Raw genomic sequence first — 55,573 nt, 5'->3', positions numbered from 1 at the left:
CGATGGCGACTAAATTCCTAACCGCCGCCGCGCTCGCGTTGAGCTGCGCACAATCAGCGTTCGCCTGTGACGGCGCGTCGAACATGCCCGCCCATTACATCGATATTGTTTTCGATGCTGATGCGAGTGCGATTTCTCCGACCGAAATGTCGAGGTTGTCGGCATGGTCGAGCGACATGCACAAGCGCTTTCCGATCATTGATACGGTATGGCTTATCGGACTGGCCGAACAAACCGAACGCGACGCGCAACAGCTTGCAACGCAACGAGCGGAAAACGTAATGGCAGTTCTGGATCAGCATTCGATCCGTGGCGAAAAAAGCGCCTTGGCGGGGAAAATTTTCAAGCCGGACGAATTCGGTCAATCCGGGCGACGCGTCGAAGTGAACGTCAGTCCGGGATGCCCTAACCACTGTTGCCCGAACCTGAATCCCATACCCAGGGCGCAATGACGTAGCACGCCCCCCACGCCGACCCGCGTAATGCGGGCCGCCCTCCTCCTGCCTCGCCCGCCCCCGCGCATCAGCGGAACACGTTCACCGCATCCACGAGCCGCGTCGCCTGCTGTTGCAGGCTCTCCGACGCCGCCGTACTCTGCTCGACGAGCGCCGCGTTCTGCTGCGTGATGTTGTCCAGGTGCACGACCGCCTGATCGACCTGCGCGACCCCCGTGCTCTGCTCGGCCGTCGACGAGCTGATCTCCGCGATCAGGTCCGACACGCGCTTCACCTGCGCGACGATGTCCTCCATCGTCCGGCCCGCCTCGTCCACCCGCCGCGCACCCGACTCGACCCGGTCGACGCTCGCGCCGATCAGCGTCTTGATCTCCTTCGCCGCGTTCGCGCTGCGCTGCGCGAGCGCCCGCACCTCGCCCGCGACCACCGCGAAGCCGCGTCCCTGCTCGCCCGCGCGCGCGGCCTCGACCGCCGCGTTCAGCGCGAGGATGTTGGTCTGGAACGCGATGCCGTCGATCACGCCGATGATGTCCGCGATCTTGCGCGAGCTCGCGGTGATGTCGCTCATCGTCGTGACGACCTCGCTCACCACCTGCCCGCCGCGCCCGGCCGCATCGCTCGCCGAGCCCGCGAGCCGGTTCGCCTGCAGCGCGGTTTCCGCGTTGCTGTTGACGGTCGCCGTCATCTCGGCCATCGACGCTGCGGTTTCCTGCACGCTCGACGCGGCCTGCTCGGTGCGCGCGCTCAGGTCGTTGTTGCCCTGAGCGATCTCGTTACTCGCGCGCTGCACGTTGTGCACCTGCTCGCTGACGTCGTCGACGAGCCAGCGGAACATCAGCCCGAGCTGGTTGATCGTGCGCAGCGTCATGCCGATCTCGTCGACGCGGTTCATTCGCACGCCGCGCCGGCTTTCGCCGGTCGCGACGTTCAACGCCTGTTCGTGCAGCCGCTTCAGCGGACGCACGATCTGCGCGTCGAGCCACAGGCCGGCCGCCGCCGCCACGCCGACCGTCGCGCCGGCGAACGCCGCGAGCCCACCACCGGCGAGCCCGCAGGCCCAGCCCGCGCCGACGATGGCCGGCGCCAGCACGCACAGCGCCGAATGCACGCGCGCACGGACCGACATCGTCTGCGACAGCGACGCGATGCGCAGCAGCCCCGTGCGGATCACCAGCCCCTTGTGGAACCGGCGCTGGCCCGGCTTGCCTTCGCGAAACGCGCGATACAGCGCGTCGGCGGCCGCGGACTCGTCGCTCGGCGCCTTCGTGCGCACCGACATGTAGCCCTGCGGCTCGCCATTGCGCATCACCGGAATCGCGTTCGCACGCACCCAGTAGTGATCGCCGTTCTTGCGGCGGTTCTTCACGAGCGCGGTCCACGGTTCGCCGCGCCTGAGCGTCGCCCACATGTCGGCAAACGCCTCGCGCGGCATGTCCGGATGGCGCACCACGTTGTGCGGCTGGCCGACGAGCTCCTCGTTCGAGAAGCCGCTTACCTGCGCAAACGTCGTGTTCGCGTAGGTGATGACGCTGTCTGCATCGGTCGTCGACATCAGCGTGACGTCGTCGGGAAAATCGAATTCTTGTTGGGTAACGGGCTGGTTATTGCGCATGCAAGGCTCCGAAAGGCGGATCTGTCGTCCGCGCCGCGCTGAAATCACGCTCAGTAGCCGAAAAACGGTTGATCGCTTTACGACGGTCTTCCACTTTACTGTCGGCAATTCGTTCGAAAACCTTACCCCTGTCGCGCATAAAATATTCAATTCGGCTATTGCCATGATTTCGATCAAATAATCCGGCGATAATCGCCGCGCACGCTTATCCGGATGTCACGAAACGCTGCATGGCAGCTCGCTGCGCGGCGCGCCAATGCGGGTGGCCGTTGCACACGGCGAAACGATTCGGTCTATCCTGCTCCATTCAACCCGTATTCGAATTCGATGAAAAAGGCATTGCACGAACTGAATCGGCTGTCCTGGAATACGGCGACGGTCGCGCATAACCGCCATAAAGGCGATCAGGCTGCGTTTTTCCGCATTGGCGGCTCGACGCTGTTTCCGGAAGAACGCGAATTGCTCGGCAATCTCGCGGGCCTGCCCGCGCGTGTCGGGCGCGCCGACGTGCTCGACTCGATGCCCGACGGCATGCCGCGCCTGCCGCTGATGGTTGCGATCGCCGCGCACCGGGAGGCCGCATGACGCGCCGCACCGCCGCCGAGCGCGACGCGCTTTCCGCCCGCACGCTCGCACGCGACGACGTGCCGCTCGTGTGGACCATCGACCGGCGCGAAATCATCGAGCACCTGTACGTGCTGCGCGACGGCGCGCTGCATCTCGTACCGGAGTTCTACGACGTCGACGGCTGGCCCGACGGCGAAGCCGATCACTACACGCCGATCCTGCTCGACTGCCACGATCGCGGCGGCTGGTTCCTCGGCATGTTCGACGGCGCACGGCTCGTTGCGGCGGCCATCGTCGACAGCCGGCCGCTCGGCGCGCAACGCGACATGCTGCAGTTGAAGTTCCTGCATGTGAGCCGCGACTGGCGCGGCTGCGGGCTCGGCGAGCAGCTCTATCGCGCGGCCCATGGGCAGGCACGCGAGATGGGCGCCGCGCGCCTGTACGTGTCGGCGACGCCGTCGCAGCGCACGATCGACTTCTACCTGCGGCTCGGCTTCACAGTCAGCGCATCGCCCGACCCGGCGCTTTACGCGCTCGAGCCGGAAGACATTCATCTGGAAGGGCCGGCGGCCTGACACATCGGTACGCGGATGAAGCATCGAATGCCCCGCTTTGCCGCGCCCGCCGTCGACCGTCAGCCGCCACGGAGAGCGAAATTGCAGAACGAACCGCAGCCGCACGCGGCGCCGAAGATCCTCGTCAGCATGTGCGTGATCGGTCATCCGGTCCGTTACAACGGCTCGGCGAAAACCGCCGCGCACGAGGCGCTCGAACGGTGGCAACGCGAAGGGCGTCTCGTGCCCGTCTGCCCCGAACTGGCGGGTGGCTTCAGCGTGCCGCGCCCGCCCGCCGAAATCGCGGCAGGCGAATCGGGGCAGCGGGTGTTGTCGGGTGCCGCACGTATCGTCGACGTGAACGGCACCGACGTGACGGCGTCGTTCGTGTCCGGCGCGCACACCACGCTGGCACTCGCGCGCACGCACGATTGCCGCTTCGCGATCCTGGCCGACGGCAGTCCGTCGTGCGGCAGCACCTTCATTTACGACGGGAGTTTCGCGAACCGGCGCCATGCGGGCGCCGGTGTCACCGCGGCGTTGCTGCGCCAGCATGGCATCGAGGTGTTCGCGGACACCGAGATCGACGCGCTCGACGCGCGCCTCAAGCAACTATCGCAGGCCGGTTAACGACAATGCGCGGCACGAGACGATTCTCGTGCCGCGCATTGTTCTGAAAACGGCAAGCGGTGCAGATTCGGCCGCTTCGCCGCGTGACACGGGTCAGACGCGTTCGATCGCGATCGCGATGCCCTGGCCGACGCCGATGCACATCGTGCACAGCGCAAAGCGGCCGTTCGTGCGATGCAGCTGATACATCGCGGTCGTCACGAGACGCGCACCCGATGCGCCGAGCGGATGGCCCAGTGCGATCGCGCCGCCGTTCGGGTTCACGCGAGGATCGTCGTCGGCCACGCCGAGCATGCGCAGCACCGCGAGCCCCTGCGACGCGAACGCCTCGTTCAGCTCGATCACGTCGAACTGGTCGATCGTCATGCCGAGCCGCGCGAGCAGCTTCTGCGTGGCCGGCGCGGGGCCGATGCCCATCACGCGCGGCGCGACGCCGGCCGTTGCGATACCCAGCACGCGTGCGCGCGGCGTCAGGCCGAAGCGCTTCGCGGTTGCCTCGTTCGCGAGCAGCAGCGCGGCGGCGCCGTCGTTGACGCCCGACGCGTTGCCGGCCGTCACCGAACCGTCCGGGCGCACGACGCCCTTCAGCTTCGCGAGCGCTTCGAGCGACGTCTCGCGCGGATGTTCGTCGCGCGACACGATCACCGGATCACCCTTCTTCTGGGCAATCGTGACCGACACGATTTCCTCGGCGAGCGTGCCGTCCTGCTGCGCACGCGCGGCCTTCTGCTGGCTGCGCAGCGCGAACAGATCCTGGTCGGCGCGGCTGACGTTGTAGTCGACCGCGACGTTCTCGGCCGTCTCCGGCATCGAATCGACGCCATGCAGCTGCTTCATCAGCGGATTGATGAAACGCCAGCCGATCGTCGTGTCGTAGATGTCGGCCTGGCGCGCGAACGCGCTCGCGGCCTTGCCCATCACGAACGGCGCGCGCGTCATGCTCTCGACGCCGCCGGCGACCATCAGCGCGGCTTCGCCCGACTTGATCGCGCGCGCGGCCACGCCGACCGCGTCCATCCCGGAACCGCACAGCCGGTTGATCGTCGAACCCGGCACGCCCTGCGGCAGGCCCGCGAGCAGCGCCGACATGCGCGCGACGTTGCGGTTGTCCTCGCCGGCCTGGTTCGCGCATCCGTAGATCACGTCGTCGATCGCGGTCCAGTCGACGTCGCGATTGCGCTCGACGAGCGCCTTGAGCGGCACCGCGCCGAGGTCGTCGGCGCGCACGCCGGACAGCGCACCGCCGTAACGCCCGATCGGCGTACGGATCGCATCACACAGAAAAGCTTCGGTCATCAGTGTCTCCAGTCGGCCGGAGTTGACGCTTGGGCGTTTGCTCCGGTCCCGTGCTTCGCGGTCGGCCGGTGCGGGCGCATCAGCGCTGGCTCCGGCCACCTGCAAGGCTGGGAAATGAACGGGGCGCGCCCCTTGCATAACCCGCCGGGATGCGCTTAAATGTTCTATATACGAACATAAGATCGTGTATCGAACGCTCAACGCATCATAGGGAGTGCGGGGACGACCTGTCAAGCGCCCGGTCCGCCGTGCGGTTGGCGTGTCAGGCCCCATGCGCTATCTTCTCGGCTGCACGACATTCCACCCGCTCATGACAACCGAAGACACTCAGAAACCCGGCGACTCCTATGTGCAGTCGTTCGCGCGCGGCCTCGCGGTGATCCGCGCTTTCGACGCGGCGCGCCCGGAGCAGACGCTCACCGAGGTCGCATCGGCCACCGGGCTCACGCGCGCGGGCGCGCGCCGGATCCTGCTCACGCTGCAGACGCTCGGCTACGTCGAGGCCGACGGCCGGCTGTTCCGGCTCACGCCGAAGATCCTCGAGCTCGGTTTTGCGTACCTGACGTCGATGCCGTTCTGGAATCTCGCCGATCCGGTGATGGAGCAACTGTCCTCGCAGATCCACGAAAGCTGCTCGGCCGCCGTGCTCGACCGCACCGAGATCGTGTATGTGCTGCGCGTGCCGACCCACAAGATCATGACGATCAACCTGTCGATCGGCAGCCGGCTGCCCGCGTACTGCACGTCGATGGGCCGCGTGCTGCTGTCCGCGCTCGACGACGCGGCGCTCGACGAAACGCTCGCGCAAAGCAGCATCCGCGCGCACACGCCGCGCACGATCACCGATCTCGGCGAACTGAAGGCGACGATCGCGCAGGTGCGCCAGCAGGGTTGGGCCGTGGTCGACCAGGAACTCGAAGTGGGCCTGATGTCGATCTCCGCGCCGATCCGCAACCGGCGCGGGCAGATCATCGCGGCGATGAACATCAGCGGCAACGCGCAGCGGCATACCGCGAAGCAGATGGTGAAGGAGTTTCTCGGGCCGCTGCAGCAGGCCGCGCAGACGGTGTCGGAGCTGGTTGCGCGGCGGGGGTGAGCGACGCTCCGCGAGCGGATGCACCCACGCCGCGCGGCGTGGAACGACGCGCCGCGCGATGTGCCCGGCGCAGCGATAACGTTGTCCCGGACAGCCGCCAACTCACAGATGTACGACGGCGTGCCGCTCCTCAGCCGTTGCCCGGGAATGCCTTCCCCATTGGCTTCATCCGAATGCCCGGGGCCAGCCGAGTCCAGGGCAACTCGGCCGGATCCGCCGTCATCGGGCCGGGCGCCTTGGCGACCAGCACCGCGTGGGCGATGCCCTGGAAGTCGGCGCGGAAGTGCACCGAGCTTTTGTTGACGAGAATTTTCATCGCTTCCGGCTCGACGCCGCCCACGCGATAGAGATTGCGGTCGAGCATCTGCGCCTTGCCGCTGCTCACCACGATCAGCACGCCATCGATCCGCAGGCAGGCCACGGGACCGATATCGGCAAGCATGCCGTTCATCATCGGGCCGTCATATCGGCATACGCCATCCGACAGCTTCACGACCTCGAAACGCGCGTGGTGCGGCACGTCGCCGGGCACGCCGGAGACGCCGCCGAGCGCCAGATCGATGAACGCGCCGACGCCGGCGCGATGGGCCGCGGCCGCGGCCGCCGGATCCCAGATCAAGCCGATCGCCGCATCCTTTGCGCCATTGCGCAGCAACGCGCGCAGCATGCCCGTCGTGTTCGAGTCTCCGCCCGCGCCGGGATTGTCCTGGGTATCGGCGATGACGACCGGCTTGCCGGCGCCCTCGGAAAGCCGCATGGCCTCGCGCACGGCGTCGTCGGGCGACAGAAACGGCACCTGCCACGCGGCCTCGTCCGCCAGCATCTTGTCGTAGAGCGCCTGCACGGCCGCCTCGACCGACGCGGCATCATCGCCGTAGCCCCAGATGACCGGGCCGCATTCGGGGAAATCGGCCGCCGGAAAACCGGGCGCGAACGACAACGAGGCCACGGCCCCGCTCTCCCGCGCCGCGAGCTGCGCATACATGCCGCGCGAGGGTTCGAGCAGCGTGCACATGCCATTGATCGGGATCAGGAACGGCAGCCGGCGCACGGCGCGATGCAGCGGGCGGCGGTCCGCCGCGTGCGGGTCGAGCAGGCGCTCGAGCAACACGGCCGCGCGTTCGCCGGTCTCGGCCATGTCGACATGCGGATTGGTGCGGAAAGCGACCAGCGCGTCGGCCTCGCGCAGCATCCGCTCGGTGACGTTGGCATGCAGGTCGAGCGACGCGACCACGGGCACGGCCGGGCCGACCGCCGCGCGCACGCGCTCCAGCAACGTGCCTTCGCCGTCGTCGGTATGCTCGGCGACCATCGCGCCGTGCAGGTCGAGGTACACCGCGTCGAACCCGCCCCCGCGAACCGCCGCGAGGATTTCGCCGGCGATGCGCTCGAACGCATCCTCGGTCACGTGGGCCGACGGGCTTGCACCCGCCCAGATGACCGGCAGCACGGTCCAGCCACGGCTTTCCGCCGCGACGATGAATCCGCCGGCAGGAATATTGACGTCGCGCAGCGCGAGCACGTCATCGCCCCGCACCATGGCCGGGAAGCCCTCGCCACGCTCGAAGTTGGCGTAAGCGGCTTTCGATGGCGCAAACGTATTGGTTTCATGCTGAAAGCCGGCGATCAAAATGCGCGTGTTCAAAAACGTGTCTCCGGAAATAAGCGGTCGATGCGCCGCGATGGATGTCGGGATGCGTGCGGGCCCGCGATGTCAGGCTGTCGCCAAGGCGTCGCGGGGCGCGGGAAGCCGGTTCGCCACCAGTACCGCGGCGCCCGCGACGAGCAGCGCGACCATGACCAGCAGTCCGGCTGCCATGCTGCCGGTCGCCGAGCGAATCGCACCGATGATGGTCGGACTCAGGAAGCCGCCGATCAGGCCGATCGTATTGATCAGCGCGATGCCGCCCGCGGCGGCGTTGCCCTTCAGGTATTGCGACGGGATCGCCCAGAACACCGTGTAGGCGGTCCAGATCATCGCCGTGGCGATCGTCATGCTGATCAGCGAGACGGCGAGGTTGCCGTTTGCGGCCGTCGCCGCAGCCAACGCGATCGCGCCGATCAGGGCGGGCACCGCGCTGTGAAGACGGCGCTCGCCGCGGCGGTCCGAACGACGACCGATGACGACCATCGCGATCGCGGCGCAGACGTACGGGATCATCGAGTAAAGGCCGATCTGCATGGTATCGGTCACGCCGTCCGCCTTGAGGATCGACGGCAGCCAGAAACTCACCGCGTAGATGCCGCAGATGATCGTGAAGTACGCAAACGCCAGCAGGTACACGCGCAGGTCGCGCACCACCTGCCCGAACGAGTGATGACCCGCGCCGGGCGTGTGCAGGTCGGCGGCGAGCAGTCGCTTCTCGTCGTCGGTCAGCCATGTCGCGTCGGCCGGCCGGTCGGACAGCACCTTGAGTGCGAGCGCGCCGAGCAGCACGCACGGCAGGCCTTCGACGACGAACATCCACTGCCAGCCGGCCAGGCCGTGGGCGCCGGACAGCCCGGTCATCAGCCACGCCGACAGCGGCGACCCGAAGATGCCGCCGATCGGGCCGGCCAGCATGACGACCGCCATCACACTGGCCATGCGGCGCTGACCGTACCAGTAGGTCAGGTAGAAGATCATGCCGGGTGCGAAGCCGGCCTCGAACACGCCGAGCAGGAAGCGCATCGCGTAGAACGTGGTCTCGTCATGGACGAACATCATGCCCGCCGAGGTCAGGCCCCACAGCACCATGATCCGGCTGATGGTCTTGCGTGCACCGATCCTCGGCAGCAGAAGGTTGCTCGGGATCTCGAACAGGACGTAGCCGAGAAAGAAGATGCCCGCGCCGAGTCCGTACACCGCATCGGAAAAACCCAGGTCGCTCTGCATGGCGAGCTTGGCGAACCCGATGTTCACGCGATCGAGATAAGCGAACGTATAGCAGAGCAGCAGGAACGGCAGCAGGCGCCAGTTCAGCTTGCGGTACAGCGCCTGATGGGCCGGGCTGTCGGGCGCGACCGGGTCTTGAGGGGATGGAATGGCGGACATGCGCTCTCCTTTAGGGCGTATTGCTTCGAATCCCGCATCGATGTTCGAATCTGTTCGAATCGTCGAGGAGACGAAAAAGCAGCGCAAGAGCAACCTAAGCGAGTTATTGTTGCTCAACAAGCAACACTTCACCGGCACACGGACCGACACGATGCGCGAACTGAACCAGCGCCGCTTGCGCTATTTCCACGAAGTCCTGACGCATGGCTCCATCCGCGGCGCGGCCGACAGCATCAACACGTCGCCGTCCGTCATCACGCGGCAGATCCGGCTGCTCGAGGAAGAAATCGGGGCCCCGCTGTTCGAGCGCCAGCCTCGCGGCGTACAGCCGACCGAGGCCGCGACGCACCTGCTCGAGTACTGGCGCGGCTGCCGCTCCCAGCAGGAACTGTTCGAAGACCGCTTGCAGGCACTGCGCGGGCTGCAACACGGCGAGATCCGTATCGCCACGAGCGAAGGCTATATCGACTGCCTGATGGACGAGGTGCTCACCGATTTTTGCGCACGCTATCCGAAGCTCGACGTCACCGTCGATATCCTTCCGGTCAGCAAACTGCTCCAGGAAGTCGCCGAAAGCCGCGCGCATATCGGCCTTGCCTACAATCCCCCGGCGCATCCGGATATCGAGTACGTCGCCACCTCGCCGCAGCCGGTGGTGGCGCTCGTCCATCCCGGCCACCCGCTCGCCGTGCGGGGCCGACCGGTCGAGGTACGCGAACTCACCGGGTATCCGCTCGCGCTGATGCCGCCCGCGTTCGGTCTCGGACAAGCCGTGCAGATGCTCGCCTACGCGGAGAACCTCCAGGTCCACCCGACACTCACCACCAACTCGCTTGCCGTGCTGCGCCACTTCGTCAAGCGCAACAACGGCGTCACGCTGCTCGCCGCCTTCGCTGCGTATCGGGAACTGGAGACCGGTGAACTCGTCGCACTGCCCGTCGCGCATCCATTGCTCGAGGCGGCCAACGCGCGGCTGCTGGTCAAGGCGGGACGGACACTCGGCGTCGCAGCCGATACGTTGCTGCGCGGCATCCTTCGGGATATGAAGATGTTCTCGAACGCGGGCGGGGGCAAGGGCAAGACAACGGCGCGCGGCAAGGCCGGCAGGCGCGCCGCCGGGAATCACGGCGGGCCATGACCGTCCCCGCCGACGATGTCGCTTGCCTCGCTGGCTACGGAAAGTCGGCCGACCCGGTGCAAGCCGGCATCGAGCGGCGAGTGATTATCTGAGGAACCCGAAATTTCTCGCCGGTTTCGCGCGGGTCGGGTTCGTCGCGCGCGCCGCTCGTCAAGCCCCGAGCAACATCCCCTTGCGCACCGGCACCGTGCCCGTCACGCGGCCGAGCGGCGCGCCGGCCGTCACGAAGCGGATCGCGCGGCGCATGTAGAACACGCCGTCGGTCGCGCTCGAAATCGTCGTGATCGCATCCGTCAGCGGATCGACGATATCGAACAGCGGATCGCCGGCGCGGATCGTCGCGCCGACCGCCGCGCGGTGCACGAGAATCCCGCTCACCGGCGCATAGAACTGCTCGCTACCCGCGAGCGGCGTGGCCGGCTCGGCCAGTGGCGGCAACGGCGTGCGTTCGCCGCGCACCGCGCCGCACCACACGAGATAATCGACGAGCGCGGCGGCGTCACGCTCCGCGTATTCATACGTCACGTCGCGCTGACCGCGGCATTCGACCGTCACGGCGACGGTGCCGGCCGCCATCGGCGTGCTTGCCGGCAGATGCTGCCGCAATTGCGACCACAGCAGGTGATGCGCATCGTCGAACGCATGTCCGCCCGAATCCTCGGCAAGCAGCGACACCTCCGCGCCGAGATAACGCGCCAGCGGTTCGACGTCCGGCCACGCGGTGTCGCTCGTGTACACGTGCATCACCGCTTCGAGCGAGCAATGCAGGTCGATCACGACGTCGGCGTCGTGCGACAGCTTCAGCAGCGCGAGCTGCAGCGCATCGAATTCGGTGCGCGGCGCGATGTTGTCGAGCGCCGCGCCGACGCATTCGCGCACGATCGCGCGATTGTGCACGCCATCATCACCGAGCCGGTCGCGCGCTCGCGCGGCGATCTCCGCGAGCGGCAGGAAACCGCGATTGAAGTTGCGGCCGCTCGCCAGGTCGAAACGGCCGATGAATTGCCCGAGCAGATGATGATTGAGGCCGACCGGGTTCGACACCGGCACGAGCACGATCTCGGCCGCGAGCCGGCCTTCGGCGTCGAGCTGCGCGAGACGCTGCTTCAACACGAACGCCGCGAGCATCGCGGGCGTCTCGTCCGCGTGCAGCGCGGCCTGCAGGTAGATCTTGCGGCCGGTATCGGCCGGCCCGAAATGAAAGCTCGTCAGCGTGCGCTGCGTGCCGATCGACGGCGACAGGAGCGGCGTGGTGCGAATCTGCATCGATGGTCTCGAACGGATGAAAGCGGGGAATCGGGTGAATCGAACTGCACGGCGTTCAGTCGCCGTACGGGTTGAAATCGAAGTACTGCTTCGCGATCCGGTCATACGTGCCATCCTTCAGCATCGACGCGACCGCGCCGTCGATCGACGCCTTGAGCGCCGTATCGGATTGCCGCATGCCGATGCCGACGCCGCGATCGCCCATGTCGAGCGGCGCGCCGACGAACGCGAAGCCCTTGCCCCTCGGCTGGCGCAGGAACCCGTAATCGGCTTCCACCGTGCCGAGCAGCGCCGCGTCGAGGCGGCCGTTGACGAGATCGGCGAACACGTCGTCCTGGCTCTTGTACGGCACCACGCTGACGCCGGCCGGCGCCCAGTGCGCGAGCGCCCACGATTCGAACTGCGTGCCCGACTGCACGCCGACCCGCTTGCCGGCGAGCGACGCCGTCGTGCTGCCGAGCCCGAGTTCGGGCCGCGCGACGAGCCGCGACTTGAAGCGGAACAGCTTCGACGAGAACAGGATCTGCTTCTCGCGCTTCTCGGTGATCGCCATCGACGACAGGATCGCGTCGATCTTGCGCGCCTGCAGCGCGGGGATCATCCCGGAGAATTCGAGCTCGACCCACTGGCAGCGCAACTGCGCGCGGCGGCAGATCTCGTTGCCGAGATCGACGTCGAAGCCCTTCAGGCTGCCGTCGGGTGCCTTCGCGTCCATCGGCGGATAGGTCGGGTCGATACCGAGGCGCACGACGTGCGCGTCGAGCGCGCTGGCGGACGTGGCCACCAAGCCAAGGCACAGGGAAACGAGCGGGACGAGGAAGCGTTTCATGGTCGACGGAAAGCAGGGCGGTGGGCAAGCGGCATGAGCCGGACTGCCTGCGATCGTAGTGCGCGCGCGCCGCCGCCGGAATCGCATGCTGCCTTATCATGATCACCATTTCCGATCACCGGCATCGCGCTTGCTCATGGCGTTCACGCTATCCCAGCTTCGCATCTTCCAGGCCGTCGTGGAGCACGGCAGCCTGCGCGCCGCGGCGCGCGCGCTCGATCTCGCGCAAAGCGGCGTCACGCAGCAGTTGCAGAGCCTCGAGGCGACGCTCGGCGCGACGCTGTTCACGCGCACCAATCGCGGGATCGTGCCGACGGCCGTCGGTCAGCGCCTGCTCGCACGCTCCGGTTCGATCCTCGGCGAATGCGAGCAGGTCGAGCGGGAAATCCGGCAACTGAGCGGCGAGTACGAAGGCACCGTCACGCTCGGCCTCGTCGCCGAGCCGCTGATCGACGCGTTCGCGCCCGTGCTGACCGCGTTCCGCGCGCGCTTCGACAAGGTCGACGTGCACCTGCGCACCGGCACGTCGCGGATGATGATCGGCTGGTTGCGGGAAAGCGCGGTCGATTTCGCGATCGCGCTCGTCGCGAAGCAGACCGATACGACCGATCTCGCGGTCACGCCGCTGCATGCGTCGGCGCCGGTGGTCGTGTGCCGCAACGGCCATCCGGCGATGCACGCGCAATCGCTCGCGGAACTGGCCGACTACGGATGGGTCGCCACGCGCTCGCCGAACCTGAGCGCGGACCCGGTCGTCAACCGGCTGCTCGTGTACTTCGACGCGCACGGCCAGCCGCCGCCGAGGATCCTCGCAACCGTCGAAGGGATGTTCGAGACGCTGCAGCTCGTCACGCAGACCGATTGCCTCGCGCTCGAAACCGAAGCCATCACGCGGCACGGGCCGTTCGCCGGTGTGCTCGCGAAGGTGCCCGTGCGCGAGCAGGCCGATTCGCAGGACGTCTGCCTGCTGCAGCGCGCGGCCGTGCCGCTGACGCCGGCCGCGCAGGAACTGGCGACGATGCTCGCGTCGTACCTGAGGATGGTGCGCGGGCGGTAACGCGTATTGCCGCCCGCCTCCGCCGCCCGCTACGCCGCGGTCAGTCCGCCGCTTCCCGCGCCGTCTCGCGCAGCATCGCGACCGCGATCAGCGACAGCACCACGCACGCCGCCACGTAACCGGCCGGCGCGAGCTTGCTGCCGGTCGTCTTCACGAGCCAGGTCGCGATGAGCTGCGCGGTGCCGCCGAAGATCGTCACCGCAAGCGCATAGGCGATCGAGATGCCCGTCGCGCGCACGTGGCGCGGCAGCGATTCGCACATCAGCGCCATTTCCGACGCCGAGCCGAGCGAATAGAACAGCAGCATCAGCGCGGTCAGCGGCAGGATCACCGACAGCGTCGGATGATGGTTCATCAGCCAGAACGCCGGGAACAGCAGCGCGACCAGCACGCCGCGGCCGACGAAGATCGGCAGGCGCCGGCTGCCGAGCTGGTCCGACAGCCAGCCGAACAGCGGGCACGTGACCAGCATCACGCAGCCCGACGCGACACCGACGAACATCGACAGCTTCATCGGCAGGCCGAGCGTGTGGATCGCGTAGGTCGGCATGTAGAAGGTCAGGATGTAGGTCGACACCGTGCCGCCCATCACCGTGAGCATCAGCAGCAGCACCGTGCGCGCGTGTTTCGAGAACAGCTCGTGCAGCACGCCGCGCTCGATCGCATGATGGCTGTCGCCGGGCGCATCGTCCGCGAGCCGGCGGCGCAGATACATACCGACCGGCGCGATCAGCACGCCGACCAGGAACGGCAGCCGCCAGCCCCAGCTTTCGAGCGCATCCTTCGTCATCGTGTTCGACAGCAGCGCCGCGAAACCCGAGCCCATCAGCGCGGCGCCGCCCTGCGTCGCAAGCTGCCAGCTCGCGCGGAACGCGCGGCGCGACTTGTCGCCCTGCTCGAGCAGCGTCGACGTCGCCGCGCCGAATTCGCCGCCCTGCGAGAAGCCCTGCATCAACCGTGCGAACACCACGAGCAAGGGCGCGGCCACGCCGGCCTGCGCATAGGTCGGCGCGATCGCGATCAGGCCCGTGCCGAGCGCCATCAGCATGATCGTCAGGTTCAGCGCGGCCTTGCGCCCCTTGCGGTCCGCATAGACGCCGAGCACGACGCTGCCGAGCGGCCGCGTGAAGAAGCCGGCGGCAAACGTCGCGACCGACAGCAGCAGCGACGTGGTCGGATCGCTCGACGGGAAGAACAGCTTGCCGATCAGCACCGCGAAGAAGCCGTACACGGTGAAATCGAAGAACTCCAGCCAGTTGCCGATCACGGCCGCCGCGATCGCGCCGCGTCGCGTGACGGCGGGTGCGCCGGTCGCACCGGCTCCGGCGGCGCCCGTCGACGCGGGGTGCAGCGCGAGATGGTCTTTCTGCATGGTTTTATTCTCCTCTCAATGCGGCCGGAAGCGCCGGCCGCGCGCCACGCGCCGCACGATCACTGCCCGAGGTATCGCTCCACGAGACGCGTCCAGAACGCCGCGCCGATCGGCAGGTTGCGGTCGTTGAAGTCGTATTTCGGGTTGTGCACCATGCACCCGTCCTCGCCTTCGCCGTTGCCGAGCCGCACGAACGAACCCGGGCGCTTCTGCAGCATGAACGCGAAATCCTCGCTGCCCATCAGCAGGTCGGTCTGCTCGACCACATGCGCGTCCCCCACCAGCTCGCGCGCGACCTGCGCGGCGAAATCCGTTTCGGCATCCGTATTGACGACGACCGGGTAGCCTTCGATGTATTCGACGTTCGCGGTCGCGCCATAACTCGCGGCCTGCGTTTCGGCCAGCTCGACGATCCGGCGCTTGAGCAGCGCGCGCACGTCGGGGCTGAACGAGCGCACGCTGAGTTCGAGACGCGCGCCGTTCGGAATCACGTTGTTCGCGGTGCCCGCGTGCATCGAGCCCACCGTGACGACCGCCGGCTGCGCGGGGTCGACGTTGCGCGCGACGATCGTCTGCAGCGCCATCACGATGCTCGCCGCGACGACGACCGGATCGACCGTCAGGTGCGGCCGCGCCGCGTGGCCGCCGACGCCCTCGATCGTGATGATCGCCTTGTCGCCGGCCGACATGAACGGGCCGCGCCGCGTGAGGAAGACACCGGGCGCCGCGCCCGGATGGTTGTGCATGCCGAACACGGCGTCGCACGGGAAGCGTTCGAACAGGCCGTCGTCGATCATCTTCTTCGCGCCGCTGTCGACGCCGTGCTCTTCCGCCGGCTGGAAATACAGGTGCACGGTGCCGGAGAAGTTGCGTGTCTTCGCGAGATGCTGCGCGGCGCCGAGCAGCATCGTCGTGTGGCCGTCGTGGCCGCACGCGTGCATCTTGCCGTGCGTGCCGCTCGCATACGGCAGGCCGGTCGCCTCGACGATCGGCAGCGCATCCATGTCGGCGCGAATGCCGATGCTGCGCGTGCCGTCGCCCGCGCGCAGCGTGCCGACGACGCCCGTCTTGCCGACCCCGCGCGTCACCTGCCAGCCCCATTGCTCGAGCTTGTCCGCGACGAGCGCGGCCGTGTCGTGCTCTTCGTACGCGAGTTCGGGATGGTGGTGGATGTGGTGACGGATCTCGCGCAGCCCGCCGGCGGCGGGCATCAGATCCTCGATTTCGGTGAATCGGGTAGCGGTGGTCATCAAGGGGCTCCAGCTGTTTGTCTGCGCACGCCGTGGGAGCGTGCGGTAAAGCGAGCCACTATATCGAGCCGATATCCGTTCAATAAGATGCGGAATTTTTCACCGCGATAAGATTTTTTAATCAGGGTTAGTACGAGGGCGCCGCACCAGGCTGCGCCGATCTCACTCCGCCCGCGCGAGAAACACCCTGATCTCCTCCGCGAGCCAGTCGCGCAGCGCGCACACCTTCGGATCGTCCTTGCTGCCGATCCGATAAATCAGGTCGTGCCCGCGCTCGGCCTGCAATGCGAACTGCGGGAACGGCGCGACGAGACGTCCGGCGGCGATGTCGTCCGCGACGATCACGCTGCGCCCGAGCGCGACGCCCTCGCCGCGTATCGCCGCCTCGATCGCGAGGCTCCCGTGGCTGTATGCCGGCCCGCGATCGCTGCGCGCACTGCGGATGCCGGCCAGCGCGAACCACTGCTCCCAGTTGGCCAGCATCCTGTCCTCGTGCAGCAGCGTACAGCCGACGATGCGCTCGACGGAACCCAGCCCGCCCATCTTCGCGCGATAGGCAGGACTGCAGACGGGCGTCACCGTCTCCTCGAGAATCCGCTCGGCCAGCACGCGCGGATAACGGCCGCTGCCGTAGCGAATCGCCACGTCGGCTTCGCCTTCGTTCAGGTCGACGTGCGTGTCGGTCACGTCGAGATGGATGTCGAGTTCCGGATGCAGCGCCTTCAGCCGATGCAGCCGCGGTGCGAGCCATTTGTTCGCGAACGACACGCTGGCGTTGATCTTCAGCCGCGAGACGCTGTCGCTGTCGTGCGCGCGCAGCCGGTCGGCCGCCTGCGTCAGGTCGCCCAGCGTCCGGCTCACGTCCAGCAAAAAGGCCGCGCCGGCCTCGGTCAGCACGATACGCCGCGTCAGGCGCTGGAACAGCGCGACGCCGAGATGGGTTTCGAGATGCTTGATGTGCCGGCTCACCGCGCCGTGCGTGACGTGCAGTTCCTCGGCCGCCAGCGTCATGCTCAACAGCCGGCCGGTCGCCTCGAAGGCACGCAGCGTTTGCAAAGGGGGAAGCCGGTCGAACATGGTTGCGCTACGTGTGAGTGGTAGTCACACAGTGTATGACGACAAATCGTTTGTCAGCACCGGCGGCGCCTCGCAATATTGGGACGCAGGCGCAGGGCTGGCAGCCGCTCCAGCCGGCCCACCGACTGCGCCAACGCGCGGCGATTCCGCGAGCTTTTCGCGCCGGAAATTCGACCGCGCTTCATGCCTGAAGCCGCGACGCCCGGCGCGCGCTTCGTTCGAGGCGGGCTTTGTCCGGGCCATGTCGCTCATCATGGATCATCTGGTTTTCAAACTCGTCGCCACCCCGCTACTGCTGGCGGCCGCCACGCTCGCCGCGCGCCGCTGGGGCGAAGCGATCGGCGGATTGCTGGTCGGGTTGCCGCTCACGTCGGGGCCGGTTTCGGTGTTCCTCGCGCTGGAGCATGGCCCGGCGTTCGCCGCGCACGCGACGGCCGGCTCGCTCGTCGCGACGACCGGACAGGCAGCCTTTTGCGTCGCCTATTGCCGGCTCGCGCAGCGCGGATGGCCGGCGGCGCTGGCCGGCGCCAGCGCGGCGTTTGCCGTCGTCGCCTTCTTGCTGCAGGCGAGCGGGTTGCCGGAAACCGGGCTGTTCCTGATCGCGATCCTCGCCGTTGCGCTCGTGCTGAGCGTCGTGCCCGCCGCCGAAGTCAGGGCCGCCCGGCTCGATCCGCCGCGCTGGGACCTGCCGCTGCGCATGGCGCTGATCGCGGGCCTCGTGGTCGGCGTGACGATGATCGCGCCGTATGTCGGGCCGGAAACGAGCGGTGTGCTCGCGTCGTTCCCGTTCATGGTGATCATCCTCGCGGTGTTCGCGCATCGCATGAGCGGCCGCGCCGCCGCGCAGCAACTGATCCGCGGCATGGCAACCGGGCTGCTGAGCTTCGCGGCGTTTTTCCACGTGCTGAGCCTGACGCTCACAAGGCTGAGCCTGTTCCAGGCGTACGGCGTGGCGATCGTCTGCACGCTCGCGATACAAGCGGTGTCGTTGTACCGGATGCGCGTGCCGGTCGCCGTGCCGACCGAATGAGCGCACCGGCACGGCCGCACGACGCCAGCGCGCAGCTGCCCGCGCCAGCATCGCCCTGCCGCTCACGCTGCACGGGCAGCAGTGCGAATGTCAGCGCTCACTCCAGCCCCTTCAGCGCATCCAGCCCAGCCGGCAGCTTCGCATCCGGAAACTGCGTGGACAGCGTCGTATCGCGCCACCGCGCCGCTTCTTCCGCGCGCTGCGTTTCGGCCTGCTCGCACACGAACAGCGCGTCGCCGCCGAGCAGCAGGCGCATCGGCACGTCGTCGCGACGCGACAGCTCGACGATCAGCTTCGCGATCCGCACCGGGTCGCCGATCTCATGGCCGCCATATGCGCCGAGCAAGTCGAGAATCTTCCCGACCGACGGCTGATAGTCGGGCAGCATGCCGTCGATGCCGCGCTTCGCCTGCGCGGCCCAGTCGGTCCGCATCCCGCCCGGTTCGAGCGTGCAAACGCGTACGCCGAACGGCGCGACCTCTTTCGACAGCACGTCGCTGAACCCGCCGACCGCCCACTTCGCCGCCTGATACGCGGACAAGCCGGCCGTCGACGTGCGTCCGCCGACCGACGACACCTGGAAGATGTGGCCCGAGCGCTGCGCGCGCATCGACGGCAACACCGCGCGCGTCAGGTTGACCACGCCGAACAGGTTCGTTTCGATCTGGTCGCGGAAGTCGTCAGCGCCCATCTGCTCGAACGGCGCCGTATGACCGTAGCCCGCGTTGTTCACCAGCACGTCGATGCGGCCGAACCGTTCGCGTGCCGCCGCCACGGCCTGCGCGGCCGCCGCTTCGTCGGTAACGTCGAGCGCAATCGGCAGCAGCCGGTCGCCATAACGCTCGGCCAGGTCAGCGAGCCGTGACGTATCGCGCGCACCGGCCACCAGCCGGTCGCCCGCCGCCAGCACCGCTTCCGAAATCGCACGCCCCAGGCCGCGCGCGGCCCCTGTTAACAACCAGACTTTCGACATTTTCCTGCTCCTTGAAAATACAAATGAATGATTACTCACTCATTAATAACGACGATACGTGCGCGATTCGCGTGACGCATCGCCCTGCCAAAATCGTTCGGCTACGCAGGCAACCCGGGCTTCACGCCCTCCTGCGCCACCCGCTCACACCGCGTGCAGCACGGCCCACAACGCGCGAAACCCGGCTTCCCGGTACGCATCGGCCCGCGCCGGATCGCGCGCGACCGACTCCATCGCCGTTTCCGCGATCGACGTAAACAGCGCCGCGCAGAACGCGTGCGCTTCGTCGGCCGTCAGCCCGCGCGACGCGACGATCTGCTCCTGCAGCAGCGAGCGAATCGTGCCGAAACCTTCGGCCCCGGCCGCGCGATGCGTGTCGTCGATACGCCCGCTCACGCCGAGCTGCTGCAGCGCGCGCCGCCCGTCCGGATTCTCGACGCCCCACGTCACGTAACCGTTCCACGCATGCCGCACGGCCTGGTCGGCCGGTGCACCTTCCGGAAACCCGGTCATCATCGCGTCGCGCATCTCGGCCTTCAGGCTCACGTACAGCGCGTTCAGCAAGGCGTCCTTGGTTTCGAAATAGGTGAACACCGTGCCTTCCGCCACGCCGGCGAGCCGCGCGATGCGCGCGGTCGTCGCGGTCGCGCCGTCCTCGGCGAGCGCACGGGCGGCGGCGGCGAGGATGGCTTCGTGCTTGTCCGGACTGCGCGGTCGGGCCACGTTGGATTCCTTCAATGAGTGAGCGCTCAATCATAATCAGACGACCGGGACGACGCAAGCCCTGTTACACATCGGGGGTACGCATACACAATCCATCAAAAGCGTGCACTATTAGCGTTTTGCCGTACCGGCGCCGGCCAGCCGGCGCCCGATGCCATCGACGTTCGTTTCACGTTCACCGTTTCAAACCGCGAACCTTCCATGACGAATCAGCCTACCCAGACCGCGGCCGACCGGCCCGTCGACATGATCATTTTCGGCGGCGGCGGCGACCTGGCCGCCCGCAAGCTGTTGCCCGCGCTGTACATGGCGCACCTGCACTGCAACCTTCCGCCCGAGACGCGCATCATCGCCGTCGGCCGCCGCGACTGGGGCATCGACGGCTATCGCAAGTTCATGGACGAGCAATCGCGCCCGTTCATCGACGAAAAAGCGTTCGACGCCGAAGCGTGGAGCCGTTTCCTCGACCTGTTCAAGTACGTGCTGATCGACGTGAACGCGCCGGACGACTACCTGCGGCTCGCCGAAGCGGCACGCGGCGATGCCATTCGGGTGTTCTATCTGTCGACGTCGCCGGAGCTGTTCACGACGATCTGCGACAACCTGTCGGCCGCGCGCCTCGTCGACGCGCGCTCGCGCGTCGTCCTCGAAAAACCGCTCGGCCACGATCTCGCGTCCGCGAAAGCGATCAACGATGCGGTCGGCAAGCACTTCGAGGAATCGCAGATCTATCGGATCGACCACTATCTCGGCAAGGAAACCGTGCAGAACCTGATGGTGCTGCGCTTCGGCAACCCGATCTTCGGGCCGCTGTGGCAGGGGCCGAACATCCGCAGCGTGCAGATCACGGTCGCGGAAACGGTCGGCGTCGGCAGCCGCGCGGGCTTCTACGACCATACCGGCGCGCTGCGCGACATGGTGCAGAACCACCTGCTGCAGCTGTTGTGCATCGTCGCGATGGAGCCGCCCGTGTCGCTCGACCCGGACGCGGTGCGCGACGAAAAGCTGAAGGTGCTGCGCTCGCTGCGGCCGATGGCGCTGTCGGACGTCGCGCGCGACACGGTGCGCGGCCAGTACACGGCCGGCGCGGTCGACGGCCAGCCGGTCAAGGGCTATCTCGAGGAAGACAACGTGCCGGCGGACAGCCGCGCGGAAACCTTCGTCGCGCTGCGCGCGCACATCAACAACTGGCGCTGGGCGAACGTGCCGTTCTTCCTGCGCACGGGCAAGCGGCTGCAGCGCCGCCAGTCGGAAATCGTGATCGAGTTCGCGGACATGCCGTTCTCGATCATCCCGAGCGGCCCGCGCCACTACAGCAACCGCCTCGTGATCCAGCTGCAGCCGGAAGAGTCGATCCAGCTGCAGATGCTCGCGAAGGAACCGGGCAGCGGCATGAGCATGGTGCCCGTGAGCCTGAACCTCGACCTGCAGCAGGCGATTCCGGAGCGGCGCGCGGAAGCGTACGAACGGTTGCTGATCGACGTGATCCGCGGCCGCCTCACGCACTTCATGCGCCGTGACGAACTCGAAGCCGCGTGGTCGTGGGTCGAGCCGATCCTCGACGGCTGGAAGCAGCTCGGCGACCGGCCGCGCCTGTACACGGCCGGCACGTTCGGGCCCGCGGCCTCGTCGGCGCTGCTCGCGCGCGACGGCATGTCCTGGTCCGAAGAAGCGTAACCGCAAGCAAAACGGCGTGCCGCCGCGCGGCACGCCGGCCCGATCGGGCCACCCGGGGCGGCACCCGCCCCGTCTTCCCCCGCAGGCCTGCCGCTGCTACCGCGGCCCCATCCACGCGGCCTTGCGCCGCGCCGGCGCATCGTTGCCGCTGCTGCCGCCCAGCACCTCGATCATGTAGTCGACGAACGACGCGATCCGCGACGAGATCGCGGTATTGCGGTAGTACACCGCATGGATCGGCTGCTCGACGTCGAGCGTCTGGCGCGCGAGCACCTGCACGAGCCGCCCCGTTTCGCGATCCTGCGCGGTCATGAAATCCGACAGGCAGACGATGCCCGCGCCGTCCAGCGCGAGCTGCCGCAGCGTCTCGCCGCTCGACGACCAGATGCCCGGCTCGATGCGGCACGGCTCGCCGTCGGTGCCGAGGATCGGCCACACGTTCAGCGATTCGGGCTGCGTGAAGCCGAGCAGTGTGTGCTTGTCGAGATCCTCGACCTTGCGCGGCAGGCCGTGCGCTTCGACATACGCGGGGCTCGCGAGGATGCGCAGCCGGCTGTTGCCGATGCGCCGGCTGTGCAGCGTCGAATCCTTCAGCCGGCCGATCCGGATCGCGACGTCGGTGCGCCGCTCCAGCAGGTCGATGATGCCCTCGTTGCTGTTCAGCTCCAGCTCGACTTTCGGGAAGCGTTCGCGGTAGCCGCGCACGAGCGGCACGATCACGTGCAGCATGAACGGCGTCGCGGCGTCGACGCGCAGGCGCCCCGACGGCATCTCGCGCCGCGCGAGCATCTGCTCCTCCGCGTTCTCGACCGATTCGATGATCGCGCGTGCATCCTGCAGGAACGCACGCCCTTCCTCGGTCAGTTCGAGCCGGCGCGTGGTCCGGCGCAGCAGCGTGGTCTTCAGCTTCTCCTCGAGCCGCGCGAGCGTGCGGCTCGCCGCCGATACGGTGACGTCGAGCTGCTGCGCGGCAGCGGTGATCGAGCCGGTGTCGACCACGGCGGCAAAGGCCTGGAGTTCGTCGAGCGTGATTTTCATTGTTGATCTGAAATCAAAACAATTTGGTTTATAGACCAGTTTTTCCGCAAAAGTAAAGGCGCCACACTGCGATCCATCGTTACTGGAACCTGGATCCCGCCATGCCCCTCGCCCTGCTTGCGCTGACCCTCAGCGCCTTTGCCATCGGCACCACCGAGTTCGTGATCGTCGGGCTGATTCCGACGATCGGCGCCGACCTCGGCGTCAGCCTGCCGTCGGCCGGACTGCTCGTCAGCCTGTATGCGCTGAGCGTCGCCATCGGCGCGCCGCTCCTCACCGCGCTCACCGGCCGCGTGCCGCGCAAGACGCTGCTCGCCGCGCTGATGGCGCTGTTCACCGTCGGCAACCTCGTCGCGTGGCAGGCGCCCGGCTACGAATCGCTGGTCGTCGCACGCATCCTCACCGGCCTCGCGCACGGCGTGTTCTTCTCCGTCGGTTCGATCATCGCGACCACGCTGGTGCCGAAGGACAAGGCCGCCAGCGCGATCGCGACGATGTTCAGCGGGATGACCGTCGCGTTCGTCGCCGGCATTCCGCTCGGCACCTTCATCGGCCAGCACTTCGGCTGGCGCGCGACGTTCCTGATCGTCGCGCTGTTCGGCCTCGTCGCGTTCGTCGGCGCGGTCGTGTTCGTGCCGCGCGGGCTGCCGCAAACGCCGCCGGCGCCGCTCGCCCGCCAGCTCCGCGTGCTCGCGCAGCCGCGCCTGTTGCTCGTGTATGCGATGACGGCCGTCGGCTACGGCGGCTCGCTGATCGCATTCACGTACATGGCGCCGCTGCTCGAACGGATCGCCGGCTTCACGCCGTCGCAGGTCAGCCTCGTGCTCGTCGGTTATGGCGTGTCGGTCGCGTTCGGCAACGTGTGGGGCGGCAAGCTCGCGGACGCCGTCGGCCCCGTGAAGGCGCTCAAGCGGATCTTCCTGCTGCTCGCGATCGTGCTTCTCTCGCTGACCTTCACGATCCACGTCAAATGGCTCGCCGTGCTGACGATGCTTGCATGGGGCGCGGTCGCGTTCGGCAACGTACCGGGGCTGCAGGTGTACGTGGTCAAGCAGGCACGCCACTTCGCGCCGGACGCCACCGACGTCGCATCGGGCTTCAACATCGCCGCGTTCAACCTCGGCGTCGCCGGCGGCTCGTCGCTCGGCGGCCTGATCGTCGCGCACGCCGGCCTCGGCCACACGCCATGGATCGCCGCGGTCGTCACGCTCGGCGCGTTCGCGCTCACCGCGCTGAGCGGCCGTCTCGACCGCCATCACGGGCTGCCGGCACGCACGGCCGAACCCGTCGAACTCGCCCATTGAACGCTACCCATTTGCAGGAGTTCACCAGCATGAACGCATCGACCCGACGTCCGCCGTTCGCGGGCAAGATCTTCGAAGTTCGTTACGACGGCCTCACCGCGCTCAACGCGTATGACGAGGATGGTCTTCACATGCGCTACGAAATCACCGAAGGCGCGTACGCCGGCGCGAAAGGCGAAGTCGTGTGCACGTGGCAGCACGTCGCCGGCGAGACCTATGCGATCTCGTGGCAGGAAGCCGATCGCGCGACGGTCGTGCACCTCGACGATTTCGCCGCCGGCACGTCGCGCGCGTTCTTCACCGCGTCGTCGCTCGATTTTCACCGGCTCGAAGGCAGCCTGCGCGCGGTCTGAACGGAGCCCGACCATGTCCACTTCACTCGACACACTCGCCGACGGCGGCTTCAGCGTCGGCATCGAACTGCCGCTCGACAACGACTGGTCGCCGGCCGGCGACGCGAGGCGCCAGCGTGACGGCCGCCGCCCCGGCGTAGCCGACCTCGAAATCCACGCGGAGCTCGCGCAGCTGGCCGATACGCTCGGTTTCCGCGCACTCTGGGTGCGCGACGTGCCGGTGTACGACCCGTCGTTCGGCGACGCCGCGCAGGTGTACGAAACGTTCTCGTATCTCGGCTACCTCGCCGGCATCACGCGCGACATCCTGCTCGGCACGGCGGCCGTCGTGCTGCCGCTGCGCGAGCCGCTGCTGACGCTGAAATCGGCCGCGACGATCCAGGAACTGAGCGGCGGGCGCCTGCTGCTCGGTGTCGCGAGCGGCGACCGGCCCGTCGAATATCCGCTGTTCGGCCGCGACTTCGCGTCGCGCGGCGCGAACTTCCGCGACCAGGTCGCGCTGCTGCGCGACGGCGCGCGCGCCCACCTGCCGCCCGGTCTCGACGTACTGCCCGCCGCCCGGTCGCCAGTGCCGCTGCTCGTCGCGGGCCTCGCGCAGCAGACGCCCGCATGGATCGGCGCACACATGGACGGCTGCCTCGCGTATCCGGGCACGCCGGCCGACCACGCGCAGCGCGCCGCGAACTGGCGTGCGGTGGCCGGCGACAAGCCGTACGTGAGCTTCATCCACCTCGACCTCGCGGACGACCCGCACGAGCCGCTGCAGCGGCACCGCTTCGGCGCCCGCGCGGGACGCGTCGCGCTGGCGGAAGAACTCGCGGCGATGCGCGACGCGGGCGTGCGGCACATCGGCCTGCATTTCCGCCGCAATCGCCGCCCGCTCGACGAGACGATGGCCGAGATCGCAGCGGACGTGCTGCCGGCGTTCCATCCGGACGCAAGCGCGAAAGCACGCTCGGCATGAGGCCGGCAACGGCCCGCAGCGGGTCCGCATCACGATCGATACTTGATTTCAGATCAAATATTTTTGACCTCTAACGGCGTTTATCTCATCAGTCTGAAGCGCCAGAATGACTCACATACCGCAACCGCCCGCCTCTCCCAGGAGCACACGATGAGCAAGATTCCCGCATTCGGCCTCGGCACTTTCCGCCTGCAAGGCCAGGTCGTCATCGACTCGGTCCGCAACGGCCTCGACGTCGGCTACCGCGCGATCGACACCGCGCAGATCTACGGCAACGAAGCCGAAGTCGGCGCAGCGATCGCCGCGTCGGGCGTGCGCCGCGACGACCTGTTCCTGACCACCAAGATCTGGGTCGACAACTACGCGCCGGACAAGCTCGTGTCGAGCCTCGAAGAAAGCCTGCGCAAGCTGCGCACCGATCATGTCGACCTGACGCTGATCCACTGGCCTGCCCCGGACAACGGCGTCGCGCTCGATACGTTCATGACCGCGCTCGCCGACGCGAAGGCGAAGGGCCTCACGCGCCGGATCGGCATCTCGAACTTCAACATCGAACTGACGAAACAAGCGATCGCGGCCGTCGGCAAGGACGCGATCGCGACGAACCAAGTCGAACTGAGCCCGTACCTGCAGAACCGCAAGCTCGTCGAGTTCCTGAACGGCGAAGGCATCCACGTGACGTCGTACATGACGCTCGCGTACGGCAAGGTGCTCGGCGACCCGGTGATCGGCGCGATCGCGCAACGTCATGACGCGACGCCCGCGCAGGTCGCACTCGCATGGGCGCTGCAGCTCGGCTATTCGGTGATTCCGTCGTCGACGAAGCGCGAGAACCTCGCGAGCAACCTGCTCGCACAGACGCTGCGCCTGACCGACGAAGACATGGCGCAGATCGCCGCGCTCGAACGCAACGGCCGCGAGGTCGACCCGGCCGGCCTCGCGCCGACGTGGGACTGAGCACGCCACCCGCCATTCGACATTGGAACCGTCCGCGGCCAGCCGGCCGCGGCACGAACGAGGACATCATCATGACCCAGGACCCGCTGTTTCAACCGCTTCGACTCGGCGCACTGACGCTGCCGAACCGCATCGTGATGCCGCCGATGACGCGTTCGCGCGCCACGCAACCCGGCGACGAAGCCAACGACCTGATGGCCGCGTACTACGCGCAGCGCGCGAGCGCCGGCCTGATCGTCAGCGAAGGCACGTATATCGCGCCGCTCGGCAAGGGCTACGCATGGACGCCCGGCATTCACACGCCGTCGCAGGTCGCCGGCTGGCGCAAGGTGACCGACGCCGTGCATGCCGCGCACGGCCGCATCTTCGCGCAGCTGTGGCACGTCGGCCGGCTGAGCCACACGAGCCTGCTCGGCGGCCGGCAACCCGTGTCGTCGTCGCCGATCCAGGCGAAGGGCGTGAACGTGTTTGTCGCCGGTGAGGACGGCAGCACGCCGGGCTTCGTGCAGGCGTCCGAGCCGCGCGCGCTGACGATCGACGAAATCCGCGAGATCGTCGATCAGTACCGCGCCGCCGCGCGCAACGCGATCGAAGCCGGCTTCGACGGCGTCGAGCTGCACGGCGCAAACGGCTATCTCGTGAACCAGTTCATCGACTCGAACGCGAACACGCGCACCGACGCGTACGGCGGCTCGCTGGAAAACCGGCTGCGCTTCCTGCGCGAAGTCGCGCAGGCACTGATCGAAGGCACCGGCGACGCGTCGCGCGTCGGCATCCGCCTCGCGCCACTGACCACGCTGAACGGCTGCGTCGACGACGATCCGGAAACGACCTACCTCGCCGCCGCGACGCTGCTCGGCGAACTCGGCGTTGGCTACCTGCACATCGCGGAAGCCGACTGGGACGACGCCCCGCTGATGCCGGTCGCATTCAAGCAGCAACTGCGCGCCGCGTACCCGGGCGTGCTGATCTACGCCGGCGCATACACCGCCGAGCGCGCACGCGAAGCGATCGCCGCCGGCTGGGCCGACCTCGTCGCATTCGGCCGCCCGTTCGTCGCGAACCCCGACCTGCCCGAGCGCCTGCGCACCGGCGCCGCGCTCACGCCGCACGACCGCAACACGCTGTTCGGCGGCGGTGCGTCAGGCCTGACCGACTATCCGACGCTCGCGCAAGCCGCGGCGTGAACGACCCACAGGATTTCAACATGAGAATCACGCTCCCTTCCCGCCTGGGTTTCGGCACCGCGCCGCTGGGCAACATGTATCGCGACATCCCGAACGAAGAAGCACTGGCCACGGTCGACGCGGCCTGGGAAAGCGGCATCCGCTACTTCGACGCCGCGCCGCTGTATGGCGCCGGCCTCGCCGAGTTGCGCCTCGGCGAAGCGCTCGCCGGCCGTCCGCGCGACGCCTATTCGCTCGGCACCAAGGTCGGCCGGCTCGTCCTTGACGAACACGAGGACGCGTCGCAACGCGATCTCGGCGAAAAGGGCGGCCTGTTCCGCCATGGCCTGCCGAACAAGATCGTCTACGACTACACCGAGGACGGCACGCTGCGCTCGATCGAAGCGAGCCTGAAGCGGCTGCGTACCGACCGGCTCGACACCGTGTGGATCCACGATCCGGCGATCGACTTCCACGGCGAACACTGGCTCGACGTGTTCGACGTCGCGATGTCGGGCGCGGCGAAGGCGCTCACGCGTCTGCGCGACGAGAAGGTCATCCAGGGCTGGGGCCTCGGCGTGAACCGCATCGAGCCGTGCGAGCTCGCGCTCGAACGCGCCGATCCCGACGGCTTCCTGCTGGCTGGCCGCTACACGCTGCTCGACCATGCGGGCGCGCTCGAACGGCTGATGCCGGCAAGCGTCGCGCGCGGGCTCGGCATCATCGTCGGCGGTCCGTACAACTCCGGCGTGCTCGCGGGCGGTACCCACTTCGAGTATCAGCCGGCGACGCAGGAGATGCTCGATTGCGTCGCGCGCATCCGGCAGATCAGCGAACGTTTCGGTGTCGATGTGCGCGCGGTGGCGCTGCAGTTCTCGCTCGCACACCCGGCCGTCGCGGCCGTGATCCCCGGCGCGAGCCGGCCCGATCGCATCGACGAGAACCTGCGGCTTGCTGCGGCGCCGATTCCGGCCGCACTGTGGGACGCGCTGAAGGCCGAGCGCCTGATCGCCGAGCACGCGCCGACGCCAGCTGGCGCGGCCTGAGCGTCCTGAGCCGCTTGCGCGCGACCGCCGCGGCGAGCGGCCGCGCGCATCGGTTCCCTCGCAATCGCGGCGACTATCGCCGCGATTGTCATTTCCGAATGGCAGCCTGCGCAATCGGCGTCTAGCGTTTACAGGTTCGACGCCGCACGACCGTCCCCCGACCTGAAAGGATGCCCCGCCATGCCAAGCCGCTCCCCGAAACGCGACACGCTGCTGGCCCTCGCGGCCGGCCTTTCCTTCGCGGCCTTCACCGCGCCGACTTATGCAGACGACGCGGGCAATCTCGCGCCGCCCGAGCCTGCAACGCCGGTGCAATCAACGACCGCGACCGGCGTGCAGATCTATGCATGCGAATACGATGCCGAACACCGGCTCGCGTGGGCATTCCAGCGCCCGGAAGCGATGCTGTTCGACGGCAACGGCACGCTCGTCGTCCGGCACGGCGCGGGGCCGTCGTGGGAAGCGCTCGACGGCAGCCGCATTACCGGCAAGAAACTCGCGGAAGCGCCGAGCGCGCGTCCGGGCAGCGTTCCTCAGTTGCTGCTCGCCGCGACGCCGGCAGCAACGGGCACGCTGGCCGGCGTGCGCTTCGTGCAGCGACTCGATACGGCGGGCGGCACGCCGCCGGCAGCAGCCTGCACGACCGAACATGCAGTCGGCCGTTTCCCTTACTTCGCGCGCTACGTGTTCCTGAAGTAACGCGCGCGGCGCCCGAAGCAATGCGTGCCATCCCGGCGCCTGCCGTCCCGCCTCCATTTATTCAGTTTTCCTATCTTTAATGGATGGAAGCGTGACATCATCGGCACCATCGTTCCGGCTACAAAACGCGCTCAGCCGATCCGCATCGACAACTCGACATCGCCGCCGAACGGCACCGACAGATAGCCGTTTTCCGGCGCGCGCACGTAAGCGAGGTAGTCGGGGCTGTATTCCGCGTTGTCGGCAATCACGAACGCACCCGGCCTGAGCCGCGGCTCGACCCGCGCGAGAATCTCCGGATACAACGCCTTCGCGCCGTCGAGCAACAGCAGGTCGACCGTTTCCGGAAGATCGGCCGCCAGCGTGCGCAGCGCATCGCCCTCGCGAATCTCCACGAGATCGGCGAGCCCGGCCGCGGCCAGGTTCGCCCGCGCGCGCACGACCTTCGACGGCTCGAACTCGCTCGTGATCACCCGGCCGCCGCCGTTGTCGCGCAACGCGGCCGCGAGATGCAGCGTCGAAATGCCGAACGACGTGCCGAATTCGACGATCGCCCGCGCGCCGCCGCTGCGCGCGAGCATGTACAGCAGCGTGCCCGTCTCGCGCGACACGGCGAGCGGATAGTCCTTCAGGCGCGCATAGAAATCGGTGTAGTCGGTCTTGCTGCGCATCAGCCGCGCGTGCTCGTCGGGCGACAGGTCGGCAAAGTCCGGGTTCGTCGCGGGCGACGATGCGTCGGCTTCGTCGAACAGGCGCGCCAGCAGCGAAGCCAGCGGGTCGAGCGTCAGGGTAGTCATGCGTATCTCCGGTATCGGGTTGAGTGCGTCGTTGCACCCGACTAGAATATGACGAACTATTCAGGTTTTACTATTCGCATTGGCAGACCGCTCATGACCGACCGCCGAAACCCCCGCATCGCCACGCGCAAACAGCCTCGACAGGCCCGCTCGACCCGTCTCGTCGAGGATGTGTTGCAGGCCGCTGTTCAGGTTTTGGCCAGCGAAGGCGCGCAGCGCTTCACGATGGCGCGGGTCGCCGAGCGGGCCGGCGTGAGCGTCGGCTCGCTGTATCAGTACTTCCCGAACAAGGCGTCCGTGCTGTTCCGGCTCCAGCACGACGAATGGCGACAGACAGCCGAGATGCTGCGCGGCATGCTGGAGGACACTCGACAGGCGCCGCCCGAGCGGCTGCGCACGGTCGTCCACGCATTCATCCGTTCGGAATGCGACGAGGCGCGGATGCGCATCGCGCTCGACGACGCCGCGCCGCTCTATCGCGACGCCCCCGAGGCCCAGGAAATCAGGGCGGCGGGCACCCTCATCTTCCGCGCGTTCATGCGGGAGGCGCTGCCCGATGTGCCCGACGCGACGCTCGCAGTCGCGTGCGACCTGATCACCACCACGCTTACCGCCGGCGGCAAGGCGTTTTCGGAACACGAGCGTACGCCGGCGGAAATCGACGCGTATTCGACGGCCATGGCCGACATGTTCTGCGCGTATCTCGAGCGTCTCGCGCACAATTGAGGCCGGTGCGGGCACGAGAACCGCGCACGCGCGGCGGCGAGATCGTCCGAATGCGGGTTGCCCGCACCGGATAATCCCTGCATGCGCGGCCGTTTCCACCCGCCTCGACAGTTGCATCGAAAGTAATTCGTAATATTTGATGATCCACCCGCCCCCGCCCTGCCCGCCGATCCCGCATTCAAATAATCGCCTTAACGGATTCGAACTAGGCGTATACACGCGTTTCGTCGCGACGGAGTCCCGTTTCACGCCGATATAAGCGCTGCGACATGCGCTGCATGCTTTTCGCCCAATGGGACGTGATGGGCGGTTCGCCTAACCTTCGCTACGGCAAAGCACACGTGACGGGGTCGACCACACCACGCGTCGTACGACGCGACACACTCGCGATCATTTCGATGCGCGCGTACCGACATGGATCACGCGTCATTCGTCCCCACGACGTTGCCGACAATCCCAATTAGATTCGAGACACCCTGACGACGGTTCGCTACGGGCCGTTTCAGCATGCTGATAAAGGAGCAAGCTCATGAGTGATACCCCGGTGCAGCCGACGGTCGGCGTCGGCGCGGAAGAAACTGACTTTGGCACCAAGGGAGTCATCGACCGGTACTTCGGCATTTCGTCGCGCGGCAGCACGCAGCGCCGCGAGATCGTTGCAGGCGTGACCACCTTCCTCGCGATGGTCTATTCCGTATTCGTCGTGCCCGGCATGTTCGGCAAGGCCGGCTTCGACACGAGCGCCGTGTTCGTCGCGGTCTGCCTCACCACCGCGTTCGGTTCGTTGCTGATGGGCCTGTGGGCGAAGCTGCCGATCGCGATCGGCTGCGCGATCTCGCTGACCGCCTTCACCGCGTTCGGCCTCGTGCTCGGCAAGGGTCTGCATCCGACGGTCGCGCTCGGCGCCGTGTTCCTGATGGGCCTCGTGTTCACGGGCATCTCGGTCACCGGCGTGCGTTCGTGGATCCTGCGCAACCTGCCCGCGGGCGTCGCGCACGGCACGGGCATCGGCATCGGCCTGTTCCTGCTGCTGATCGCGTCGAACGACGTCGGCCTCGTGATCAAGAATCCGGGCGCCGGCCTGCCGGTCTCGCTCGGCCAGATCACCGCGTTCCCGGTCATCATGTCGGTCGTCGGCCTCGCCGCGATCTTCGGCCTCGAGAAGCGTCGCGTGCCGGGCGGCATCCTGCTCGTCGTGATCGCGATCTCGGTGTTCGGCCTCGTGTTCGATCCGACCGTGAAGTACCACGGCATCTTCGCGTTGCCGTCGCTGAGCGCACCGGGCCATGCGTCGCTGATCGGCGCGATGGACATCAAGGGCGCACTGTCGATGGCCGTGCTGCCGAGCGTGCTGGCACTGGTGATGACCGCCGTGTTCGACGCGACCGGCACGATCCGCGCGGTTGCCGGACAAGCCGGCCAGCTCGACGAGAACGGCCGCATCATCAACGGCGGCCGCGCGCTGACCGCCGATTCGCTCAGCTCGATCTTTTCCGGTTTCCTCGGCGGCGCGCCGGCGGCGGCCTACATCGAGTCGAGCGTCGGCGTGGCCGCCGGCGCGAAGACGGGCCTCGCCGCAGCCGTGGTCGGCCTGCTGTTCCTCGTCGTGATGTTCTTCTCGCCGCTCGCGGGCCTCGTGCCGTCGTACGCCACGGCCCCGGCACTGATGTACGTCGGCCTGCTGATGCTCAGCAGCGTGAGCAAGCTGCACATGGACGACATGGTCGACGCGATGTCGGGCCTCGTGTGCGCCGTGTTCATCGTGCTGACCGCGAACATCGTGACGGGCATCATGCTCGGCTTCTCGACGCTCGTGATCGGCCGCATCGCCAGCGGCGAATTCCGCAAGCTCAACGTCGGTACCGTGCTCATCGCGGCCGTGCTCGTCACCTTCTATCTCGGCGGCTGGGCAATCTGACCGCGGGTCATGCGCGACGTCGCCTGCAGAAGGGCGGCGCGCATCGGGACGACAACGTCTCCTCCACCATCATCGTTGATGGTCTCCAAGCCTGGGAACGCGAGTTTCCAGGCTTTTTTTGTTGAGGCGGAAGCGGCGCGACGCGAATCCGTGCCCGGTGCTACGATCGCGTTTTGCCTTCAGGAGCCGCCATGAACCCGCTCGGCATCGTCTCCGAATCGCGTACCCGGACCTCGGCGCGCAAGCCGCCGTTCATTCCGTCGTTCGGCTTCCACGAGGTGCATGAATCGCAGCCGATCGGCGCGCCGCCCGCGCGCATCATCGACACCGTCGCATCGCTCGACATGCGCGCCGATCCGGTCATCGACGCGCTGCTGAGGGCGCGCGAATTCCCGGCGTCGGTCATGGGCACGCTCCGCGACGGGCCGGCCCGCAACGAACGCGCGCGCTTCGGCTTCGACACGTTTACGCTGCTTCGCCGCGACGACACGTCGCTGTCGCTCGGCCTCGTCGGACGCTTCTGGCGCCCGGCGCCCGACGTGCGGACGATCGCCGACGCAGCGGCGTTCGTGCGCCACGACGACCCGCGCGACGCGAAGCTGGTGCTCCGGTTCGAGGTCGTCGGGCTCGCATCCGGCGCGCGCGTGCTGCGCACGGAAACCTTCGTCCACTGTCCGACCGCACGCACGCGCTGGCTGTTCATGCCGTACTGGCTCGCGATCCGGCTGGGGAGCGGCTGGATCAGGCGACGCACGCTGGCGGCAGTCGAGCTGGCGCTGGCTTAGTCGCAACGCGTCAGAACGGCTTGATCACAGCCAGCCCGACGACAATCCCCATCGCGACCACGACCGCACCCGCCGCCTGCCCGAGCCACGACGCCGGCGCGACGACGAGATCGTCGCGCTCCATGCGCCGCAGCGTGCCGGCCAGGATCCCGTGCAGCGCCGACAGCGCCGCGACGACCACCAGCTTCACCGACAGCCACGCCGCGCCGAACCAGTGTCCGTTCAGTGCGATCGCCACGCCCGTGATCCAGACGAGCGCGAGCGCGGGCACCGTCACCGCGCGATCCCAGCGCCGCACCGCGCGATGCACGGCGAGGTTGGCGATACGGACGCCGACCGACAGCATCAGCAACCCGCCGACGAACGTGACGACGGCGATCACATGTACGGCCTTGAGCAACAGGTAGATCATCGCGCGTGCCGCCTGCGCGCGATCCATCCGACGCTCGCGAGACCCGCAAACGGCACGACGGCCGACAGCACGAGCCGCGCGACTTCACCTCTGCTCCACAGCCCGCTCGACGCGGTGCTCACGACCGCCCACACGTACAGCGTGAACGCGATGCCGTGAATCGGGCCCATGATCGATACCGCGACCGGATAACCGGCCAGATGCTTGAGCGGCACGGCGACGCACACCAGCACGACGAGCGTGGTCGCCTCCAGCAACGACAGGTATTGCAGGTTCCGCAACGCATTGCGGTCGTCTTGTTTCATCGGCGTGCCTCCAGGTTGGTCTGCGGCGATTGTCGCGTGTGGTGCGCACCCGAGCCATTGGCTAAAATGACATCTTTAGACGGATTCTGGCCAAACCCTCGAACGCCATGCATACGGTCGCCGTGCTCGCTTTGCCCGATGTCGTCCCGTTCGATCTGGGCGTTGCGTGCGACACGTTCGCGCGCGTGCGTGCGCCCGGCGTCGAACAGGCCTACCGCGTGCGCGTGTGCAGCGAGCAGCCGCGCGTCGCCGGCGACCTGTTCGAACTGCGGCCCCCGTTTCGTCTCGATGCGCTCGCCGACGCCGATACGATCGTCGTCCCCGGCACGTCGGTGGCGCTCGCACCCACGTCACGCCGTGCGCTTGCCGCCCTGCGCGAGGCAGCCGCGCGCGGTTGCCGGATCGCGTCGATCTGCAGCGGCGCGTTCGTGCTCGCGGAAGCCGGGCTGCTCGACGGCCTGCGCGCGACCACGCACTGGCTCGCGGCCGCCGAACTCGCGCGCCGCTATCCGCGCGTGACGGTCGACCCGAACGTACTGTTCATCGACAACGGGCAGATACTGACGTCGGCCGGCGCGGCGGCCGGCCTCGATCTGTGCCTGCACATGATCCAGGCCGACTACGGCGCGGCGGTGGCCGTCGACGCCGCACGCTGCGCGGTGGCGCCGCGCGTGCGGGAAGGCGGGCAGGCGCAGTTCATCGCACCGGAATGGCCGGCCGCCACCGACGGGCTGCAAAACCTGATGGACTGGCTGCAGGCGAACCTGCGCAAGCCGCTCACGCTCGACGCGATGGCCCGCAAGGCGTCGACGAGCGTGCGCACGCTGACGCGGCGCTTCCAGGAGCAGACGGGCACGTCGCCGCGGCAATGGCTGCAGACCGCGCGCGTCCGGCATGCGCAGCAGTTGCTGGAGGTCACGGAGCTGTCGATCGAGCATGTCGCGACGGAGGCCGGGTTCGGTTCGGTCACCGCGTTTCGCGAACGGTTCGCGCGCGTGGTCGGCACATCGCCGCAGCGGTATCGTCGCGCGTTCCGCGCGCGCGCCGGCGCGTGACGTTCGCAACGTCACCGCCGCCTGCGCAGCGGCACGCGATGTGTCGAGCCGACGACACGACACCGCGTGCATGCAACCATCGGGATCGCGACCGAACACCGCCGCCGCCCCACCTCGTTCGCCACACTGTCGCGCCAACCGGACCCGATCGATGACCCGCATCCGCAACCCCCTGAACATCGCCCAGCTCCAGGCGTTCGTGTCCGCCGCGCATCACAAGAGCCTGCGCGCCGCCGCGCGCGAACTCGGCGTCACGCAGCCCGCGATCACGCATACGATCCGCGAACTCGAAACGGCGCTCAACGCGGAGCTGCTCGCGCGCAGCGTGCGCGGTGTCGAGCTGACCGCCTGCGGCCATGCGCTGCTGCCGCGCGCCGAGCAGTTGCTCGGCGACATCCGTCGCACGGTCGAGGCGGTCGAGCACGTGAAAGGCGAGATGTCGGGGCGTGTCGCGGTCGGCACGATGCCGTCGATCGCGCTGACCGCGCTGCCGCACGCGGTGACGGCATTCCGCCGGTCGATGCCGAACGTGAGCTTGCATCTCGTGGAATTGACGGTGCCCGACGCGCTCGCGCAGCTGCGCAACGGCACGCTCGACATCGCTGCAATGCACCACGTGCCCGCGCTCGACCGCGATTTCACGCAATCGCCGCTGCTGTCGACCGAGTTCACGATCGTGATGCGCGAAGGCCATCCGCTCGCGCACGCACGCCGATTAGAGGAACTACTCGACGCCGAGTGGATCGTCACCGTCGGCGCCGAACAGTTTCCGCACAGCGTGATGGTCGGGATGTTCGAAGCGCGCGGCCTGCCGCTGCCGAAGCGCCTGCTGAGATCGCCGATGTCGTTCGCGGTCACGCTCGGGCTCGTCGCGCGCTCGGACGTGATCGGCTGCTTCACGCGCCCGCTCGCCGCGATGGTCGCGCCGCTCGGCATCCGCACGGCCGAACTCGACGAAAGCATGCCGCGCTTCGACCTGTCGATCATCGCGCGGCGCGACCTGCTGCCCACGCCCGCCGTCTCGCAATTCGTCACGTGCCTGCAGCGGGCGGTCAACGAAACGCTCGGCTGAATCGTTCCTGTGTCTGAAACGGTCGCGCCCCCCGCCGCGCTGCCGCCGGGCCCGGTATCGGGGCTTGTCCTAGGCGCCCTGCCGGTATTTTGTCTTGATAATCTTGCGCACGTCGCGCGCCCGCATCGGGTGGGCGAAACGGACAGTCCGACGCGAAGCCGCGCCGGACCGAAGGCTTACGGCGCGGCACAACCGCGCACCCATCGAACAAAACGAGGAGTCACCGAGTGAAAAAGATTCTTGCGGCTGTGACCGTTGCCCTGCTTGCCGTATCGGCCGGCAGCGCGTACGCGAAGGACTGGACGACCGTGCGGTTCGGCGTCGACGCAAGCTACCCGCCTTTCGAATCGAAAGGCGCTGACGGCAAGGTGGTCGGTTTCGATGTCGACCTCGGCAACGAAATCTGCCGCCGCATCAACGCGAAGTGCGTGTGGATCGAAAACGACTTCGACGGGATGATCCCGGCGCTGAAGGCCCGCAAGTTCGACGGCGTGCTGTCGTCGATGTCGATGACGCCGGCGCGTCAGGAACAGATCGCGTTCTCCGCGAAGCTGTTCAACACGCCGACGCGCCTCGTCGCGAAGAAGGGCGCCGGCCTGATGCCGACGGCTGAATCGCTGAAGGGCAAGACGGTCGGCGTCGAGCAGGGCACGATCCAGGAAACCTACGCGAAGACCTACTGGGCGTCGAAGGGTGTGAACGTCGTGCCTTACCAGAACCAGGACCAGGTCTACGCCGACCTGATCTCGGGCCGTCTGGACGGCGCGCTGCAGGACGCGGTGCAAGCCGAGATCGGCTTCCTGAAGACGCCGCGCGGCGCGAACTTCGATTTCGCCGGCAAGGATATCGACGATCCGAAGACGCTCGGCAATGGCGCCGGCATCGGCCTGCGCAAGGAAGACACCGACCTGAAGTCGAAGATCGACGGTGCAATCGCCGGCATGCGCAAGGACGGTACGTACGACAAGATCGCGAAGAAGTACTTCGATTTCGACGTCTACGGCAAGTAACACCGCCAGCAAGCGCACGCGTCGCATCCGTGCAGACGGGCTCCGCAAGGAGCCCGTTTTTTTTGTGCGCGCGGCGCCGGAAGCGTTATTTTTTCCGCGCCAACTCGATGATTCTCAAAAGAAAATGGATTGTTCGGGTACCGGTTTGATGGGGGCGACGCAGGCAACGTACAATCGATCTTCCACGCACACCGGATCATTCGCGGCTGCGCCGCACTCCCCTCATCATGCAAACGCAGACCCATCCGCTGATTTCCCCCGCCGTCGGCACCGAACGCCAGATCACGAGCTTCCACTACGGCCCGCGCGGCGGCAAGAAGGTCTATATCCAGTCGTCGCTGCACGCGGACGAACTGCCCGGCATGCTGGTCGCCACGCTGCTGCGCCGCAAGATCGCCGCGCTCGAGACGTCCGGCAAGCTGCGCGGCGAAGTCGTCATCGTGCCCGTGCCGAACCCGATCGGCCTGTCGCAGCACGTGTTCGGCGATCACCTCGGCCGCTTCGACCTCGGCTCGATGCAGAACTTCAACCGCAATTTCTACGATCTCGCGGCGCTCGTGCTGCCGCGCGTCGAAAGCCGGCTCACGAACGACGCCCAGCGCAACCTGGTTGCCGTGCGCGCCGCGATGCGCGAAGCGCTCGACGAGCAGGCGCCGCGCACCGAGCTCGATTCCCAACGCCTCGCGCTGCAGAAACTGTCGTTCGACGCGGATATCGTGCTCGACCTGCATTGCGACAGCGATGCGGTGATGCACCTCTACACCAATCCCGATCTGTGGCCGGACGTCGAGCCGCTGTCGCGCTATCTCGACGCGCAGGCGTCGCTGCTCGCGCTGAATTCGGTCGGCAATCCGTTCGACGAGATCCACAGCTTCTGCTGGTCGGATCTGCGCAACCGTTTCGGCGATCGTTTCCCGATCCCGAACGGCGCGATTTCCGTCACGGTGGAACTGCGCAGCGAACGCGACGTGTCGTACGAGCTGGCCGAAAAGGACGCGCAGGCGATCGTCGAATACCTGACCGAGCGCGGTGTCGTCGACGGCACGCCGGCGCCGCTGCCGCCGCTCGCGCATCCGGCCACGCCGCTCGCGGGCACCGATCCGCTCGTCGCGCCCGTGTCGGGCGTGATCGTGTTCCGCACGCCGGTCGGCGCGTGGATCGAGGCCGGCCAGGAAGTGGCCGACATCGTCGATCCGCTGACCGATCGCGTCATCACGCTGAAGAGCAGCGTGTCGGGCGTGCTGTACGCGCGCCAGATCGTGCGCTTCGCGACGGCCGGCATGGAAGTCGCGCGGATTGCCGGCGCGACCGCGATCCGCACGGGTTCGCTGCTGTCCGCCTGAGCGGGCGGCCCGCGCGCCGGGCTACGGCGCGTGCCAACGCGCCATAACGCGCACCAACGAAATCGCCCGCTTGCGCGGGCGATTTGCTTTCCGGATCGTCGATGTCCGGCGATCCGGCCGGCCGGGATGCCTGACCGTTCAGAACGCCGGCACGATCGCGCCGCCGAACTTCTGGTCGATGAACTTGCGCACATCGTCCGATTCATAGGCCGCGACGAGCTTCTTCACCCACGGCTTGTCCTTGTCCTGCGCGCGCACCGCGATCAGGTTCGCATACGGCCCGCGCAGATCCTCGATCGCGATCGCATCCTTCACCGGCGTGAGCCCCGCCTTCACCGCGTAATCGGTGTTGATCGACGCGGCATCGACATCCGGCAGCGCACGCGGCAACTGCGCGGAGTCCAGTTCGACGATCTTGATCTTCTTCGGATTCTCGGCAACGTCGAGCGGCGTCGCGTTCACGCCGTTCGTACCGACGCCCGGCTTCAGCTTGATCACGCCGTATTTCTGCAGCAGCAGGAGCGCGCGGTTGCCGTTCGACGGATCGTTCTGGATCCCGACCTTCGCGCCCACCGGCAAGTCCTTCAGCGACTTGATCTTCTTCGAATAGAAGCCCATCGGCGCCGTGTAGGTCAGCCCGACGTTGACGATCTTGTAGCCGCGCTGCTTGATCTGGCTGTCGAGGAACGGCTGGTGCTGGAAGCCGTTCGCGTCGAGATCGCCGGAGTCGAGCGCCGCGTTCGGCTGCACGTAGTCGTTGAATTCGATGACCTTGATCGCGAGGCCGTCGCGCGCGGCGACCTTTGTCACTTCGGTCCAGATCTGCGCGTCGGGGCCGCTCATCGTGCCGATCTTCAGCGTCTGCGGGTCGGCGTGCGCGCCGGGCGCCGCGAATGCCAGCGCCGCGGCGAGTGCGCCGAGGCCGGTCAGGATCGAACGTCGCATGGTGTCCTCTTGTCCCGTGTCGTTGTTGAGGCACGGATCGTCGCATGGGGCCCGAACAGCGCAAACCAAGCTTATTTCATGTGCATATTCCTGTTCCGGATCGAATCTCAGCCGAAATCGGTATAACTCCCCACTATGCAACCGGGCAGAATTCAATGTCGCATCGGCACCACACATTCTTCATATGACAGTCGCTGTCATATTCATTACGTGGCCCGCCGATAAAGTTGCCGCCGGTCCGTGAAAGCGCGCATGAGAGCGCCGGAACCGCAACTGGACACGCCATTTATTCGCTCGGAGAATCCTTTGAACAAGAAACTGTTGACCATCGCCGTCCTGGCAGCAACGGCCGGCACGGCGCACGCACAAAGCAGCGTGACCCTGTACGGCGTCATCGATGCCGGTATCAGCTACGTGAACCACAGCAAGACCGCCAACGGCGGCACGGGCAAGCTGTTCAAGTATGACGACGGCGTTGCCCAAGGCAGCCGTTGGGGCCTGCGCGGCACCGAAGACCTCGGCGGTGGCCTGAAGGCGATCTTCGTGCTCGAAAACGGCTTCAACAGCGGCAACGGCACGCTCGGCCAGGGCGGCGCGATCTTCGGTCGCCAGGCTTACGTCGGCCTGAGCCAGTCGCAGTACGGCACGGTCACGTTCGGCCGTCAGTACTCGTTCTCGACCGACATCCTCGGCTCGAACTACTCGACGGGCGGCAACACGGTCGCGGGTAACTACGCGTACCACGTGAACGACCTCGACCAGCTCACGTCGAGCCGCATCAACAACGCCGTGAAGTTCCAGAGCGCGAACTACTCGGGCTTCACGTTCGGCGCGTTGTACGGCTTCTCGAACTCGACGGACTTCGCCGGCGCAGCCGCGACGACGACGGGCACGACGACGACGGCAGGCTCGTCGCGCGCATACAGCTTCGGCCTGAACTACGCGAACGGCCCGGTTTCGGTCGGCGCCGCTTACACGGACATCCGCTTCCCGAGCCAGTCGTCGCCGGCATTCTCGACGACGATCGCGAACATCAGCACGGGTAACGTCCGCGACCTGCGCACGTACGGCGTCGGTGGCCGCTACGTGTGGGGCCCGGCAACGGCATGGCTGCTGTGGACGCGTACGCAGTTCTCGACCGTTTCGGGCGCGGGCGGCACGTTCTACAACGCGTATGAAGCAGGCGCGAAGTACGCCTTCACGCCGGCACTGTCGGGTGGCCTCGGCTACACGTACACGAACGCGACGCAGAGCGGCAATTCGTGGCACTGGAACCAGGTCAACGGTATCGCCGACTACGCACTCAGCAAGCGTACGGACGTGTACGGCCTGGTCGTGTACCAGCAGGCATCGGGCAAGGGCGTGCAAGCGCAGATCGGCTCGAGCACGAGCTACTTCAATACGTCGGGCACGGGTTCGAAGAACCAGATCGCCGCACGTATCGGTATCCGTCACAAGTTCTAAAGCATCCGCTTAACTCGCGGATCACGACGGCAAGAAGCGCCCCGCTCCACGCGGGGCGCTTTTTTATGTGCTTTTAAGTTTCGCTTAATTCTGGGCTGAGAGGATGCTCTCACCCCCCCTGTTGGCCGCCTGAGCATCGGCGGCTTTTTTTTTAAATGCCGACGGCGCCGCCATCGATTGCCCACAAGACAGGATCGGAGGCCATGATGATCGAAGATACCGTTTTCAGCCATCTGCACGCGATTCTGACGTGCCAACACTCGATGCCGGTCCAGAGCTGCCGCGTATCGGTTGAAATGCAGCGCCCGTGGGGCCGCCCGTACCGGCTCGTCGAATGGACGATGCATCTCGACGCGCCCGCGCGGCGCCAGATCGTGCCGGCCGAATCGACCGACGAAGAGATCGCCGAGGTCGTCGCGTCGCACGTGCCGGGCCGGCTTTACGGCGACGGCCGGCTGCAGTTCTGAACGCCCCGTTGTTCCACCCGCTTCCCGCCTTTCGGCCGCCCCGCACGCGTCGTGCGGCAGTCGGTCTCGTTTGACGCAACAACGAAACCTGCTACGCTGCGCGTTTTCGTCCACGCATCACACGATGGAAAACGCATTCAACGAACGCGGCGTGATGGTCACGCGCAACGGCCTGTCCGCCGCCGGGCAGGTATTCGCACTGCGTGACATCCGCCAGGTCGACGTCGTCAAGATTCCGAAGAACCGCCTCGTGCCGTCGCTGATCTCGCTGATCGGCGTGGCCACCGCCGTCGCAGGCGGCATCGGCGCATCGAGCGCCGCGCTCGTCGTCGGCGTGATGCTCGTCGTCGTCGGTTATCTCTCGTGGGTCACGCAGGACATCACGTATCGCCTGATGGTCGAGATGCCCGACGGCAAGCGCGAAGCACTGTCGAGCGTCGATGCCGAGTTCGTCGAACGCGTCGCGCAGGTCGTGCGCGAAACACGGGCGGCGACGGCTGCCGGCTGATTCCGGTCACCCGCTGCACGCTTCGGTTCGGTTCACGATGTACGGGTGCGCGCGGCGAGTTTCGGCTCTCGCGGCACTGCTACACACGACCGACGCATCACCACCATCGAATCCCCTTTCCGCCGCCTCATCGCAAGCACCGCGCCTCCACTGCGTACGCCGACCGCCTAGTATGGAAAGAGCGGCCCGCCGCCGCATCGTCCGAGGAGGTCGGCATGAACGTTCAATTGCTGTCCGGCATGCTTCGCGCGCAGGAACTGCTGCTCGTGTCGATGATCCGCGCGCTTCCCCTTGACGAACGCCGTGCGCTCGTCGACCTCTACACCGATCAGATCGCCTTCGCCGAACAGGCGGGCCTCGAAGGTCACAGCGATCGCGCGACGCACGATGCGTTCATCGCGCATGCGCGCAACCTGCTGATCCGCATCGAAGCGCTGGCCTAGGGCCCGCGCGCTTCTCCCGAATTTCCCGGCGCGGCTCACCCGAGCCGCGCGGGTGAGCGCTCACCCGCACGGGCCGCTTTCCTCGCTTGTATTGATAATAATTCTCATTTACACTGGTAAAGTTATCAGTTGCCTTTCAATTCTCCGTTCGCCGCATTTCGCGCGCGGGCGGGCCAGCCAGGTGAACGCGTCACCCAGCCAGCCTTCGGGCTTGTTTTCGTCAATGGGAGACCACCTGTGCATTGCTATCCGCTGGCGCGGCGGCCGATCTGCGCCGCGCTGTTCGGCGCGTTCGGCCTGTCCGCCGCCCCGGCTCACGCCGACTCGTCGCCGCAAGGCGCCACTCCGCCTCCTGCCGTCGTCCTCGCCGCGTCCACGCGCGGCGACGCGGCGCTGCTCGACCCCGTCACCGTCACGGCCACCCGCACCGCCACGGCCGCGAGCCGCACGGCGGCCTCGGTGTCGGTGATCACCGACGAGGATCTCGAGGAGCAGCAGGCCACCAACATCAAGGACGCGCTGCGCTACGAGCCGGGCGTCACGGTGCGCCGCACCGCGTACCGGCCCGCCAGCGCCGCGCAAGGCGGCGGTCGCGACGGCGATTCGAGCATCAACATCCGCGGCCTCGAAGGCAATCGCGTGCTGCTGATGGAAGACGGCATCCGCCTGCCGAACGCGTTTTCGTTCGGTCCGCTCGAAGCGGGCCGCGGCGACTACGCCGATCTCGACACGCTCAAGCGCATCGAAATCCTGCGCGGGCCGGCCTCCGCGCTCTACGGCAGCGACGGCCTGACCGGCGCGGTGAACTTCATCACGAAGGATCCGCGCGACCTGCTGTCGATCTACAACAAGCCCTATTACTTCTCGTTCCGGCCGAGCTACGACTCGGCCGACCGCAGCATCGGCGCGACCGTGTCGGCCGCGGGCGGCAACGATCGCGTGCAGGGGATGATCATCGCCGACGGCCGGCGCGGCCACGAGGTCGATACGCGCGGCAGCAACAATTCGGCGAGCACGCTGCGCACGACGTCGAATCCGCAGGACGTCTATTCGGAATCGCTGCTCGGCAAGCTCGTGCTGACGCCTACCACGCGCGACACGATCAAGTTCACGGCTGAAACGGTGCAGCGACGCGTGAGCACCGACGTGCTGTCCGCGATCAATCCGCCGACCACGCTCGGCCTCACGACGAACGACCGGCTCGAGCGCAACCGCTTCAGCGTCGACTACGACTTCCGCGACGACGCGTTCCGCTGGTTCCAGACCGCGCACGTGCAGTTCTACTACCAGGACGCGAAGCAGGACCAGTACGCGTTCGAGACGCGCGGCGCGCCGCTGAAATCGCGTTCGCGCGACAACCAGTACAAGGAACGCACGTTCGGCGGCTCCGCGTTCGCCGAAAGCGGCTTCGCGACCGGCCCGCTCGCACACAAGCTGCTGTACGGCGTCGACGGCAGCCTGTCGCGCGTGACGAACATGCGCAACGGCACGGTGCCGGGCGTCGGCGAGGCGTTCCCGAACAAGGCATTCCCCGACACCGACTACACGCTGTTCGGCGCATTCGTGCAGGACCAGATCGGCTACGGCCGCCTGCTCGTCACGCCGGGCCTGCGCTTCGACACGTACCGGCTGAGCCCGACCGAAAACGATCCGCTGTTCACCGGCAAGGCCGTGTCGACGAGCGCGAACGAACTGTCGCCGCGCGTCTCGGTGCTCTACGAGATCACGCCCGCACTGATTCCGTACGTGCAGTACGCGCACGGCTTCCGCGCGCCGACGCCCGACCAGGTGAACAGCAGCTTCTCGAACCCGGTGTACGGCTACACGTCGATCGGCAACCCGAACCTGAAGCCCGAGACGAGCGACACGTTCGAAGCCGGCCTGCGCGGCAAGGCCGGCACCGGCTACGGCGTCGTGCGCTACAGCGCGGCCGCGTTCACGGGCCGCTACCGCAACTTCATCTCGCGCACGACGATCGCCGGCAGCGGCCGGCCGGCCGACCCGTTCGTATTCCAGTACGTGAACTTCGCCGACGCGCGCATCCACGGCCTCGAAGGCCGCGCCGAATGGGCGATGCCGAACGGCATCACGCTGAAGACGGCGATGGCGTTCACGAGGGGCTCGACGCAGAACAACGGCGCGGCCAGCCAGCCGCTCAACACGGTCAACCCGTTCTCGGCCGTGTTCGGCGCGCGCTACGAGCCGAGCGAACGCTGGTTCGTGCAGACCGACCTGTTGTTCCAGGCCGCGAAACGCGACAAGGACATCGACAAGTCCGACTGTTCGAACAAGGCGTGCTTCGCGCCGCCGTCGTCGTTCGTCGTCGACCTGCGCGGCGGCTACCGCTTCAACAAACATGTGAGCGCAACGATCGGCATCCGCAACCTGTTCGACCGCAAGTACTGGAACTGGTCGGATGTGCGCGGCATCGCGGCCGATTCGCAGGTGCTCGATGCATATACGTCGTCCGGACGCACGGTCGCCGTCAGCATGAAAGTGGATTTCTGATGCGCGCCGCACGCGCTGCCACCCCAACCGTTTCTTGAAGGAGTCCGACATGATGCAATCCGCCCTTCCCGGTCAACCGGCCACGCCGGCCCGCGCGGCCGCCGCGCTGCGCGACGCGTTCATCAAGCTCAAGACCGAGCGCCAGTTGCGCAACCGCGACGTTGCGCAGGCGCTCGGCGTCAGCGAAGGCGAGGCGCTCGCCGCATTTGTCGGCGAGCACGTCGTCCGGCTCGACGCGCGCTTTCCGGCGATGTTCGAGGAAATGCCGCGCCTCGGCCGAGTGATGGCGCTGACGCGCAACGACACGGCCGTTCACGAGAAGGACGGCGAATATGCGCAGATGAGCCATGACGGCCCCGTCGGCCTCGCGCTCGGCGACATCGACCTGCGCATCTTCTATCGTCACTGGGTGTCGGCGTTCGCGGTGCGCGACGAGACCGCACACGGCCCGCTGAAGAGCCTGCAGTTCTTCGACGCGCAGGGTCATGCGATCCACAAGGTGTACCTGCGCGCGCACAGCGATCACGCCGCGTACGACGCATTCGTCGAGCGCTGGCGCGCGCCGTCGCAGGAGCCGGGCCTCGACGTCGCGTCCGCCGCGCCGAAGACGCCCGAGCGCGCCGACACCGAGATCGACGTATCCGGCTTCCGCGCCGCGTGGGACGCGATGACCGACACGCACCAGTTCTTCGGCATCACGCAGCGTTTCGGCGTGAGCCGCATGCAGGCGCTGCGCCTCGCCGATCCGCAATACGCGTATCCGGTCGAAACCACGCGTGCGCTGCGCCACGTGCTCGAACAGGCCGCCAGGAGCGGCCAGCCGATCATGGTGTTCGTCGGCAACGCGGGGATGATCCAGATCCATACTGGCCCCGTCGCGAACGTGCGCGAGGTCGGCGCGTGGATCAACGTGCTCGATCCGGGCTTCAACCTGCACGTGCGCGAGGACCTGATCGCCGCCGCGTGGGTCGTGAAGAAGCCGACGAGCGACGGCCTCGTCACGTCGCTCGAACTGTTCGACCGGCAGGGCGACCACGTCGCGCTGCTGTTCGGCGAGCGCAAGCCCGGCAAGGTCGAGCGCGACGACTGGCGCGCGCTCGTCGCGACGCTGCCGACGGCGGCACGCGGGGACGCGCGATGAATGCGCGATCGTTCGATCCGCGGCGCCGTGCGGTGCTGGCGGGTGCGGTGGCCGGCGCGCTCGCGGGCGCGTTGCCCGGTGGCGTGTTCGCGCAGGCCAACCCGAAGCGCGTGGTCGTGATCGGCGGCGCGCTCGCGGAAACCGCGTTCGCGCTCGGCGGCACCGAGACGCCCCGCTACCGGCTCGTCGGCGCCGACACGACCTGCACCTACCCCGACGCCGCGAAGCGCCTGCCGAAGGTCGGCTACCAGCGCGCACTGTCGGCCGAAGGGCTGCTGTCGCTGCGGCCCGATCTCGTGCTCGCGTCGGCGGAAGCCGGCCCGCCCACAGCGATCGCGCAGGTGAAAAGTGCCGGCGTGACGGTGACGACGTTCGACGAACGCCACGATGTCGAGTCGGTACGCGCGAAGATCACGGGCATCGCGCAAGCGCTCGACGTGCGCGATGCAGGCACCACGCTGCTGCAGCGCTTCGATCGCGACTGGCAGGCCGCGCGCGACGCGGTCGCCGCACGCACACCCGGCGGCGCGCAGCCGCCGCGTGTGCTGTTCGTGCTGAACCATACCGGCAACCAGGCGCTCGTCGCCGGCCAACGCACGGCCGCCGACGCGATGATCCGCTACGCGGGCGCACGCAACGCGATGCAGGGCTTCGATCACTACAAACCGCTGACGACCGAGGCGCTCGCCGCCGCCGCACCCGACGTCGTGCTGATCTCCGACGAAGGGCTCGCGGCCGTCGGCGGCCGCACCGCGCTGCTCGCGACGCCCGGCTTCGGCGCAACGCCGGCCGGCCGCGCACAGCGCGTCGTGTCGCTCGACGCGCTGTTCCTGCTCGGCTTCGGCCCGCGCCTGCCGCTCGCCGTCACGACCCTGCACCGACGCCTGTCGGATGCGCTTGCCTGATTCCGGACTGTCCCGATGCCCGCTCATGCTTCGCCTTTCCCCGCGCCGTCGCCGGCATCGCGTTCCGGCGCCGCGCGCATCGGCACGTCGCGCCGCTTCGCACCGTTCGCGCTGGCCGCACTCGCATGCCTCGTGTGCGCGATGTCCGTCGTCGCGCTGTGCGTCGGCGCCTATCGCATTCCGCTCGCGGAAGCATGGGCCGCGCTGACCGGCGATGCGGCCGCGCAGCAGGCACGCGCGGTGCTGTTCGAGATTCGCGCGCCGCGCGTCGCGCTGGCGTTGCTGGTCGGCGGCGGCTTCGGTGCCACCGGTGCCGCGATGCAGGCGCTGTTCCGCAATCCGCTCGCCGATCCGGGGCTCGTCGGCGTGTCGAGCGGCGCCGCCCTCGGCGCGACGACAATGATCGTGCTCGGCCCCGTGCTCTTTGCCGCGCATGTGAGCGCGGCCGCGTTGCCCGTCGCCGCCTTCGCAGGGGCGCTCGCGGTCGCGGCGCTCGTCTACCGGCTCGCCGCATCGCGCGGCAAGCTCGCGCTGCCGCTGCTGCTGCTCGCCGGCATCGCGATCAATGCGCTGGTCGGCGCGGCGATTGGGCTGCTCACGTTCGTCGCCGACGACGCGCAGCTGCGCTCGCTGACCTTCTGGAGCCTCGGCAGCCTCGGCGGCGCGCAGTGGTCCGCGCTGGCGGCCGTCGCGCCGTGCGTCGCGATCGGCTGCGTGCTGCTCGCGCGCGAACGCGATGCGCTGAACGCGCTGCAGCTTGGCGAAACCGAGGCGCTGCATCTCGGCGTGCCGGTGCAGCGGCTGAAGCGGCGCGTGCTCGTCGCGGTCGCGCTCGCGGTCGGCGCGCTCGTATCGTGCGCGGGCATCATCGGCTTCATCGGGCTCGTCGCGCCGCATTGCGTGCGCCTCGCATGCGGCCCGGACCAGCGGATCGTGCTGCCCGGCGCCGCGCTGCTCGGCGCGCTGCTGACGCTCGCCGCCGATCTCGCCGCGCGCACGATCGCCGCGCCCGCCGAAATTCCGCTCGGCGTGCTGACCGCGCTGCTCGGTGCACCGTTCTTTCTCGCGCTGCTGTGGAAGAGCCGCGGCGCGCTCGGCGGGTAACCCTCCCTCACGCCCTCACGACGACCATGCTGACCGCCCACCATCTCGACGTCGCCCGCCGACACAACGCCATCCTGCGCGACCTGTCGCTGTCGATCGAGCCCGGCCGCGTGACCGCGCTGCTCGGCCGCAACGGCGCGGGCAAGAGCACGCTGCTGAAAACCTTCGCCGGTGAACTGACCGGCAGCGTCGCGCCGAACGGCGTGCGCGTGACGGGCGACGTCACGCTGAACGGCGAACCGCTCGCGCGCATCGACGCGCCGCGGCTCGCGTGCCTGCGTGCGGTGCTGCCGCAGGCCGCGCAACCGGCCTTCCCGTTCAGCGTCGACGAAATCGTGCTGCTCGGCCGTTATCCGCATGCGCGGCGCAGCGGTGCGACGTCGCATCGCGATCGCGACATCGCGTGGCGCGCGCTCGAACGCGCGGGCGCCGATGCACTCGTCGGCCGCGATGTCACGACCTTGTCGGGCGGCGAACTCGCCCGCGTGCAGTTCGCGCGCGTGCTCGCGCAGCTGTGGCCGGACGACGATGCGACGGAAGGCGGCCCGCGTTACCTGCTGCTCGACGAGCCGACCGCCGCGCTCGATCTCGCGCATCAGCACCGCCTGCTCGATACCGTGCGCGCCGTCGCACGCGAATGGCAGCTCGGCGTGCTCGCGATCGTGCACGACCCGAACCTCGCCGCGCGGCACGCGGATACCATTGCGATGCTCGCCGACGGCACGATCGTCGCGCACGGCGCACCGCGCGACGTGATGACGCCCGCCCATATCGCGCAGTGCTACGGCTTCGCGGTGAAGATGGTGGAAACCGGCGACGGTATGCCGCCGGTGATGGTGCCCGCGTAGTGCACGGTCGGTGCGTCGCTCGACGTCCGACCCCGACCCTCACTTCGCATCATTCGCGCTTCGCGCCCCCTTCGAGGAAACCCCCATGCCGCTTCCGATGACCCGCATCATCCTGTACGTCCACGACGTTGCGTTGCTGAAGGCGTTCTACCAGCGGTATTTCGACCTCCCTGTCATCGAGGAAATCGACGGTGAATGGGTCGTGCTCGACGCGGGCGCAGTCGAACTGGCGCTGCATCTGGCCGGCCCGGCGTTTCGCCATGCCACCGCGCCTGCGAGCGCGAACACCAGCCCCGTGAAGCTCGTGTTCAGGATCGACGCCGGGATCGACGCGCACCGAGACCGACTCGCCGGCGACGGCGTGACCGTGCGCGATCTCAAGCGTTACGACGGTTTCCCGTACCGGATGTATGACGGCCTCGATCCGGAGGGCAATGTCTTTCAGGTGATGCAGCCGGACTGAATGCCGGCGCGGCCGCGCTCAATGCTCGACGTCCGCCGCGCCGAAAGTCCGCATCTTCCAGCCGAGCCGCACGGCCAGCATCCGCATCGAGAATCCGGCCGCCAGCGCGACCACCGTCGCGAAACCCGCATCGATGCCGAGATGCTGCATCCCGACATACAGCGCGCCCGTGACGAACGCGACGCTCGCGTACAGTTCCTCGCGCAGGATCAGCGGCATCTCGTTGCACAGCAGGTCGCGCAGCATCCCGCCGCAGACGCCCGTGATCGCGCCGGCCAGCACGACGATGATCGGCGCCGTGCCGGTCGACGCACCGACGTCGCAGCCGATGATCGTAAACGCCGCGAGGCCGATCGCATCGACGGTGACGAACAGCGTCTTCATCCGCGCGACATGCCGTGCCGCCCACGACGCGACGGTCGCCGCGACGAGCGTGATCACCAGGTATTCGGGATGCGCGATCCAGCCGAGCGGATAGTGGCCGAGCAACACGTCGCGCACGGTGCCGCCGCCGAGCGCCGTCACCGCGCCAACGAGCGCGAGCCCGAAGCGGTCCATCCCGCGCCGCATGCCCATCAGCGCCCCCGACATCGCTTCCGCGACGATCGCAATCAGATAAAGCGTATGCATGGCGCGTGTCAGTCGTCGGTCCGGAACAGGTCGAGCACGCGTTCGCGCTCGGCCGCGTCTACTGCCGCGGGCATCGGCGCGTCAGGCTTGCCGTCGCCGGCCGGCGTATCCGACGCATCCGCCGCCTGCGCGCCGCCGCATGCGAAGCGGCTGCGGATGTACGGCGGCACGTCGGCCGTGCACGTGCCGCGCGTGTATTCGGCATAGACGAAGTCACCGTCGACCAGAGCGACATCCTGCGGCGGCGTCGCAGCGACTGGCGTGCGCCCGTCGACGGCCGCCTTCATGTAGTCGAGCCACACCGGCAGCGCGAGCGTCGCGCCGGTCGCGCGCCCCATCGGGCGCGGCGTGTCGTAACCGAGCCACGCGACCGCGACGATGCCCGACGAGTAGCCGGCGAACCACACGTCCTTCGATCCGTTCGACGTGCCCGTCTTGCCGGCCGCGTCGTCGCGGCGCAGCGCGAGCGCGCCGCGCGCGGTGCCGGCCCGCACGACGTCGCGCAGCATGCTGTCCATCACGAATGCGTTGCGGGTCGACACGACGCGCTCGCCTGCCGGCGCCGTCGCCTCGTACATCGCGCCGCCGTGGCGCTGCTTCACCGACAGGATCAGGCGCGGCTCCATCCGCGTCCCGCCATTCGCGAACACGCTGTAGGCGCTCGCGAGCTCGAGCGGCGTCACCGCGCCCGCGCCGAGCGCGAGCGGCAGCGACGCCGGATTGCGCTGCGCGTCGAAGCCGAAATGCACCGCGTGCTGCTGCACGTAGCGTGCGTCGGTGGCCTGCATCAGGCTGACCGCGACCAGGTTCTTCGAGCGCACGAGCCCGCGCCGCACCGGAATGAAGCCCTCGTAGCGGTTGCCGAAATTGCGCGGACGCCACGGCTGCGCGCCGGTTTCCGCACGCGTCAGCGTGCGCTGCGTATCGTCGACGAGCACGCCCGGGAAATAGCCCTTCTCCAGTGCCGCCGAATAGACGAACGGCTTGAAGCTCGAGCCCGGCTGGCGGTACGCCTGCAGTGCATGGTCGAACACGTTGCGGCTGAAATCCGCGCCGCCGACGAGCGCGAGCATGTCGCCCGTCGCCGCGTCGAGCGACACGAGTGCGCCTTCGAGCCCGTTGCGCGCATCGCGCTTCGCGCGTGGCTGCCGGTTCAACGTGCGCTCGAGCGCGGCTTCGGCCGCGCGCTGGTCGCGCATCGAAATCGACGTCGTCACGTCGAGGCCGAGCGTATAGGCATCGTCGTGAAAGCGCTCGACCATCATCCGGCGTGCGCGCTCGGCAACGTACGGCGCGGCGATGATGCCGGGCGGCGGCGTGGTCGCCAGCGCGATCGGCGCATCGACGGCCGCGCGGTAGGTCGCGTCATCGAGCTGGCCGAGCGCATGCATCCGCCCGAGTACATAGTTGCGCCGCGCGGTCGCACGCGCCGGATTGACGACCGGGTTGAACGCGGACGGCGCCTTCGGCAGTCCCGCGAGCACGGCCGCCTCGCCCGCGCTCAACGCGTCGAGCGGCTTGCCGAAATACACGTTCGCGGCCGCCGCGAAACCGTACGCGCGCTCGCCCAGGTAGATCTCGTTCATGTACAGCTCGAGCAGCTTGTCCTTGCTGTATTCGCGTTCGAGCTTGGCCGCCATCAGGATCTCGGCGAGCTTGCGGCTCAGCACCTTGTCGCGCGTCAGGTAGAAGTTGCGCGCGACCTGCATCGTGATCGTGCTGCCGCCCTGCCCCGGTTGCCCCGTCACGACGTTCGCGAACGTCGCGCGCGCGAGGCCGCCGACATCGACCGCGCCGTGCTGGTAGAACTTCGCGTCCTCGGCGGCGAGCAGCGCATGCCGCATCAGCGGCGGGATGCGTTCGAGCGGCACGAACTCGCGCCGCTCGACGCCGTATTCGGCCAGCAGGTCGCCATCGCGCGAGAAGATCCGCAGCGGCAGTGCCGGACGATAGACGGCCAGGTGCTCGACGGACGGCAACTGCGCCCAGATGCGCTGGATCGTCCATGCGCCGATGCCCGCGCACGCGAGCGTCAGGCCGAGCAGCGCGCCCGCGAGCGTGCGCCACACGCGTCGGCGGCGCGGCGGCGCGGGTTGCGGCGGAGGGGATGCGGTGTGGTCGGTCATGTCGGGCTCCTTCTTCGATGCCGCGACGGCCGGCGCGCGATTGACGCCGACCGGTCACGGAAGGCGCGCATTGTCGAAGGGATGACGCGAAACCGGAACATTCTTTAGCCAAAGTTTGGCAGGCTAAATTTTATTTAGGAAAGCGTGCCCGAACCGTTCACGCGTCTCGCGTCGCGCGCGTACCTGATCGACGTCGCGCACGGTGATACAGGTCGCGCCAGCCGAGCGGCGGCATGCCGCAGGCGATCACGTGACGGGTGCCCGACCGGATCTTGCGGCCGCGGGATCAAGGGAGGCCGGGGACTCGTTCACGGCACGTCGCCGCTGACGGGAAGCGACGAGCGACGCACGGGGGAACCCGAGCGGGAATGCGCGGCGCGACCGAGGCCCGGCGGCCGCTGCTGCACCGCTTCCACGCGTGACCCCCATCCGGCCCGATATCGCACCGGATTGCGCCTATCATGAAATCTCGGGTCATCGGCCGCGCATGATCCGGCGTTTTGGCAGCCGCGCGCGATCGCGGGTTCGGCAGACAGATCGGCAAACGAGGGAGTCGTCATGGCAGACCCACATGATCCACAGCGCCGTCACCTGATGCAGGCCGCCGCCGCTGGCGGCCTGCTGGCCGTCGGCGCAAGCTGGTATCGCCGCGCATGCGCGGCCGACGCGGTCACGCTGCCGTTCGAGAACGGGCTGCGCGAGCTGACCCACGACTTTCCGCAAAAGGGCGAAATGCTGCTGGTGCGCATCCGCCCCCCGCTGCTCGAAACACCTTTCTCCGTGTTCGATGACGGCGTGTTCACGCCGAACGACCGGTTCTTCGTGCGATGGCATCTCGCCGACATCCCGGCGCGGATCGACGCCGGCGCGTTCCGGCTCGCCGTGCACGGGCTCGTCGACCGCCCGCTCGAACTGAGCCTGCGCGACCTCATGAGCGGCTTTCCGCGCGTCGAAGTCGCCGCCGTCAATCAGTGCGCCGGCAATTCGCGCGGCTTCTTCAAGCCGCGCGTCGCCGGCGGCGAATGGGGCAACGGCGCAATGGGCAACGCGCGCTGGACCGGCGTGCGGCTCAAGGACATCCTCGATCGGGCGGGGGTGAAGGCGGGCGCGGTGCAGGTCCGCTTCAACGGCCTGGACAAGGGCGTGCTGCCCACCACGCCGTCCTTCATCAAGGCACTCGACGTCGACCGCGCGCGGGACGGCGAAGTGATCGTCGCGTTCGGGATGAACGGGCAGCCGCTGCCGCTGCTCAACGGCTTCCCGCTGCGCCTCGTCGTGCCGGGCTGGTATTCGACGTACTGGGTGAAGATGCTGAACGACATCGAGGTCATCGATCGGCGCGACGACAATTTCTGGATGGCGAAGGCCTATCAGATTCCCGACACGCCGCACGCGAGCATTCAGCCCGGGCAGGCCGGCGTCAAAACCGTGCCGATCAGCCAGATGGTGCCGCGATCGTTCATCACCAACCTCGACGACGGCGCCGTGATCGCGCTGGACCGGCCGCAGGCGGTCCGGGGCATCGCGTTCGGCGGCGACACGGGCGTGCGCAAGGTGCTGTTCTCCGATGATGGCGGCGCGTCCTGGGCGACGGCGCGCCTCGGGAAGGACTACGGCAAGTACAGCTTGCGCCGCTGGGAGGCGCAGTTCACGCCGCACCGCGCCGGACAGGCCGTGTTGCAGGTCAAGGCGATCAACGACGGCGGCGTCGAGCAGCCGGACACGCCGAACTGGAACCCGGCCGGCTACATGCGCAACGTGGTCGAAACGACGCGTGTGTTCGTCGCGTGAGGAGCCGATCATGATGAAGACGTGTGCCGCGATCCTGCTCGCAGCGGTGACCTGCGCGGGAGGCGCCGCAATGGCGGAAACGGGCAAGACGGCGCGCGCCGCGCCGACCGGAACGGTCGAGGTCGCGTTGCCCGGCGATACGCAGAAGTTTCCGTCCGGCCCGGGCGCCGATCTCGCGAACCTGCATTGCCTGATCTGCCATTCGGTCGACATGGTGACCCGGCAACCGCCGCTGTCGTTCCAGGAGTGGAAGGCGGAGGTCATCAAGATGCGTGCGGTCTATGGCGCGCCGTTGCCGCCCGAGGCGATCGACGACCTCGCGCGATATCTGACCGCGATCAACGGGAAGCCGTGACGTATCGCAACGGGCGTCGCACACGCGTAACCGTGACGGTCCTGCGCATGCAGAACGAAGCCGTGCTTGCCTGGATCGATTCCGATCAACGTCACAGTGCCCGTGATGATCTCCCGGAAAGGAAACAGCCCGATCAGCGTACGCTGAATCGGGCTGCCTCGGTCAGGCTGACCATCTCGTCAAAGCCCGCCGGCATGCACCGGCGGGCTTTCGCATTCGACTGCTGCCGCGGCGCTTAGCGCGCGGGGTTCAGCGTCAGGTTCATGTGACGGTTCACATCCTTGTACAGCAGGTAGCGGAAGCGGCCAGGGCCACCCGAATAACATGCCTGCGGGCAGAACGCGCGCAGCCACATGAAATCGCCCGCTTCGACCTCGACCCAGTCCTGGTTCAGGCGATAGACGGCCTTGCCTTCGAGCACGTACAGGCCATGCTCCATCACGTGCGTTTCGGCGAACGGAATCACGCCGCCCGGCTCGAACGTCACGATGTTCACGTGCATGTCGTGACGCATGTCGCTCATGTCGACGAAACGCGTCGTCACCCACGCGCCGTTGGTGCCCGGCATCGGGATCGGCTCGACGTCCTGCTCGTTGGTCACGAACGCTTCCGGAAGCGGAATGCCGTCGACGACCTGGTAATGCTTGCGGACCCAGTGGAAGCGCACCGCGGCATCGCTGACGTTGTGCAGCGTCCAGTCCGCGCCCGGCGGAATGAAGGCGTAGCCGCCCGGCTTCAGCACGTGCTTCTTGCCCTGCAGCGTCAGTTCGGCTTCGCCTTCGACGACGAACAGCACGGCTTCGGCGTTCTTGTCCTGCTCGGGCTTGTCGCTGCCGCCGCCCGGGTTCACTTCGACGATGTACTGCGAGAAGGTTTCGGCGAAACCCGACAGCGGGCGAGCGATCACCCACAGGCGCGTGTTCGTCCAGAACGGCAGCCAGCTCGTGACGATGTCGCGCATCACCCCCTTCGGGATCACCGCGTACGCCTCGGTGAACATCGCGCGATCGGTCAGCAGATCGGTCTGCGGCGGGTGGCCGCCATGCGGCGCGTAATACGTTGTCTTAGACATAGTGCATCCAGGCAATGGGTTGGTCCGGCCCCTGGCGCAAACGGCATCGGGCGGCTTGCACGCGCGTGGGGCGCGCATGCGGCGGCGGGACATCGTTGCCGGGGTGGCTTGAAAGCGCATGCGCCTTCGGTCGGTCGGCCAGGCTTCGCGACGGGTCCGTCCGGTTCATCGGACGCGGCGGCCCATGCTTGTGGGTCCGGCGGCCGCGCCGCGGCGC

General features: G+C 67.7%; 54 protein-coding genes and 1 pseudogene (1 of these 55 running past the window's edge). 36 read left to right on the top strand and 19 right to left on the bottom strand.

Annotated elements, in window-relative coordinates:
- Positions 1–13, top strand: the end of a protein-coding gene (locus tag ACN22W_RS31630) for a M35 family metallo-endopeptidase (RefSeq protein ID WP_419688424.1). Its footprint begins 386 nt before the window's first position; 13 of the gene's 399 nt are visible here — the last part of the coding sequence; the start codon falls outside the window, past its left edge; the stop codon is at positions 11–13.
- Positions 3–452, top strand: a complete 450-nt coding sequence (locus ACN22W_RS31625; protein WP_419688422.1) for a hypothetical protein — start codon at positions 3–5, stop codon at positions 450–452. The genes ACN22W_RS31630 and ACN22W_RS31625 overlap by 11 nt, the downstream gene beginning before the upstream one ends.
- Before the next feature lie 70 nt (positions 453–522).
- On the opposite strand, the gene ACN22W_RS31620 is transcribed toward ACN22W_RS31625, so the two are convergent.
- Positions 523–2,067, bottom strand: coding sequence for a methyl-accepting chemotaxis protein (locus ACN22W_RS31620; RefSeq protein WP_419688421.1), 1,545 nt, complete (start codon positions 2,065–2,067; stop codon positions 523–525).
- 327 nt (positions 2,068–2,394) lie between these two features.
- Here ACN22W_RS31620 and ACN22W_RS31615 point away from each other — a divergent pair.
- The 3 genes and pseudogenes from ACN22W_RS31615 to ACN22W_RS31605 all read left to right on the top strand — a co-directional run.
- Positions 2,395–2,550, top strand: a pseudogene (locus ACN22W_RS31615) (SAM-dependent methyltransferase); the annotation flags it as partial.
- A gap of 98 nt (positions 2,551–2,648) precedes the next feature.
- A complete protein-coding gene (locus tag ACN22W_RS31610) occupies positions 2,649–3,209 on the top strand; it encodes a GNAT family N-acetyltransferase (protein ID WP_419688419.1) in 561 nt (186 codons plus the stop codon).
- An 81-nt stretch (positions 3,210–3,290) separates the two neighbouring features.
- Positions 3,291–3,818, top strand: a complete 528-nt coding sequence (locus tag ACN22W_RS31605; protein WP_419688418.1) for a DUF523 domain-containing protein — start codon at positions 3,291–3,293, stop codon at positions 3,816–3,818.
- 93 nt (positions 3,819–3,911) lie between these two features.
- Here the strand turns inward: ACN22W_RS31605 and pcaF are convergent, their stop codons facing one another.
- Positions 3,912–5,114, bottom strand: a complete 1,203-nt coding sequence (pcaF, locus tag ACN22W_RS31600; RefSeq protein ID WP_129515876.1) for a 3-oxoadipyl-CoA thiolase — start codon at positions 5,112–5,114, stop codon at positions 3,912–3,914.
- Between the two features lie 310 nt (positions 5,115–5,424).
- Here pcaF and ACN22W_RS31595 point away from each other — a divergent pair, with 310 nt between their 5' ends.
- Positions 5,425–6,210, top strand: coding sequence for an IclR family transcriptional regulator (locus tag ACN22W_RS31595; RefSeq protein ID WP_048246213.1), 786 nt, complete (start codon positions 5,425–5,427; stop codon positions 6,208–6,210).
- Between the two features lie 130 nt (positions 6,211–6,340).
- On the opposite strand, the gene ACN22W_RS31590 is transcribed toward ACN22W_RS31595, so the two are convergent.
- Both ACN22W_RS31590 and ACN22W_RS31585 read right to left on the bottom strand, forming a co-directional pair.
- The gene (locus ACN22W_RS31590) at positions 6,341–7,855 is read right to left on the bottom strand and encodes a M81 family metallopeptidase (RefSeq protein WP_419688415.1); all 1,515 of its coding nucleotides are present in this window, start codon (positions 7,853–7,855) and stop codon (positions 6,341–6,343) included.
- Between the two features lie 69 nt (positions 7,856–7,924).
- On the bottom strand, positions 7,925–9,244 hold the full coding sequence (locus tag ACN22W_RS31585) for an MFS transporter (protein WP_419688414.1): 1,320 nt from the start codon (positions 9,242–9,244) through the stop codon (positions 7,925–7,927).
- Between the two features lie 151 nt (positions 9,245–9,395).
- Here ACN22W_RS31585 and ACN22W_RS31580 point away from each other — a divergent pair, with 151 nt between their 5' ends.
- Positions 9,396–10,382, top strand: a complete 987-nt coding sequence (locus tag ACN22W_RS31580; protein WP_419689861.1) for a LysR family transcriptional regulator — start codon at positions 9,396–9,398, stop codon at positions 10,380–10,382.
- Between the two features lie 150 nt (positions 10,383–10,532).
- On the opposite strand, the gene ACN22W_RS31575 is transcribed toward ACN22W_RS31580, so the two are convergent.
- Both ACN22W_RS31575 and ACN22W_RS31570 read right to left on the bottom strand, forming a co-directional pair.
- Positions 10,533–11,648, bottom strand: coding sequence for a succinylglutamate desuccinylase/aspartoacylase family protein (locus tag ACN22W_RS31575; protein ID WP_419688412.1), 1,116 nt, complete (start codon positions 11,646–11,648; stop codon positions 10,533–10,535).
- A gap of 55 nt (positions 11,649–11,703) precedes the next feature.
- Positions 11,704–12,477 (bottom strand): transporter substrate-binding domain-containing protein, encoded by a 774-nt coding sequence (locus tag ACN22W_RS31570; protein WP_419688411.1) that lies wholly within the window; start codon positions 12,475–12,477, stop codon positions 11,704–11,706.
- Between the two features lie 136 nt (positions 12,478–12,613).
- Here ACN22W_RS31570 and ACN22W_RS31565 point away from each other — a divergent pair, with 136 nt between their 5' ends.
- Positions 12,614–13,534: a LysR family transcriptional regulator gene (locus tag ACN22W_RS31565; RefSeq protein WP_419688409.1), complete on the top strand. Its 921-nt coding sequence runs from the start codon at positions 12,614–12,616 to the stop codon at positions 13,532–13,534.
- A 40-nt stretch (positions 13,535–13,574) separates the two neighbouring features.
- Here ACN22W_RS31565 and ACN22W_RS31560 read toward each other — a convergent pair whose 3' ends face one another.
- The 3 genes from ACN22W_RS31560 to ACN22W_RS31550 form a co-directional block, all read right to left on the bottom strand.
- On the bottom strand, positions 13,575–14,906 hold the full coding sequence (locus ACN22W_RS31560) for an MFS transporter (protein ID WP_419688407.1): 1,332 nt from the start codon (positions 14,904–14,906) through the stop codon (positions 13,575–13,577).
- A 59-nt stretch (positions 14,907–14,965) separates the two neighbouring features.
- Complete coding sequence (locus ACN22W_RS31555; protein ID WP_129515884.1) at positions 14,966–16,156, bottom strand: M20 aminoacylase family protein; 1,191 nt, start codon at positions 16,154–16,156, stop codon at positions 14,966–14,968.
- Between the two features lie 162 nt (positions 16,157–16,318).
- Positions 16,319–17,212 carry a LysR substrate-binding domain-containing protein gene (locus ACN22W_RS31550; protein ID WP_419688405.1) on the bottom strand — a complete coding sequence of 298 codons (894 nt, stop codon included), beginning with the start codon at positions 17,210–17,212 and terminating at the stop codon, positions 16,319–16,321.
- Positions 17,213–17,486: 274 nt separating this feature from the next.
- On the opposite strand from ACN22W_RS31550, the gene ACN22W_RS31545 reads away from it, so the two are divergent.
- The gene (locus ACN22W_RS31545) at positions 17,487–18,263 is read left to right on the top strand and encodes a hypothetical protein (protein WP_343494711.1); all 777 of its coding nucleotides are present in this window, start codon (positions 17,487–17,489) and stop codon (positions 18,261–18,263) included.
- A gap of 97 nt (positions 18,264–18,360) precedes the next feature.
- On the opposite strand, the gene ACN22W_RS31540 is transcribed toward ACN22W_RS31545, so the two are convergent.
- Complete coding sequence (locus tag ACN22W_RS31540) at positions 18,361–19,236, bottom strand: SDR family NAD(P)-dependent oxidoreductase (protein ID WP_412023678.1); 876 nt, start codon at positions 19,234–19,236, stop codon at positions 18,361–18,363.
- Between the two features lie 144 nt (positions 19,237–19,380).
- On the bottom strand, positions 19,381–19,959 hold the full coding sequence (locus tag ACN22W_RS31535) for a TetR/AcrR family transcriptional regulator (protein WP_419688403.1): 579 nt from the start codon (positions 19,957–19,959) through the stop codon (positions 19,381–19,383).
- 201 nt (positions 19,960–20,160) lie between these two features.
- Between ACN22W_RS31535 and zwf the strand changes: the two genes are divergently transcribed.
- Positions 20,161–21,636 carry a glucose-6-phosphate dehydrogenase gene (gene zwf, locus ACN22W_RS31530; protein WP_343494709.1) on the top strand — a complete coding sequence of 492 codons (1,476 nt, stop codon included), beginning with the start codon at positions 20,161–20,163 and terminating at the stop codon, positions 21,634–21,636.
- Positions 21,637–21,732: 96 nt separating this feature from the next.
- Here zwf and ACN22W_RS31525 read toward each other — a convergent pair whose 3' ends face one another.
- Positions 21,733–22,674 carry a LysR family transcriptional regulator gene (locus ACN22W_RS31525; RefSeq protein WP_048245930.1) on the bottom strand — a complete coding sequence of 314 codons (942 nt, stop codon included), beginning with the start codon at positions 22,672–22,674 and terminating at the stop codon, positions 21,733–21,735.
- A gap of 101 nt (positions 22,675–22,775) precedes the next feature.
- On the opposite strand from ACN22W_RS31525, the gene ACN22W_RS31520 reads away from it, so the two are divergent.
- The 7 genes from ACN22W_RS31520 (at position 22,776) to ACN22W_RS31490 (ending at position 29,163) form a co-directional block, all read left to right on the top strand.
- Positions 22,776–23,978: an MFS transporter gene (locus ACN22W_RS31520; protein WP_419688402.1), complete on the top strand. Its 1,203-nt coding sequence runs from the start codon at positions 22,776–22,778 to the stop codon at positions 23,976–23,978.
- 29 nt (positions 23,979–24,007) lie between these two features.
- Positions 24,008–24,331: a MoaF-related domain-containing protein gene (locus ACN22W_RS31515; protein WP_419688401.1), complete on the top strand. Its 324-nt coding sequence runs from the start codon at positions 24,008–24,010 to the stop codon at positions 24,329–24,331.
- 13 nt (positions 24,332–24,344) lie between these two features.
- Positions 24,345–25,295: a TIGR03571 family LLM class oxidoreductase gene (locus ACN22W_RS31510; protein ID WP_419688400.1), complete on the top strand. Its 951-nt coding sequence runs from the start codon at positions 24,345–24,347 to the stop codon at positions 25,293–25,295.
- A gap of 150 nt (positions 25,296–25,445) precedes the next feature.
- A complete protein-coding gene (dkgB, locus tag ACN22W_RS31505; RefSeq protein WP_419688399.1) occupies positions 25,446–26,252 on the top strand; it encodes a 2,5-didehydrogluconate reductase DkgB in 807 nt (268 codons plus the stop codon).
- A gap of 71 nt (positions 26,253–26,323) precedes the next feature.
- Positions 26,324–27,439 carry an alkene reductase gene (locus tag ACN22W_RS31500; protein ID WP_419688398.1) on the top strand — a complete coding sequence of 372 codons (1,116 nt, stop codon included), beginning with the start codon at positions 26,324–26,326 and terminating at the stop codon, positions 27,437–27,439.
- Positions 27,440–27,459: 20 nt separating this feature from the next.
- Positions 27,460–28,464: an aldo/keto reductase gene (locus ACN22W_RS31495; protein WP_419688397.1), complete on the top strand. Its 1,005-nt coding sequence runs from the start codon at positions 27,460–27,462 to the stop codon at positions 28,462–28,464.
- A gap of 180 nt (positions 28,465–28,644) precedes the next feature.
- Positions 28,645–29,163 carry a DUF3455 domain-containing protein gene (locus ACN22W_RS31490; RefSeq protein ID WP_419688396.1) on the top strand — a complete coding sequence of 173 codons (519 nt, stop codon included), beginning with the start codon at positions 28,645–28,647 and terminating at the stop codon, positions 29,161–29,163.
- Between the two features lie 131 nt (positions 29,164–29,294).
- Here the strand turns inward: ACN22W_RS31490 and ACN22W_RS31485 are convergent, their stop codons facing one another.
- Positions 29,295–29,960 carry an O-methyltransferase gene (locus tag ACN22W_RS31485; protein WP_419688395.1) on the bottom strand — a complete coding sequence of 222 codons (666 nt, stop codon included), beginning with the start codon at positions 29,958–29,960 and terminating at the stop codon, positions 29,295–29,297.
- 48 nt (positions 29,961–30,008) lie between these two features.
- On the opposite strand from ACN22W_RS31485, the gene ACN22W_RS31480 reads away from it, so the two are divergent.
- The 3 genes from ACN22W_RS31480 to ACN22W_RS31470 all read left to right on the top strand — a co-directional run bounded on the left by ACN22W_RS31480 (position 30,009) and on the right by ACN22W_RS31470 (position 33,389).
- Positions 30,009–30,686, top strand: a complete 678-nt coding sequence (locus ACN22W_RS31480; protein ID WP_419688394.1) for a TetR family transcriptional regulator — start codon at positions 30,009–30,011, stop codon at positions 30,684–30,686.
- Positions 30,687–31,215: 529 nt separating this feature from the next.
- On the top strand, positions 31,216–32,604 hold the full coding sequence (locus ACN22W_RS31475; RefSeq protein WP_048245939.1) for an NCS2 family permease: 1,389 nt from the start codon (positions 31,216–31,218) through the stop codon (positions 32,602–32,604).
- Positions 32,605–32,795: 191 nt separating this feature from the next.
- Positions 32,796–33,389, top strand: a complete 594-nt coding sequence (locus tag ACN22W_RS31470; RefSeq protein ID WP_419688393.1) for a hypothetical protein — start codon at positions 32,796–32,798, stop codon at positions 33,387–33,389.
- A gap of 10 nt (positions 33,390–33,399) precedes the next feature.
- Here ACN22W_RS31470 and ACN22W_RS31465 read toward each other — a convergent pair whose 3' ends face one another.
- Together ACN22W_RS31465 and ACN22W_RS31460 are read right to left on the bottom strand one after the other, a co-directional pair.
- Positions 33,400–33,801, bottom strand: coding sequence for a CopD family protein (locus tag ACN22W_RS31465; RefSeq protein WP_419689860.1), 402 nt, complete (start codon positions 33,799–33,801; stop codon positions 33,400–33,402).
- Positions 33,798–34,106: a DUF3817 domain-containing protein gene (locus ACN22W_RS31460; RefSeq protein ID WP_419688392.1), complete on the bottom strand. Its 309-nt coding sequence runs from the start codon at positions 34,104–34,106 to the stop codon at positions 33,798–33,800. Before ACN22W_RS31460 ends, ACN22W_RS31465 begins: the two co-directional genes overlap by 4 nt.
- Positions 34,107–34,213: 107 nt before the next feature.
- On the opposite strand from ACN22W_RS31460, the gene ACN22W_RS31455 reads away from it, so the two are divergent.
- The 4 genes from ACN22W_RS31455 to ACN22W_RS31440 all read left to right on the top strand — a co-directional run bounded on the left by ACN22W_RS31455 (position 34,214) and on the right by ACN22W_RS31440 (position 38,586).
- Positions 34,214–35,161, top strand: coding sequence for a GlxA family transcriptional regulator (locus ACN22W_RS31455; RefSeq protein WP_419688391.1), 948 nt, complete (start codon positions 34,214–34,216; stop codon positions 35,159–35,161).
- Between the two features lie 151 nt (positions 35,162–35,312).
- On the top strand, positions 35,313–36,233 hold the full coding sequence (locus ACN22W_RS31450) for a LysR substrate-binding domain-containing protein (protein WP_164992060.1): 921 nt from the start codon (positions 35,313–35,315) through the stop codon (positions 36,231–36,233).
- A gap of 227 nt (positions 36,234–36,460) precedes the next feature.
- The gene (locus tag ACN22W_RS31445) at positions 36,461–37,243 is read left to right on the top strand and encodes an ABC transporter substrate-binding protein (protein WP_412023658.1); all 783 of its coding nucleotides are present in this window, start codon (positions 36,461–36,463) and stop codon (positions 37,241–37,243) included.
- A gap of 227 nt (positions 37,244–37,470) precedes the next feature.
- Positions 37,471–38,586, top strand: a complete 1,116-nt coding sequence (locus ACN22W_RS31440) for a succinylglutamate desuccinylase/aspartoacylase family protein (protein ID WP_419688390.1) — start codon at positions 37,471–37,473, stop codon at positions 38,584–38,586.
- A 138-nt stretch (positions 38,587–38,724) separates the two neighbouring features.
- On the opposite strand, the gene ACN22W_RS31435 is transcribed toward ACN22W_RS31440, so the two are convergent.
- On the bottom strand, positions 38,725–39,531 hold the full coding sequence (locus tag ACN22W_RS31435; RefSeq protein WP_129515912.1) for a MetQ/NlpA family ABC transporter substrate-binding protein: 807 nt from the start codon (positions 39,529–39,531) through the stop codon (positions 38,725–38,727).
- A 306-nt stretch (positions 39,532–39,837) separates the two neighbouring features.
- Here ACN22W_RS31435 and ACN22W_RS31430 point away from each other — a divergent pair, with 306 nt between their 5' ends.
- The 10 genes from ACN22W_RS31430 (at position 39,838) to ACN22W_RS31385 (ending at position 49,382) form a co-directional block, all read left to right on the top strand.
- Positions 39,838–40,995, top strand: coding sequence for a porin (locus ACN22W_RS31430; protein ID WP_412023656.1), 1,158 nt, complete (start codon positions 39,838–39,840; stop codon positions 40,993–40,995).
- A 206-nt stretch (positions 40,996–41,201) separates the two neighbouring features.
- Positions 41,202–41,462: a DUF2866 domain-containing protein gene (locus ACN22W_RS31425; protein WP_011353838.1), complete on the top strand. Its 261-nt coding sequence runs from the start codon at positions 41,202–41,204 to the stop codon at positions 41,460–41,462.
- A gap of 124 nt (positions 41,463–41,586) precedes the next feature.
- Positions 41,587–41,970 (top strand): DUF6232 family protein, encoded by a 384-nt coding sequence (locus ACN22W_RS31420; protein WP_419688389.1) that lies wholly within the window; start codon positions 41,587–41,589, stop codon positions 41,968–41,970.
- A 215-nt stretch (positions 41,971–42,185) separates the two neighbouring features.
- The gene (locus ACN22W_RS31415; protein ID WP_129515914.1) at positions 42,186–42,413 is read left to right on the top strand and encodes a hypothetical protein; all 228 of its coding nucleotides are present in this window, start codon (positions 42,186–42,188) and stop codon (positions 42,411–42,413) included.
- Positions 42,414–42,650: 237 nt separating this feature from the next.
- Entirely contained in the window at positions 42,651–44,921 is a 2,271-nt protein-coding gene (locus tag ACN22W_RS31410) for a TonB-dependent hemoglobin/transferrin/lactoferrin family receptor (RefSeq protein ID WP_419688388.1), read from the top strand.
- 49 nt (positions 44,922–44,970) lie between these two features.
- Positions 44,971–46,062, top strand: coding sequence for a hemin-degrading factor (locus ACN22W_RS31405; RefSeq protein WP_419688387.1), 1,092 nt, complete (start codon positions 44,971–44,973; stop codon positions 46,060–46,062).
- Complete coding sequence (locus ACN22W_RS31400) at positions 46,059–46,967, top strand: heme/hemin ABC transporter substrate-binding protein (RefSeq protein WP_419688386.1); 909 nt, start codon at positions 46,059–46,061, stop codon at positions 46,965–46,967. The genes ACN22W_RS31405 and ACN22W_RS31400 overlap by 4 nt, the downstream gene beginning before the upstream one ends.
- 15 nt (positions 46,968–46,982) lie before the next feature.
- A complete protein-coding gene (locus ACN22W_RS31395) occupies positions 46,983–48,071 on the top strand; it encodes a FecCD family ABC transporter permease (protein WP_419688385.1) in 1,089 nt (362 codons plus the stop codon).
- Positions 48,072–48,097: 26 nt separating this feature from the next.
- Positions 48,098–48,919 (top strand): heme ABC transporter ATP-binding protein, encoded by an 822-nt coding sequence (locus tag ACN22W_RS31390; protein ID WP_419688384.1) that lies wholly within the window; start codon positions 48,098–48,100, stop codon positions 48,917–48,919.
- A gap of 85 nt (positions 48,920–49,004) precedes the next feature.
- Positions 49,005–49,382: a VOC family protein gene (locus ACN22W_RS31385; protein WP_419688383.1), complete on the top strand. Its 378-nt coding sequence runs from the start codon at positions 49,005–49,007 to the stop codon at positions 49,380–49,382.
- Positions 49,383–49,400: 18 nt separating this feature from the next.
- Here the strand turns inward: ACN22W_RS31385 and ACN22W_RS31380 are convergent, their stop codons facing one another.
- On the bottom strand, positions 49,401–50,012 hold the full coding sequence (locus tag ACN22W_RS31380) for a trimeric intracellular cation channel family protein (RefSeq protein ID WP_129515921.1): 612 nt from the start codon (positions 50,010–50,012) through the stop codon (positions 49,401–49,403).
- Positions 50,013–50,020: 8 nt separating this feature from the next.
- A complete protein-coding gene (locus tag ACN22W_RS31375) occupies positions 50,021–52,138 on the bottom strand; it encodes a penicillin-binding protein 1A (protein WP_419688382.1) in 2,118 nt (705 codons plus the stop codon).
- Positions 52,139–52,696: 558 nt separating this feature from the next.
- Here ACN22W_RS31375 and ACN22W_RS31370 point away from each other — a divergent pair.
- On the top strand, positions 52,697–53,929 hold the full coding sequence (locus ACN22W_RS31370) for a molybdopterin-dependent oxidoreductase (protein ID WP_419688381.1): 1,233 nt from the start codon (positions 52,697–52,699) through the stop codon (positions 53,927–53,929).
- 10 nt (positions 53,930–53,939) lie between these two features.
- Positions 53,940–54,284, top strand: coding sequence for a cytochrome c (locus ACN22W_RS31365; RefSeq protein WP_419688380.1), 345 nt, complete (start codon positions 53,940–53,942; stop codon positions 54,282–54,284).
- A gap of 235 nt (positions 54,285–54,519) precedes the next feature.
- On the opposite strand, the gene ACN22W_RS31360 is transcribed toward ACN22W_RS31365, so the two are convergent.
- On the bottom strand, positions 54,520–55,356 hold the full coding sequence (locus ACN22W_RS31360; RefSeq protein ID WP_048245961.1) for a bifunctional allantoicase/(S)-ureidoglycine aminohydrolase: 837 nt from the start codon (positions 55,354–55,356) through the stop codon (positions 54,520–54,522).
- Positions 55,357–55,573: the final 217 nt, after the last annotated feature.

It is taken from the genome of Burkholderia theae, assembly GCF_048565265.1.
Lineage (GTDB): Bacteria > Pseudomonadota > Gammaproteobacteria > Burkholderiales > Burkholderiaceae > Burkholderia > Burkholderia theae.
The sequence above is the reverse complement of the archived record's forward strand: the minus strand, read 5'-3'. Positions and strand labels throughout refer to the sequence as shown.

Excerpts from the sequence above, each read along its gene's own strand:
- ACN22W_RS31625 (WP_419688422.1), top strand. The coding sequence starts at position 3 with ATGGCGACTAAATTCCTAACCGCCGCCGCGCTCGCGTTGAGCTGCGCA.
- ACN22W_RS31620 (WP_419688421.1), bottom strand. The coding sequence starts at position 2,067 with ATGCGCAATAACCAGCCCGTTACCCAACAAGAATTCGATTTTCCCGAC.
- ACN22W_RS31610 (WP_419688419.1), top strand. The coding sequence starts at position 2,649 with ATGACGCGCCGCACCGCCGCCGAGCGCGACGCGCTTTCCGCCCGCACG.
- pcaF (WP_129515876.1), bottom strand. The coding sequence starts at position 5,114 with ATGACCGAAGCTTTTCTGTGTGATGCGATCCGTACGCCGATCGGGCGT.
- ACN22W_RS31595 (WP_048246213.1), top strand. The coding sequence starts at position 5,425 with ATGACAACCGAAGACACTCAGAAACCCGGCGACTCCTATGTGCAGTCG.
- ACN22W_RS31585 (WP_419688414.1), bottom strand. The coding sequence starts at position 9,244 with ATGTCCGCCATTCCATCCCCTCAAGACCCGGTCGCGCCCGACAGCCCG.
- ACN22W_RS31580 (WP_419689861.1), top strand. The coding sequence starts at position 9,396 with ATGCGCGAACTGAACCAGCGCCGCTTGCGCTATTTCCACGAAGTCCTG.
- ACN22W_RS31575 (WP_419688412.1), bottom strand. The coding sequence starts at position 11,648 with ATGCAGATTCGCACCACGCCGCTCCTGTCGCCGTCGATCGGCACGCAG.
- ACN22W_RS31570 (WP_419688411.1), bottom strand. The coding sequence starts at position 12,477 with ATGAAACGCTTCCTCGTCCCGCTCGTTTCCCTGTGCCTTGGCTTGGTG.
- ACN22W_RS31565 (WP_419688409.1), top strand. The coding sequence starts at position 12,614 with ATGGCGTTCACGCTATCCCAGCTTCGCATCTTCCAGGCCGTCGTGGAG.
- ACN22W_RS31560 (WP_419688407.1), bottom strand. The coding sequence starts at position 14,906 with ATGCAGAAAGACCATCTCGCGCTGCACCCCGCGTCGACGGGCGCCGCC.
- ACN22W_RS31555 (WP_129515884.1), bottom strand. The coding sequence starts at position 16,156 with ATGACCACCGCTACCCGATTCACCGAAATCGAGGATCTGATGCCCGCC.
- ACN22W_RS31545 (WP_343494711.1), top strand. The coding sequence starts at position 17,487 with ATGGATCATCTGGTTTTCAAACTCGTCGCCACCCCGCTACTGCTGGCG.
- ACN22W_RS31540 (WP_412023678.1), bottom strand. The coding sequence starts at position 19,236 with ATGTCGAAAGTCTGGTTGTTAACAGGGGCCGCGCGCGGCCTGGGGCGT.
- zwf (WP_343494709.1), top strand. The coding sequence starts at position 20,161 with ATGACGAATCAGCCTACCCAGACCGCGGCCGACCGGCCCGTCGACATG.
- ACN22W_RS31525 (WP_048245930.1), bottom strand. The coding sequence starts at position 22,674 with ATGAAAATCACGCTCGACGAACTCCAGGCCTTTGCCGCCGTGGTCGAC.
- ACN22W_RS31520 (WP_419688402.1), top strand. The coding sequence starts at position 22,776 with ATGCCCCTCGCCCTGCTTGCGCTGACCCTCAGCGCCTTTGCCATCGGC.
- ACN22W_RS31515 (WP_419688401.1), top strand. The coding sequence starts at position 24,008 with ATGAACGCATCGACCCGACGTCCGCCGTTCGCGGGCAAGATCTTCGAA.
- ACN22W_RS31510 (WP_419688400.1), top strand. The coding sequence starts at position 24,345 with ATGTCCACTTCACTCGACACACTCGCCGACGGCGGCTTCAGCGTCGGC.
- dkgB (WP_419688399.1), top strand. The coding sequence starts at position 25,446 with ATGAGCAAGATTCCCGCATTCGGCCTCGGCACTTTCCGCCTGCAAGGC.
- ACN22W_RS31500 (WP_419688398.1), top strand. The coding sequence starts at position 26,324 with ATGACCCAGGACCCGCTGTTTCAACCGCTTCGACTCGGCGCACTGACG.
- ACN22W_RS31495 (WP_419688397.1), top strand. The coding sequence starts at position 27,460 with ATGAGAATCACGCTCCCTTCCCGCCTGGGTTTCGGCACCGCGCCGCTG.
- ACN22W_RS31490 (WP_419688396.1), top strand. The coding sequence starts at position 28,645 with ATGCCAAGCCGCTCCCCGAAACGCGACACGCTGCTGGCCCTCGCGGCC.
- ACN22W_RS31485 (WP_419688395.1), bottom strand. The coding sequence starts at position 29,960 with ATGACTACCCTGACGCTCGACCCGCTGGCTTCGCTGCTGGCGCGCCTG.
- ACN22W_RS31480 (WP_419688394.1), top strand. The coding sequence starts at position 30,009 with ATGACGAACTATTCAGGTTTTACTATTCGCATTGGCAGACCGCTCATG.
- ACN22W_RS31475 (WP_048245939.1), top strand. The coding sequence starts at position 31,216 with ATGAGTGATACCCCGGTGCAGCCGACGGTCGGCGTCGGCGCGGAAGAA.
- ACN22W_RS31470 (WP_419688393.1), top strand. The coding sequence starts at position 32,796 with ATGAACCCGCTCGGCATCGTCTCCGAATCGCGTACCCGGACCTCGGCG.
- ACN22W_RS31465 (WP_419689860.1), bottom strand. The coding sequence starts at position 33,801 with ATGATCTACCTGTTGCTCAAGGCCGTACATGTGATCGCCGTCGTCACG.
- ACN22W_RS31460 (WP_419688392.1), bottom strand. The coding sequence starts at position 34,106 with ATGAAACAAGACGACCGCAATGCGTTGCGGAACCTGCAATACCTGTCG.
- ACN22W_RS31455 (WP_419688391.1), top strand. The coding sequence starts at position 34,214 with ATGCATACGGTCGCCGTGCTCGCTTTGCCCGATGTCGTCCCGTTCGAT.
- ACN22W_RS31450 (WP_164992060.1), top strand. The coding sequence starts at position 35,313 with ATGACCCGCATCCGCAACCCCCTGAACATCGCCCAGCTCCAGGCGTTC.
- ACN22W_RS31440 (WP_419688390.1), top strand. The coding sequence starts at position 37,471 with ATGCAAACGCAGACCCATCCGCTGATTTCCCCCGCCGTCGGCACCGAA.
- ACN22W_RS31435 (WP_129515912.1), bottom strand. The coding sequence starts at position 39,531 with ATGCGACGTTCGATCCTGACCGGCCTCGGCGCACTCGCCGCGGCGCTG.
- ACN22W_RS31425 (WP_011353838.1), top strand. The coding sequence starts at position 41,202 with ATGATCGAAGATACCGTTTTCAGCCATCTGCACGCGATTCTGACGTGC.
- ACN22W_RS31420 (WP_419688389.1), top strand. The coding sequence starts at position 41,587 with ATGGAAAACGCATTCAACGAACGCGGCGTGATGGTCACGCGCAACGGC.
- ACN22W_RS31415 (WP_129515914.1), top strand. The coding sequence starts at position 42,186 with ATGAACGTTCAATTGCTGTCCGGCATGCTTCGCGCGCAGGAACTGCTG.
- ACN22W_RS31405 (WP_419688387.1), top strand. The coding sequence starts at position 44,971 with ATGATGCAATCCGCCCTTCCCGGTCAACCGGCCACGCCGGCCCGCGCG.
- ACN22W_RS31400 (WP_419688386.1), top strand. The coding sequence starts at position 46,059 with ATGAATGCGCGATCGTTCGATCCGCGGCGCCGTGCGGTGCTGGCGGGT.
- ACN22W_RS31395 (WP_419688385.1), top strand. The coding sequence starts at position 46,983 with ATGCCCGCTCATGCTTCGCCTTTCCCCGCGCCGTCGCCGGCATCGCGT.
- ACN22W_RS31390 (WP_419688384.1), top strand. The coding sequence starts at position 48,098 with ATGCTGACCGCCCACCATCTCGACGTCGCCCGCCGACACAACGCCATC.
- ACN22W_RS31385 (WP_419688383.1), top strand. The coding sequence starts at position 49,005 with ATGCCGCTTCCGATGACCCGCATCATCCTGTACGTCCACGACGTTGCG.
- ACN22W_RS31380 (WP_129515921.1), bottom strand. The coding sequence starts at position 50,012 with ATGCATACGCTTTATCTGATTGCGATCGTCGCGGAAGCGATGTCGGGG.
- ACN22W_RS31375 (WP_419688382.1), bottom strand. The coding sequence starts at position 52,138 with ATGACCGACCACACCGCATCCCCTCCGCCGCAACCCGCGCCGCCGCGC.
- ACN22W_RS31370 (WP_419688381.1), top strand. The coding sequence starts at position 52,697 with ATGGCAGACCCACATGATCCACAGCGCCGTCACCTGATGCAGGCCGCC.
- ACN22W_RS31365 (WP_419688380.1), top strand. The coding sequence starts at position 53,940 with ATGATGAAGACGTGTGCCGCGATCCTGCTCGCAGCGGTGACCTGCGCG.
- ACN22W_RS31360 (WP_048245961.1), bottom strand. The coding sequence starts at position 55,356 with ATGTCTAAGACAACGTATTACGCGCCGCATGGCGGCCACCCGCCGCAG.